Source organism: Bremerella cremea, from assembly GCF_003335505.1.
Lineage (GTDB): Bacteria > Planctomycetota > Planctomycetia > Pirellulales > Pirellulaceae > Bremerella > Bremerella cremea_A.
On record NZ_QPEX01000011.1, the window covers coordinates 519,045 to 576,715 of the forward strand.

47 protein-coding genes (2 of these 47 cut by a window edge) are annotated in these 57,671 nt (G+C 54.4%); 29 read left to right on the forward strand and 18 right to left on the reverse strand.

The genetic code is table 11. From position 1 onward, the window contains the following. The 5 genes from DTL42_RS09370 to DTL42_RS09390 all read right to left on the reverse strand — a co-directional run. Positions 1-1,885 carry the 5' portion of a VIT domain-containing protein gene (locus DTL42_RS09370; RefSeq protein ID WP_114368434.1) on the reverse strand. It extends 524 nt beyond the left edge of the window, so 1,885 of the gene's 2,409 nt are visible here — the first part of the coding sequence; its start codon is at positions 1,883-1,885; its stop codon lies off the left edge, out of view. Between the two features lie 412 nt (positions 1,886-2,297). Then, a complete protein-coding gene (locus tag DTL42_RS09375; RefSeq protein WP_114368435.1) occupies positions 2,298-2,975 on the reverse strand; it encodes a hypothetical protein in 678 nt (225 codons plus the stop codon). A gap of 222 nt (positions 2,976-3,197) precedes the next feature. Further along, positions 3,198-3,587, reverse strand: coding sequence for a hypothetical protein (locus DTL42_RS09380; RefSeq protein WP_114368436.1), 390 nt, complete (start codon positions 3,585-3,587; stop codon positions 3,198-3,200). A gap of 31 nt (positions 3,588-3,618) precedes the next feature. Continuing rightward, the gene (locus DTL42_RS09385; RefSeq protein WP_114368437.1) at positions 3,619-4,005 is read right to left on the reverse strand and encodes a hypothetical protein; all 387 of its coding nucleotides are present in this window, start codon (positions 4,003-4,005) and stop codon (positions 3,619-3,621) included. A 27-nt stretch (positions 4,006-4,032) separates the two neighbouring features. Continuing rightward, positions 4,033-4,398 (reverse strand): hypothetical protein, encoded by a 366-nt coding sequence (locus DTL42_RS09390; protein ID WP_147274217.1) that lies wholly within the window; start codon positions 4,396-4,398, stop codon positions 4,033-4,035. 134 nt (positions 4,399-4,532) lie between these two features. Between DTL42_RS09390 and DTL42_RS09395 the strand changes: the two genes are divergently transcribed. The 4 genes from DTL42_RS09395 to DTL42_RS09405 all read left to right on the forward strand — a co-directional run bounded on the left by DTL42_RS09395 (position 4,533) and on the right by DTL42_RS09405 (position 6,857). Beyond that, positions 4,533-5,045, forward strand: a complete 513-nt coding sequence (locus DTL42_RS09395; RefSeq protein WP_114368439.1) for a hypothetical protein — start codon at positions 4,533-4,535, stop codon at positions 5,043-5,045. Positions 5,046-5,134: 89 nt separating this feature from the next. Next, positions 5,135-5,704 carry a hypothetical protein gene (locus DTL42_RS26250; RefSeq protein WP_158545295.1) on the forward strand — a complete coding sequence of 190 codons (570 nt, stop codon included), beginning with the start codon at positions 5,135-5,137 and terminating at the stop codon, positions 5,702-5,704. Between the two features lie 52 nt (positions 5,705-5,756). Next, positions 5,757-6,302 (forward strand): zinc ribbon domain-containing protein, encoded by a 546-nt coding sequence (locus tag DTL42_RS09400; RefSeq protein ID WP_114368440.1) that lies wholly within the window; start codon positions 5,757-5,759, stop codon positions 6,300-6,302. A 24-nt stretch (positions 6,303-6,326) separates the two neighbouring features. Then, on the forward strand, positions 6,327-6,857 hold the full coding sequence (locus tag DTL42_RS09405; protein ID WP_114368441.1) for a zinc ribbon domain-containing protein: 531 nt from the start codon (positions 6,327-6,329) through the stop codon (positions 6,855-6,857). A 7-nt stretch (positions 6,858-6,864) separates the two neighbouring features. Here the strand turns inward: DTL42_RS09405 and DTL42_RS09410 are convergent, their stop codons facing one another. From DTL42_RS09410 to DTL42_RS09435, 6 genes are all read right to left on the reverse strand, one after another. Further along, complete coding sequence (locus tag DTL42_RS09410) at positions 6,865-8,262, reverse strand: PhoPQ-activated pathogenicity-related family protein (RefSeq protein ID WP_114368442.1); 1,398 nt, start codon at positions 8,260-8,262, stop codon at positions 6,865-6,867. Positions 8,263-8,482: 220 nt separating this feature from the next. Further along, positions 8,483-9,322 carry a transporter gene (locus DTL42_RS09415; protein WP_114368443.1) on the reverse strand — a complete coding sequence of 280 codons (840 nt, stop codon included), beginning with the start codon at positions 9,320-9,322 and terminating at the stop codon, positions 8,483-8,485. A gap of 137 nt (positions 9,323-9,459) precedes the next feature. Beyond that, positions 9,460-10,584: an HlyD family secretion protein gene (locus tag DTL42_RS09420; protein WP_114368444.1), complete on the reverse strand. Its 1,125-nt coding sequence runs from the start codon at positions 10,582-10,584 to the stop codon at positions 9,460-9,462. Positions 10,585-10,613: 29 nt separating this feature from the next. Beyond that, positions 10,614-10,943, reverse strand: a complete 330-nt coding sequence (locus DTL42_RS09425) for a DUF3302 domain-containing protein (protein ID WP_114368445.1) — start codon at positions 10,941-10,943, stop codon at positions 10,614-10,616. 150 nt (positions 10,944-11,093) lie between these two features. Further along, positions 11,094-12,662: an arylsulfatase gene (locus DTL42_RS09430; protein ID WP_114368446.1), complete on the reverse strand. Its 1,569-nt coding sequence runs from the start codon at positions 12,660-12,662 to the stop codon at positions 11,094-11,096. 283 nt (positions 12,663-12,945) lie between these two features. Further along, positions 12,946-13,290: a hypothetical protein gene (locus DTL42_RS09435; protein ID WP_114368447.1), complete on the reverse strand. Its 345-nt coding sequence runs from the start codon at positions 13,288-13,290 to the stop codon at positions 12,946-12,948. Positions 13,291-13,404: 114 nt separating this feature from the next. Here DTL42_RS09435 and DTL42_RS09440 point away from each other — a divergent pair, with 114 nt between their 5' ends. Both DTL42_RS09440 and DTL42_RS09445 read left to right on the forward strand, forming a co-directional pair. Further along, on the forward strand, positions 13,405-13,680 hold the full coding sequence (locus tag DTL42_RS09440; RefSeq protein WP_114368448.1) for a hypothetical protein: 276 nt from the start codon (positions 13,405-13,407) through the stop codon (positions 13,678-13,680). A gap of 230 nt (positions 13,681-13,910) precedes the next feature. After that, a complete protein-coding gene (locus DTL42_RS09445) occupies positions 13,911-16,046 on the forward strand; it encodes a hypothetical protein (RefSeq protein WP_114368449.1) in 2,136 nt (711 codons plus the stop codon). Between the two features lie 87 nt (positions 16,047-16,133). Here DTL42_RS09445 and DTL42_RS09450 read toward each other — a convergent pair whose 3' ends face one another. Continuing rightward, positions 16,134-16,589, reverse strand: a complete 456-nt coding sequence (locus tag DTL42_RS09450) for a hypothetical protein (RefSeq protein ID WP_114368450.1) — start codon at positions 16,587-16,589, stop codon at positions 16,134-16,136. 56 nt (positions 16,590-16,645) lie between these two features. Next, the gene (locus DTL42_RS09455; protein ID WP_234824142.1) at positions 16,646-17,614 is read right to left on the reverse strand and encodes a DUF1559 domain-containing protein; all 969 of its coding nucleotides are present in this window, start codon (positions 17,612-17,614) and stop codon (positions 16,646-16,648) included. Positions 17,615-18,441: 827 nt separating this feature from the next. Here DTL42_RS09455 and DTL42_RS09465 point away from each other — a divergent pair. Further along, positions 18,442-20,430 (forward strand): methyl-accepting chemotaxis protein, encoded by a 1,989-nt coding sequence (locus DTL42_RS09465; RefSeq protein WP_114368452.1) that lies wholly within the window; start codon positions 18,442-18,444, stop codon positions 20,428-20,430. Between the two features lie 227 nt (positions 20,431-20,657). Further along, on the forward strand, positions 20,658-21,773 hold the full coding sequence (locus tag DTL42_RS09470; RefSeq protein WP_114368453.1) for a GTP-binding protein: 1,116 nt from the start codon (positions 20,658-20,660) through the stop codon (positions 21,771-21,773). Between the two features lie 59 nt (positions 21,774-21,832). Here the strand turns inward: DTL42_RS09470 and DTL42_RS09475 are convergent, their stop codons facing one another. Then, positions 21,833-24,076, reverse strand: coding sequence for a TonB-dependent receptor plug domain-containing protein (locus tag DTL42_RS09475; RefSeq protein WP_114368454.1), 2,244 nt, complete (start codon positions 24,074-24,076; stop codon positions 21,833-21,835). Positions 24,077-24,456: 380 nt separating this feature from the next. On the opposite strand from DTL42_RS09475, the gene DTL42_RS09485 reads away from it, so the two are divergent. The 17 genes from DTL42_RS09485 (at position 24,457) to DTL42_RS09565 (ending at position 49,076) form a co-directional block, all read left to right on the forward strand. After that, on the forward strand, positions 24,457-24,657 hold the full coding sequence (locus tag DTL42_RS09485) for a hemin uptake protein HemP (protein ID WP_199590098.1): 201 nt from the start codon (positions 24,457-24,459) through the stop codon (positions 24,655-24,657). 186 nt (positions 24,658-24,843) lie between these two features. Continuing rightward, positions 24,844-25,506 (forward strand): energy transducer TonB, encoded by a 663-nt coding sequence (locus DTL42_RS09490; RefSeq protein ID WP_158545296.1) that lies wholly within the window; start codon positions 24,844-24,846, stop codon positions 25,504-25,506. A 193-nt stretch (positions 25,507-25,699) separates the two neighbouring features. Beyond that, a complete protein-coding gene (locus DTL42_RS09495; protein ID WP_114368457.1) occupies positions 25,700-28,621 on the forward strand; it encodes a CHASE domain-containing protein in 2,922 nt (973 codons plus the stop codon). Between the two features lie 555 nt (positions 28,622-29,176). Continuing rightward, positions 29,177-30,145 (forward strand): DUF1559 domain-containing protein, encoded by a 969-nt coding sequence (locus DTL42_RS09500; protein WP_114368458.1) that lies wholly within the window; start codon positions 29,177-29,179, stop codon positions 30,143-30,145. Then, the gene (locus DTL42_RS26530; protein ID WP_199590100.1) at positions 30,145-32,649 is read left to right on the forward strand and encodes a cytochrome-c peroxidase; all 2,505 of its coding nucleotides are present in this window, start codon (positions 30,145-30,147) and stop codon (positions 32,647-32,649) included. Before DTL42_RS09500 ends, DTL42_RS26530 begins: the two co-directional genes overlap by 1 nt. Positions 32,650-32,961: 312 nt before the next feature. Then, positions 32,962-33,648 carry a hypothetical protein gene (locus tag DTL42_RS09510; RefSeq protein WP_114368525.1) on the forward strand — a complete coding sequence of 229 codons (687 nt, stop codon included), beginning with the start codon at positions 32,962-32,964 and terminating at the stop codon, positions 33,646-33,648. Positions 33,649-33,692: 44 nt separating this feature from the next. Then, a complete protein-coding gene (locus DTL42_RS09515) occupies positions 33,693-34,259 on the forward strand; it encodes a DUF1572 family protein (RefSeq protein ID WP_114368459.1) in 567 nt (188 codons plus the stop codon). Positions 34,260-34,449: 190 nt separating this feature from the next. Then, positions 34,450-36,048, forward strand: a complete 1,599-nt coding sequence (locus DTL42_RS09520) for a DUF1549 and DUF1553 domain-containing protein (protein WP_114368460.1) — start codon at positions 34,450-34,452, stop codon at positions 36,046-36,048. A gap of 27 nt (positions 36,049-36,075) precedes the next feature. Then, positions 36,076-37,410, forward strand: coding sequence for a DUF1501 domain-containing protein (locus DTL42_RS09525; protein ID WP_234824143.1), 1,335 nt, complete (start codon positions 36,076-36,078; stop codon positions 37,408-37,410). A gap of 1 nt (position 37,411) precedes the next feature. Next, the gene (locus DTL42_RS09530) at positions 37,412-39,370 is read left to right on the forward strand and encodes a hypothetical protein (RefSeq protein WP_114368462.1); all 1,959 of its coding nucleotides are present in this window, start codon (positions 37,412-37,414) and stop codon (positions 39,368-39,370) included. A 316-nt stretch (positions 39,371-39,686) separates the two neighbouring features. Continuing rightward, positions 39,687-40,658 carry a PstS family phosphate ABC transporter substrate-binding protein gene (locus DTL42_RS09535; protein ID WP_114368526.1) on the forward strand — a complete coding sequence of 324 codons (972 nt, stop codon included), beginning with the start codon at positions 39,687-39,689 and terminating at the stop codon, positions 40,656-40,658. Between the two features lie 134 nt (positions 40,659-40,792). After that, positions 40,793-43,507, forward strand: a complete 2,715-nt coding sequence (locus DTL42_RS09540; RefSeq protein WP_114368463.1) for an ABC transporter permease subunit — start codon at positions 40,793-40,795, stop codon at positions 43,505-43,507. Continuing rightward, on the forward strand, positions 43,504-45,996 hold the full coding sequence (locus DTL42_RS26725) for a phosphate ABC transporter permease PstA (protein WP_234824144.1): 2,493 nt from the start codon (positions 43,504-43,506) through the stop codon (positions 45,994-45,996). The genes DTL42_RS09540 and DTL42_RS26725 overlap by 4 nt, the downstream gene beginning before the upstream one ends. 54 nt (positions 45,997-46,050) lie before the next feature. Beyond that, positions 46,051-46,905 carry a phosphate ABC transporter ATP-binding protein PstB gene (gene pstB / locus DTL42_RS09550; protein ID WP_114368464.1) on the forward strand — a complete coding sequence of 285 codons (855 nt, stop codon included), beginning with the start codon at positions 46,051-46,053 and terminating at the stop codon, positions 46,903-46,905. A 41-nt stretch (positions 46,906-46,946) separates the two neighbouring features. Then, positions 46,947-47,642 (forward strand): phosphate signaling complex protein PhoU, encoded by a 696-nt coding sequence (gene phoU, locus DTL42_RS09555; protein WP_114368465.1) that lies wholly within the window; start codon positions 46,947-46,949, stop codon positions 47,640-47,642. 60 nt (positions 47,643-47,702) lie between these two features. Continuing rightward, positions 47,703-48,437: a response regulator transcription factor gene (locus DTL42_RS09560; protein WP_114368466.1), complete on the forward strand. Its 735-nt coding sequence runs from the start codon at positions 47,703-47,705 to the stop codon at positions 48,435-48,437. Positions 48,438-48,746: 309 nt separating this feature from the next. Further along, a complete protein-coding gene (locus tag DTL42_RS09565; protein WP_147274218.1) occupies positions 48,747-49,076 on the forward strand; it encodes a hypothetical protein in 330 nt (109 codons plus the stop codon). A gap of 112 nt (positions 49,077-49,188) precedes the next feature. Here DTL42_RS09565 and DTL42_RS09570 read toward each other — a convergent pair whose 3' ends face one another. From DTL42_RS09570 to DTL42_RS09580, 3 genes are all read right to left on the reverse strand, one after another. Next, positions 49,189-51,051 (reverse strand): sodium:solute symporter family protein, encoded by a 1,863-nt coding sequence (locus DTL42_RS09570; RefSeq protein WP_114368468.1) that lies wholly within the window; start codon positions 51,049-51,051, stop codon positions 49,189-49,191. A 3-nt stretch (positions 51,052-51,054) separates the two neighbouring features. Continuing rightward, a complete protein-coding gene (locus tag DTL42_RS09575; protein WP_114368469.1) occupies positions 51,055-51,342 on the reverse strand; it encodes a DUF4212 domain-containing protein in 288 nt (95 codons plus the stop codon). A gap of 580 nt (positions 51,343-51,922) precedes the next feature. Beyond that, complete coding sequence (locus tag DTL42_RS09580) at positions 51,923-52,741, reverse strand: formylmethanofuran dehydrogenase subunit C (protein WP_114368470.1); 819 nt, start codon at positions 52,739-52,741, stop codon at positions 51,923-51,925. Positions 52,742-52,806: 65 nt separating this feature from the next. Between DTL42_RS09580 and mobA the strand changes: the two genes are divergently transcribed. The 4 genes from mobA to DTL42_RS09600 all read left to right on the forward strand — a co-directional run bounded on the left by mobA (position 52,807) and on the right by DTL42_RS09600 (position 57,390). Then, on the forward strand, positions 52,807-53,442 hold the full coding sequence (mobA, locus tag DTL42_RS09585; protein WP_114368471.1) for a molybdenum cofactor guanylyltransferase: 636 nt from the start codon (positions 52,807-52,809) through the stop codon (positions 53,440-53,442). A gap of 55 nt (positions 53,443-53,497) precedes the next feature. Next, complete coding sequence (locus tag DTL42_RS09590; protein ID WP_114368472.1) at positions 53,498-54,007, forward strand: DinB family protein; 510 nt, start codon at positions 53,498-53,500, stop codon at positions 54,005-54,007. Between the two features lie 315 nt (positions 54,008-54,322). Then, positions 54,323-55,801, forward strand: a complete 1,479-nt coding sequence (locus tag DTL42_RS09595) for an arylsulfatase (RefSeq protein WP_114368473.1) — start codon at positions 54,323-54,325, stop codon at positions 55,799-55,801. Between the two features lie 452 nt (positions 55,802-56,253). Next, positions 56,254-57,390 (forward strand): hypothetical protein, encoded by a 1,137-nt coding sequence (locus tag DTL42_RS09600; RefSeq protein ID WP_114368474.1) that lies wholly within the window; start codon positions 56,254-56,256, stop codon positions 57,388-57,390. 87 nt (positions 57,391-57,477) lie between these two features. Here the strand turns inward: DTL42_RS09600 and DTL42_RS09605 are convergent, their stop codons facing one another. Then, positions 57,478-57,671, reverse strand: the 3' portion of a protein-coding gene (locus DTL42_RS09605; RefSeq protein ID WP_114368475.1) for a histidine triad nucleotide-binding protein. 151 nt of this gene lie beyond the right edge of the window; 194 of the gene's 345 nt are visible here — the last part of the coding sequence; its start codon lies off the right edge, out of view; its stop codon occupies positions 57,478-57,480.

Sequence of the window (57,671 nt, forward strand, 5' to 3'; positions counted from 1 at the left end):
ATTTCCTGGCTAGTTCCCGCGATTGCTCGGCGCTCATTTGTCCGCCAAATCGATTGGCCGCCAACGAGTCCAAAGATTGATTTTCGTCGGCCAGGAACGATGTGTAGGGCGTCAAAATCCCGTGATCAGTCGACAGGCGAACCAGCTCTTCGATGAGTTCGTCGTTCTTGCCGTGCAGGTCCATTTCGTCGATGATTTCGCCAATGCGGCGAATAGCCCACAGTTTCTCAACGAATGCGTTCGATTGGTCGTCGCTCTTGTGGACAAACTCCGCAGGAAAATCGAACCTCTCGGTTTCGCCGTTTACCTTGCCGCTGACGATGATCTTGGCGTCTCCCCAGGCCTTGTAACGGCCCACAAGGACCAACTGTTCTCCTTCAAACAGGTCGACCACTTCTTTCGGCAACACGCGATTCACGGCTTTCGATCCGCCACGTTCCAGATCGAACTTGATCTTCACATCGGTCATCAGTGGGGCGTTAATTTTGCGATAAAGCCGGGCCACGTGTTCTTCCAAGTCTTCGTCGGGACGCACGTATTGGCTTTGCCCTTTAAGCTCGCTAGAAAGGCGATCCATCAAGCGGCTGTTCACATCGTAGCCGACGCCAACATTGATCATGCGGGCATGATGGGCGTTTTGTTTTTTGGCGTGTTCAACAATTTTCATCTCGTTGGTTTCGCCATGCGTGGGACGCCCGTCCGAGAGAAACAAGATATAGCAGGGGCGATCGTCATCTTGCACCATCTTCATCGCGGTGGATAAGGCCCCGTCGATATTGGTGCTGCCGCCAGCGTACAGGTCGTCGACAAAGCCAATCGCTTCCTCCACGCTTTTCTTATTTGCTTTTTGCAGTTCCGGCTGAAAGCTTTCGACGTCGCTATCGTAGGCGATGATGTTGAACAAGTCTTGCTCGTTCAAATGGTTCAATACGTACTTAGCAGCTTGTCGCGCTTGCACGAACTTCTCGCCTGCCATGCTGCCGGAGCGATCGACGACAAACAGGACCGTCTTCTTTGGCGGCTCTTGCATGGCCTCTTGCGGCGGAGGTGTGGCCAGCAACAGGAAAAAGCCTTCCTCGTCTTTATCGGGCCGATAACTTAGGACGCTGGCAGCCAGTTTGTTGTTGCTGCTTTCAAAGAACAAACGAAAGTCACTATCAGGAATGACGTTGTCCGCTTCGTACTTCACGATGGCCCGCTTGTTGCCGTTGCGCTCGATATCGACATTGTGCGTGGGGCTATAGATACTTTTCAGCTTTTCGCTGCCTTCCAAAGACAGACGTACTTTCAGCTTCTCGACCGGTCGATCGGTGTATTTGGCGGTAGAAAGAGGGAACAAAAAGTCGGTTAGCCGGCCATCTTTCTTCAGCAGTTGGCTGTAAGTGATCGTTACCTCGCGCGAGGCCCCGGCAGGCACCGGGAAAACGCTGGTCTGAAACATGCCGGTGCCGGCCCATTCCAACAGGGCTGGGTCTTTGTTTTGGCGGACGATCGAGTTGTAGATCTCGCGGGCCTTCTCTTTTTCGAGCAGCTTGGCCGGGAACTCTTTGCCGTCGACCATCAAAGTCAAGCTATCGATTGCCCCATCGTACGGCAGCGGAAAGAGGAACGAGACTTCCATCTGGCGGCTGCCGGTGTTTTGAAACTGTTGAGCCACTTGAACTTGCGCGACCTGATCTTTGACCTTCGCGTTGACCTCTAGCTTGGTGATCTTGTACGACTCGGTCGGATGCTGCGAGGCAGGGCGGGGAATCGGCCGCGGAAGTGGTACCGGTCGCTCAGGATGGTGAATCACGATTAAGGCCTGAGCGGTCGCCCCGCTCGCCAAAAGCAGCGTGCAAAGTGTGGCCAGAAAAGAAGTTGCAAGATGAGCTGTCCGAGTCATGGGGGATCTCCCGTCCGCTGATAGGGCAAAGCGTGTCTACGGATATGACGAATGAGTTGGGCCAGCGGTTTTGTGCCGCAGGAAAAAATTTGGCCTCGGGATTGCTGGCCCAGTTTTGATGTTTTCAGTGTCCAGTTTTCAGACGCAGAGGAGCGGGAAGCAGTTTGCCAGTTTCATACTCAAAACTCCTGTAGGGTACGCTTGGCGTACCGGAACCTGAGAAATGCCTTCACCTTACGACCGACCGCTTTCACGTTTCGCAACGAAACCGTTTCATACTCAAAACTCCCTGGCCAACGTTCAAAGCCCCGAAAGGGGCGGCATGGCTATCTACGAAAGAATCGCACACAGCTACCACGCTAGCGAAAATACGTATTCCCAGCAACGAAAAGGGCGCCTAAATCAAAACGCCTTACGCGGCGCGGCGAGCTGTTTTCTGGTAGAGAATAGAATTGCCTTCCTTGCCGACAACGCCCAAGGCTCCTGTTTTTCGCAGGGTATAAACCATCTTCTGGGCGATCCAGCGGGGGCGAGCCAGTTTTTCGGCGAGTAGGGCAGTGTGGAACTGGCGAGGGAGATCACGAGGAAGCAGCTTCACCAAGTCCGAGGCTTTGCGAAAGCGATGGGACGAGACGATCTCGGTGAGCGTTTGGTCTTCGACGACGAAATCGTTTTCTCGCCGACGTCGCCGCTTGCCGTGCCCTGGGTAGCGGATTTCTTCGATCTCGATCAGCGGAATCTCGAGCGTTAGATTGGCGTGCGGAAAGACATTGGTGAAATGGACCAGCTCTTCAAACACGCTGAACACATCACCCCGCTTCGGGCTATAACGCGCCGAAACGATCTCGCCCCCTTTTTTATCGCGGCGAACGACCTTCTTGCGGGCGACTATCGGCTTCACAACCCGCACCTTGTGCGAATCGCACAACTCCCGAATCTTGTCCCGAATCGCCGCCAGGCCAGACCACTGCACCTCGATCAACTGCCCGCGCGAGACGGCATCAATAATATACCGCCCCAACCGAACCTCCGTCTCGGCCTTCTTCCCGGCGTAATGTTCCTTCAGAGCTTTGTGGAGTGAGGTTTCCATGAGGGCGAGCAGGTTTTCAATTCAAGATTGTTTACGAAGAAGGCACCTTTTACAGAGTTTCGACAGAATGGGGTAGATGAATCCACAGATCGGAAAGGATTGGCTGGCTAAGTAGTCCACTTGGGGAATCCTGTTGATGGATCACTGCGCGGCTAAGCGAACTGGGGTGAACAACGAAAGTCCTGGAATTCAAATGTATCGATTTCAATTAAGTGGGCAGAATCAATGATGGCTCTGCTCTGTAATAGCCGTCCGAACTCGCGCCCCGATGCGGTAGCTCGCTCCGATGCTAAACAGGAACAGAGCCGTCGAGATTAGCAAGACGGGGAAAATCACTGGAAGAGGCACGCTGAGGATACCGGCTATAAGAAAAGCTGAGGCGCAGAAGTAGCAGATCGTTGCGTTGGCTTTGAGTCGATCGCACTCGGTTGTTGGGGGACGAGGCTGGTTGTCGAGAGGGATCTCGGTGGTTTGATCGGGAAGCAGAGTGATCTTGGTAACGGCGAACCCCTTCCAGTCGGCGTAGGCCCGCACGGCGGCTTCGTCGGGGAAGTCGACAACCTGGCTGACAGGCTTGCCATCGGAACCGGTGCCGGTGAGTGAGTATTTCAATGGGGCCCTTTCTTAGGGGAAACGTGGTGGACTAGCTGACTTGCTTCTCTTCAATCGCCGCCACAATGCTCGCACCCACGCTGTACAACGCTCCGAGCGGGAATAGGAAGAAGGCCAGCGAGATCAACACCGCGGCAAGAGGTGGAATGATAAACGCAATCAAGCCTCCGACTAAGAGGATCCACGCCCAGATGAAGAGAGTGCTTGAAATCGTCCGCATGCGTTCGGAACGGGGATTATTGTGCCGTGGCGTATTGGCGATCGGGACAATGGCACTTTGATCTTCCAGCGGACGAATGCTGGTGAGCGTGATCCCTTTCGCATCGGCGTAGGCCCGAACGGCGGCTTCGTCGGGGAAGTCGACAAGCTGGCTGACAGGCGTTCCGTTGGAGGCGGTACCGGTGATGGAGTATTTCATAGTGGGTGATTCGCTGAGTTGCGGTGATTATTCCGCTTTCTTTTGTTTGACTGCTTCGGCGACGATCTCTCCGGCTCCGTAAATCGCCCCGATGATGAACAAGAGGAACGACACGGAAAACAGGATTAACGCCAGTGCCGGGATGATGCAAAGGGAGAGTACGCCTCCGCCCAAGAGGAACCAGCCCCAGGTAAAACAAGTGCTCGCGGTCGAGCGAAGTCGATATTCCGGACTGTCTGGCACGCCTTGGTTTTGATTGGCGGCGCAGCGAATGCTTTTGACGGTAATTCCGTTCTCTTGGGCATAGGCTTGCACGGCGGCTTCGTCGGGAAGGTCGACCAGGCGACTGACGGGCATCCCATTGGACGCGGTGCCTGATAAAGAGAATTTCACGGTTTTTTCCTTGCGAGACGAACGCTCTGTTCCTGTATTGCTGGCAGGCGTTCCTAAGGTAACCTGTGCCGCTGAGCCGAGCAACAACTGACTGTCGATTCGCTTTGCGGCGGTTGGTGCGGTATTTTGTAGAGATGTCTACCAACACGCCATCTCGCTTTCGCTTGCCTGGACCGGTATTCGTCTCGGCGGGCATTTTGCTGGTCCTGGCGTTGCTCGTGCCGTTGCCGTGGGTTTCGTGGGGGAGCGAGGTCGATATCCATTCTGGTCAAGTGCGACGGTCGGTGTGGGTGATTGGCATGTTGGTCAGCCGCCGCGTGGAGGAAACCTGGGTTTCGACCGCAACCAGTCCACTCGGCGAACCGGAGTGGCGTTACGCAGTGACCGATGGCTGGTGGGGAGGCGGGCATCCGCACTGGCAATACCACAGCGCGGTGCACCAAATTGAAAGCGTGGAGAAGTTGTGGGAGGAATTCCCCAGGGACGACGCAGCCTGTCAAGAGGCGGCAGAGGAAATTCTCAAGCGGTGGCAAACCGGCGACGACACGGAAGCGGTCAAGTATGTGATGGCGCTGTTGAATCGCGATAGCGAAGCAAGCACGATGCGGCAGGAAGATTTGTCGAATTCTAACGCTGACACACCCTGAAATCGGCGGAAAACGTCGTCGTTTCTCTCCAAGAATCGCCCACCTAAAGCGAATACCTGTTTAATGAAACCCGTTTGGGGGAATCGCTTTTGGCCCTTACGAATCCGATGAAGATCGTCCCGCTGAATTGTTGCCAATGTAGTGCCCTGTTGAACGCGTCTGAGGAGGTGCGGCAGGTGCTGTGCCAGCACTGTGGCTCGCAGCTTGCCGTATTGCACGAAGGGTCTGCCGCCTACACCGAGAGCCGCGAGCCAAAGCCAATGGAAGTGGCGATCGAACAACTGCTTGAGGAAAGCGAGCAACAACGCGAACTCGCTGTGCTAGATCGCCAGTGGCAGAAAGAGCGTCGGCAATACATGGTGATCGTTTACGACGGAACCGCCCGCGTGCCTAGTTCGAGTATTGCGAACGATACGGTAATTACTTCCTTCGTCGGTGGCTTGTTGTTTGTCTTTATTGCTTGGTTGTTCAGCGACAACTTGTTGTCGTTCGTTGGAGGCTGCCTATTGATTGGCTTGTTCGTCGTCATCGGCCTTGGGCTTAGTCGCTTGCAGCATCAAAGATCTGCAGCCTACCAGGAGGCCGAAAGATGTTACCGTCGGCGACGGCTTGATTTGATCGAGAAGCCTGAAGCGTTTCCATCCAAGGGGTGGGGATAGGACCAATCAGGCGACTTGTTGTGGTTGTTTGACCTGACTTGAAGTGGTTGTCATGAAACTAATCCCTTTGAACTGTCGCCAGTGCGGCGCCCCGCTCAGTGTGCCGGAAGACGTGCGGCATGTGACCTGCCTGCACTGCGGTACGCAGTTAGCCGTGGTGCGTGAAGGGGCAGCGGCGTATACCGAAATTCTGCAGCAGCTTGATCGGCGAACGAGTGTGGTAGAGGAGAAAGTTGGCCACTTGGATCAGCGGCAGCAGCTGTTCGAACTGGATCAAGAGTGGGCTCGGCAGCGTGAGGCCTTCTATGTCCACGCGAAGGATGGTTCGTCTCGGTTACCGTCGAAAAAGGATGCCAGGATGACCGGCGCTACGGCCGGGGTGGGCTTGGTTATTCTCTGCGGGGTTACTTTGCTTTCTGGTCTTCCGTCGGAAGGTATTGTCGTTGTGATTCCGTTTATACTGCTGTTCGGCGCGATTGGTGGCGTGGTCAGTATGCGGCAGTACGCCAAGGCGAGAGACTATGAATTTGCCAAACGTCGTTATCAACGTCGACGCGCCAAGCTGACCAAGGGCGACTGGCCGATCATGACCAAATAGGAAAGCGTTGAAGAGCTGGTTGTCATGAAACTAATCCCTTTGAACTGTCGCCAGTGCGGCGCCCCGCTTAGCGTGCCGGAAGACGTGCGGCATGTGACCTGCCTGCACTGCGGTACGCAGTTAGCTGTGGTGCGGGAAGGGGCAGCGGCGTATACCGAGATTCTGGAGCAGCTAGAACGCCGGACGACCAACGTCGAAGTTAGGCTCGACGCGCTGCAGCGGCAGCATCTGGTGAATCAGTTGGACCAAGATTGGTATGAAGACCGCGAGCAGTATTACGTTCGCACCAAGGAGGGAAGAACTTATCTGCCATCGAAAATTGAAGCGGTTTTTTATGCCGGAGGTGCGCTGGTTGTTGCGGTTATCGTTGCGGCCATTTTCATCACGATGGACGACCCTACCGGAAGAGCCCGAGGATTTGGAATTCTTGCTTCGTTGTTTTTAGGAGTGGTTGGCTTGGGAGGCAGTGCGTTGCTTTATCGAAAGCGGGCTGCCTATGACGAGGCGGAGAAGCACTATCTTCTCCGCCGGGCGGAATTGACGGGAGAAGGCTAAGCGAGCGTTACTCCCCGCCGCCAGCCATCTCGGTGTCTTTCGCCCCTAGCACGCGTATTGTGGTGCTGAGGTAGAAGGGGACTTTGTCGTGGCTGTAGGTCACCTCGGCAAAGGCAGCGCGGTAGCCGCTTTCGGGGCGGGCGATCTCGCTGAGGGCGTTGCCAGCTTCGCTGCGAGGGACAACTTGACTGGTCCACTTCGACTCGCGGAAGTCGCGCGTGGGGGCATCGGCCGTCCACAACTTGACCATGGCCGCTTTCTCGTTTGGGTTGACATCAAGCTTCAGCGGCTGATCGCCAGAGGCTTCGGTGTATTTCCAATCGAGGTTCGGCAGTGGCTGCAAGTCGTCGACGTGGCGGCGCAGGGCGCGGAGGCCGCCGAAAATGCGAAGCCAATCGTTGGCTAGACCGTGCCCAGCGTTAGGGACGTACACCACGTACTTCTGGCCTTTCAGATCGTCCCAGTACAGGTTCAGCGAATCAACCGTCCAGTAGGCATCGTTTGTGCCGAGGAAGATCAGCTTCGGCTGGGTGATTTGATCGCGGTAGCTGTACGGATCGACAATCGTTCGCAGGTTCGTCCCTTCTTCCGTGGCCAGACGGCGATGCAAGTCGAGCTCGGTGTAGTCTTCGATCTGCTGCGAGGGCTTACCGTACGAAGCAATTTGATGCTTGAGTTGGGCTTCCATGTTCAGTGTGTCGATCACCATGGGGGCCAGGCCTTTCACACGCGGATCAACCGCCGAGACCAGCCAGGTGGTCCAGCCACGTTTTGAGGCCCCGGTGACCGTAAAGCCATCGATCTTGATGTCGAGCTTCTGGGCGGCGAACTCTTGCATGGCGTCCATCGCACGGACGGCGCTTTTGACCATCGGCAACAGCAGCGGCCAATCGCTCTCGCCGGTCTTCAAGTACTTGTCGAAGGTAAGGGCAATGATTTCGTCTTCGCGCTTTCCGTCGAAGATCGGCTGGCGGGGGACGTTCAGCAGCACTGCCACCGGGCAGCCGATTTGCTGGGCGTACACAGACAACAGCGTGGCTTCTTTGGGCAACGAGGTTTCGCCGTCGGCAGCGTCGTCGGCGTATTCTTCTTTCCACGATCCCCCGCCGATCACCAGCACGGCATCGGTTTCTTTGGCAACCCCTTCCGGCACGATCACAAACATCCGATGCTGCCAAACCAGGTCGCGCCAGGTTTGCGAGGTGAGGATCAACTCGCTGACCGAACAGGTACCAATCTTCGTCTGGGAACGGACTTTCCAGCCGTAGCTGTCGTCTGCCTGGTGGACGTAGGCCGCTAACGCCTCGGTCGGCTCGACCGCTTGGGCGAAATTAGCCAACAGAGAAACGGCCACGCAGCAAAAGCAGCCAACCAGCAGACGGGTAAGCGAAGAGGAGAGGGTCAAGGTCTGTTCTCCGAATGAAGAAGGGGCTTAGGAGCAAGTCAAGGCTTTTGAGAATACCTTGGCCCAAGGGGTTAGGTTTCAAGATTCTATACGATTATTTTTGCGCAGGGCGTAGCCGGTTTCAAGCAAGAACGTCGTCGCACGAGAGGAATTCTGCGTTAACTGGCTGTTAAGAGTTCGCCTTGTCGACAGGAATGACGAGCGCCCAGGCAGGCAATTTCTAGAAACGCCAGCCGATACCCGCGTTGCTGAAGAAGTTGGGGGCTTGCTCGTTGAGTCCCCAGCCGACGCGGACACCGATTTCGAAATTAGGGGTCATTGTGTAATGCAGGCCAGGGCTGAAGAAGTGCTGAGTGCTTTCCTCTTCGCGTCCTTCCGAGAAAATGCCGAAGTATTCGGCATGGGCATTCCAGTGTTTGCCGATCGGAATTTTGATGACCGTGGAAGGGGCCCAGGCGTTAAAGTGGTCTTGCTTCTCGCTGCCGGTGCTATACCTCAGGGCCGAATCCCAGATCCAGCCGTTCGGTAAGGTCCAGCCGGCAACGTAGGTGGCCGAGAGGTTGCTGTCGTTGACGTCGCCACTGGTCGGGGTGAAGCCCTGCAGAATGAACGAGCTTTCCGGCACCCGGCCTTGCTGCTCGGTCAGATAGAACTTGCCGCCGTACAAGATCTTGCTTTCTGGGGTTAGGTCGACTTCTTCATCTTCCGAGACGTTGCCCGTAATGGGATTGCTGGCTCCGCCAACTTCCCAGTTCCAGCCAATATGTAGTTCGATGTTCTCGGTCACCCCATAGCGCGTGATCATCTCCGGGACGCTATGCGTTTCGGCGATATGGCGGTTGTCGATAAACGAGTAGGCCGACTCGATGATGGTCAGCCGATAGCCAACCACCGAGGTGGCCGGCGTGAACGAGTCTCGGTCGGTGACCAGTTCGTCCTCTTCTTCCGCCAAGGCATTCTCAGGGATGCCGCCAAACGGAAAGAACTGCGCATACGCCACGCTGGGGATGGCTAGCAGGCAAAGCAGCACAATGGACCTGAGCAGAACAGAACGCGACATCAAACCGTGTTTGGGTGGTTGGCTCGAAAGTAAGTATGGAACTCAATTTCGGTCTGACCAAGACGTCGCGTGAGGAGAACTGCTATCGCACGCAAAGTCGCGGTAATCGAAGCGTCAGAGGTTGTTCTGCTAGCAGTTTAGAACGGAATCAGGTAGTACATCCAGGCTTTTATCCGAACGGTAACTTTGCTGATGATATGGAAGGGAGAGCCGGTGTTCGTATAGACACTGCACATTCCGGCCGTTCCCATGGGAATGGTCTCGTTAAGCTTTGGGTCGTCTAGCTTGATCTTCACGGCGAACTTGCCGCTAGAGTGGATGCTGTCGGCAGAAACTAGTTTGCCTGAGGTGACGAACTGGCCTTCCCCGGTTGCCGCGATGATCGAGTCGACCGTGCCCGTTATTATTTGGCCTGGGTAAGCTTTCAAAGCGAATTCGACCGGATCGCCTGGTTGAATATTCTTGGTCACGTTCTGGCTGAAGATTGCCACGACATCGACATGCGAAGTGTCGATGAAAGTGCCCATCGGAGACAAGGGGAGAGGCACCGCCATCGAGCCTTCGCGGACTTGCCAATTGGTGACAAAGCCGTCGGCTGGGGCATAGACAGTACATTGGCTGAGGTCGAATTTCGCTTTGTCGAGGTTGGCTTGTGCCTGACCAACGTTTTGCTTGGCGATTTCCAACGCGACCACCGATTCGTCGCGAGTGGCTTTCGACTTTGCGACGGTGGCCTGGGCGGCGTCATACTTGTCGGTGAGTTGGATGATTTGAATTTTGCTAACCGCGCCGGGGGATTTTTCGTTGGTCTCGTTCTTGGCGTCGAGTTCCGACTTGATTGCTGCGGCATTGGCGACCGCTTCGGTGACGGTGGCGTCAGCGACTTTGATGGCTGCTTCCGATTGGCTGACGGTGCTTTTGGCGGCACCCAAAGCGGCTTCGCTTTGCCGAACCGCAATTTGGTAAAGATCCTTTTGAATCTCGAAAAGGATGTCTTTGTCTTTTTTGAGGGGCTCGTTCGGTTTCGCGTTCAAGCTGACGATCGGCCCTTGAACCTGCGGCACGATTTGGATGGTGTATCGCGAGACGACCAGTTGACCGGAAGTTGGGGCCGAGAATTGCCACAGAATGACAATCGTGCCGACGGCCACAAAGCCGATGACGGCGGCGACGGCCAAGTTGATTGGATTGGGTTTGACCTTCAGCTGAATATAAAACAGCCAAATTCCAGCAACATAAAGAATGACAAACAAGGCGATCATCCGAGCAGCTTTCTAAGCGGTATGACTCGTTAGGTCGATTGTGCGAGTTGCTTCTTCAGCGAGTCGACTTCCGCTTGCAAAGCGGCAACTTGCTGAGACAACGATTCCGAACTGCCTGTCGATGTGGTTGGCGAAGCTTGGCCGCAGGGGACCAAAGCCCAGACAAAAGCAATCGCCCAGCCGATGCCACCAAATATCAAGCCCAGCCAACTGGCGACATTAATCGCGGCGGCATGAGGGTGATTGCTTTGGCGGGCAATACGCCCCGGCAGCGAGCCGAGCGCGACAACCGCCGCTACGATTACCGCAAATAAGATGATGAGAACGAACCACGCAAACAGAGTGGCGAAATCGACCATCTGCAAATCCCTTTCAGTGAATACCTCGCTTGCATGCCTAAGCAGAAGGTGGAGGTGCTTGCCGACCTACGACCACAAATATGAAGAGCCGGAACGCCTACCCTGGGAGCGGCGTTCCGGCCTCTATTGTCGCATGTTCTCGCTCTAGTGCTAACTGCCGGATGCGGCTGCTTCGATTTGCTTCTGGATTTTTTCCAGATTAAACGAACCAGGGGACTGGCTCGGCGGGTATTCTGCCATCGATTGCAGGAACTTACCGGCGATTTGCTGCATCGGCACTAAAACGAAAGCACGATCGAGGAACCAATCATCGTACGTGTTGGCGTTGTGCTGAGCTTTCTCGAAAGGATCACGCCGCAGATTGAACAGAAGCGGCACGCGCAACTCGGTGAACGGCTCGCGCCAGACACCAAAGGCCTGGCCACGGTTTTCTAGGAACACGGCTTTCCAGGGGCCCAGTCGCAGTGCCACGACTTGGCCGTCATCATTCACATAGAAGAATTCTTTGCGGGGCGATTGCTCTGCTTTGCCCGAGAAATAGTCGAGCATGTTGTAGCCGTCTGGATGGTTATGATACTCTCGGCCATTCAGTTCGACTCCTTTCATCAGCTTTTCTTTGATATCTGGGGCACCGGCGGCCGCGGCAAAAGTAACCAGCCAGTCTTCGTGCGCCACAACGCCGTTGAGGGTTTTGCCGGCAGGGAACTTGCCTGGCCAGCGAACGAAAGCAGGCACCCGGTAGGCACCTTCCCAGTTCGAGTTTTTCTCGCTACGAAACGGCGTGGTGCCGGCATCGGGCCAAGTATTGTAGTGCGGGCCGTTGTCGGTCGAGTAGAAGACAATCGTGTTGTCGGCGATCTTCAGTTCGTCGACCAGGTCCAGTAGTTCGCCCACCATCATGTCGTGTTCGACCATGCCGTCGTGGTACTCGTCGCCGGTTGGGCCAGAGATTCCTTTGTGTTCTTCCTTAACATGCGTGCGAAAGTGCATGCGTGTGGCATTCCACCAGCAGAAGAACGGTTTGTCGGCTTTCACCTGACGTTGGATGAACTCTTTGGCGGCGGCATTGGTTTCTTCGTCGATCGTTTCCATCCGCTTTTTGGTGAGCGGCCCGGTGTTTTCAATGGTTTGGGTGCCGTCTCCATTGGCCTTGCACTTCAGCACACCCCGCGGGCCGTACTGCTCGCGAAAGGTCTTACCGCTCGGAAGCACGAGGTCGTTGGGGTAGTCGCGGTTTTCAGGTTCTTCCTCGGCGTTTAAGTGATAGAGGTTGCCAAAGAACTCGTCGAAGCCGTGCATTGTGGGCAAATGTTCATCGAGATCGCCAAAGTGGTTCTTACCAAATTGGCCGGTCGCATACCCCTGGCTTTTCAAAATGGTGGCGATGGTGACGTCGGTCTTCTGCCAACCCTCTTTGGCTCCGGGCAGGCCCACTTTGGTCATGCCGGTCCGAACCGGAACCGTGCCTCCCATGAATGCCGCACGGCCAGCGGTGCAGCTTTGTTGGCCGTAATAATCGGTAAAGTAAAGTCCTTCTTTAGCGATTCGATCGATGTTCGGCGTTTGATAACCCATCATGCCGCGGCTGACGTGGCTGATGTTCCAGAGCCCGATATCATCCCCCCAGATAACAAGAATATTCGGCTGCTCAGCAGCTTGAGAGGTTACTGCAGTAACCAAGGTGCATACAAACGCAAGCAAACAACGTGACCAAGACATGATGTGAGCCTTCAATGTGGGGTAAGCAAAAGACTAGGTAGATCATTCCGACAAAACAGTACCGTGCCTAACGCAAGGCAAAGTATGCGAGCAATGTGAAATTATGAGAAAGAAAAGGAGCGAGGAGGTGATTTATGCAGAAGAGGGCATTTTCACAAGCTTATAGCGATTTTGGGGGGATTGCAAATGTCTGCTCGCGATTTCAATGGCAATGCGCATAGGTGGCAAATGCCACATTTTCACTGGCAAAAAGGCAGAACTAAAGCCATGTGGAACGCGCGAGCTATTTGGCTTTCGCACGCGGAATAAGCACGCGGCCTTGGTAGACGACCTCGAATCCCTTGGCAAAGGCCATCTCTGGCAGCGCTAGAATGCGCTGCATCAGTAAGTGAACGCGTTCGTCGGGGAAATCGTTGTGGTGGCGAAATTCAATGTGCCCTGGTTTAACGATCCCGGCGATCGCATTTCCTTGCGAATCTGGCACGTAGTGAATGTCCTCTTCGCTGATCTCCTCATGTTCGGTTTCGCGCGGGAAGAGGATCACGCCGTGATCGTTGGCGGTGATCTTGAAGAGGTAGCTTTTTTCGTGGAGTAACGGCTTAATCGATTCGCGACCATAGACGTGCATGGTATTTTCTCGGAGTTCTTCTGTCAGGAAATGATAAGATGAAATCAGGGTGCAAGCTCAGTAGGGCGTTTCATCTAACTAGGGGGCGAGCTTTCGCCGCAAAGGTGTCGATTGATGGGCGATTTGAAATCTCCGACGTTGATCTATCTGAAAGGCTTTCTCTTTCTCGTGCTGGGACTGTTCGCCGCCGGGATACTCTTGGCAAAGGTTGGTAGTATCCAAGTTGCCTTGTTATTGGGGATTGTTATTTGGTCGTTTTGTCGTGCGTACTATTTTGTTTTCTATGTCATTCAACACTATGTCGACCCACAATATAAATTCGCCGGAATCGGTTCATTTTTGGCTTATTTATGGGGAAAACGCAATCCTAAGACAACCCCATCGAAGTAGTTGCTTGCAATAAGAAGCACCCCCGGTCGGCGCACCGATCTGACCTTAGCTCGGGCCATTTTGGCGGCAATCGCTAGGTGGGGTGCCGTGGTTTCCGCCATGCCTAGAGAGCTGCTGGCTTTCGTTTCTTCTCTCTGCCACCCTGAAAGAAGCGGTTCTCGTCTTCTCGGCGATTGATTACGATAGACCGTATCCCGCCTGTTTTCCTGCCTTTGCTATGAAAGTCGTCCATGTCGGCACGTCTGCTGCTTGCCCTTAGTGCGAGCCTGTGGTGTAGTTTCTCTGCCTTGGCCCAAGAGCGTTTGCCCGAGTTCCGTATCCCGGGAAAGGAAACGCTCACGCAACCTTTAGAGGCCATGTTTCAGCGGCATCATAGTGCCCGCACGAATTGCTCGTTGTGGGATGCTTGGCTGCCGATGTCGACCTTGTGGCCAGCGATTGGCGAAAAGCCTTCGGCGGACGACTGTCGCGATTTCTATCGTCGTGTCTACTTGGCTCGCGAGATCGATCCCAGCGGCTACGTCACCATGAATCAGCATCGTGGCCACGGTCACCCAGGCGGCTGGCCGTTTCCTTTGTGGGAGCAAGCTGGCGGAGCTGGTTGGCACTTTACCGTGCAGGGAGACCCGTACGCCGAAATGATGAAGATGCGAAAAATGGATGCCGAAGCGGCGGTGTTCGTCGGGGCTGAAGACATCAAGCAAGCAGACCAGTATGGCATGCGATTAACTACCAGTGGCGAGAGCACCTCGCTAACTCTGCCGGTGCGGCCATTCGATAGCTTTGTGGCCCCGTTTGTGGTGATTGAATGGTCGAGCGATAAGCTGCCAGAGGATGCCGCAGTGCAGCTTCAATGGCGAGGCAAAGCGGACCAGCAATTCGATGCCGATCGTAGCATTGATGTGGCCAAGGATAGCGGCGTGGGGGAGCAATACGGAGCCGGATTGAAGCTAAGCGTCGTGCCGACTTTCACGCATCCAAATTGGAAAGGCCAGATTGAGCAATTGCGTCTGACGTGGACCAACGGCGAGTCGCAGCGAATGACGATTCGCAACATTCATACGGCGACCGACACTCGTCATCCGATTACCAATGCCCTCTATCTGCGCGGGTGCTGCGACTATTTCGGTTGGACACACGATGTAGATTTTCTGCAGAAGAACATCGAACGGATGCGCACGGCAATTGCGTATGGCCTCCGCGAATTTCAGGTACAGGAAGAAGGGGCCATGCTGGTCACGTGGCCTGGGCATGACGGGCGAGCCGGCTTCACCCGTACTGCCGACGGAAACAAGCAGCTGCATCATGGGCGTGGTGTGGGAAACAACTATTGGGATTTGCTGCCGTTTGGGCATTACGACTGCTATGCCTCGATGATCGAGTACGACACCTTGCGTGCGATGGCTCAGCTAGAGCAAACAATTGCCGCTCACCCGGAATGGAAAATTACTGCCCCAGTGTTGTCTGGCGAGAAATTGAACCAGATAGCCAGCGACTTGAAGAGCAGAGCAGGAGAGCGTTTTTGGGATGCGGAAAAAGGACGTTTCGTGGCTTGTATCGATGCCGATGGGGTGTCGCATGACTATGGGTTCACGTTCTTGAACCTGGAGGCAATTTACTACGATTTTGCCACGCCTGAGCAAGCGAAGCAGATTTTGAGCTGGGTGGATGGAGAGCGGATCATTGAAGGAGATACTTCGACCGGAGACGATATCTATCACTGGCGATTCGCTCCGCGGGCAACCACCAAACGCAACCTCGATTGGTACTGCTGGGTGTGGAACAACCCCGATGTGCTGGCCTGGGGAGATCAGGTACAAGATGGTGGTGCAGTGCTTGGCTTTTCGTACCACGACCTGATGGCCCGGCTACGTGTGCTGGGGCCAGATAACGCAGCGGCCAGGTTGAGCGAGATTGCTCGCTGGTATGCCGAGGTCGAGGCGGAAGGGGGCTACCGCGCCTACTACGCCCAGCCAGGACGTGGTTCGCTGCAAGGGGGCGGCACGCCGGGCGGGCTAGGTTTGGATCACGAGTTCTTTGAATCGGTTTTAGTGCCCCAAGTGATGCTCTACGGCTTTCTCGGCTTTCAGCCAAACAGCGAAGGATTTTCGCTTAATCCTCAATTGCCCGCCGATTGGCCGAGCTTGGAGATAACACGGATTGCGGCTGCCGATTATGTGATCGACGTGAAGGCGGACCCCAAGGCGATCGAAGTTGGTTTCCAACAGATCGGTAGCCAGCCACTCAAGCTACGTTTGCCAGAGGGCAATTGGAAACTGGCTACCGGCGACGCGAAGCTTGATGGGCGAACGCTTGTGATTGAGCCGAGTCAGACGCTGCAGCGAATTCGAGTCGAGCGAGAATAGGCGCAATAAGCGACGGGACGGCGCATAAAAAAAGGGTGACAGACCCTGCCAGGTCAGTCACCCCTGTCCGTGTGAATGGCGTACGATTTATTTATTGGTCGACATTCCTTCAGGAATTTTGCCATCTTTTGTCAAAGCGAAATCAAACGTGGTGTTGTCTGGGCTGATATCGATTCGCAGTTTCGAGGCGTTGTTGTAAGCCGCCGGAATGATTTCACGACGTTCGGTATCGAGGCCGCGTTCGACCTGTTCCTTGGTGGGATGGGGGAGCTGAATGATCTCGTGCCCTCGAATCTGAACGGCCATTTCGCCCGGGGCCGCTCGTGTCGAGAACGTCCCGTTTTCAAAAGTACCGCCACCAACTTTGCTGCTGCCATCTACCGGAGTGATGGTGATCGATCCTGCCTCGACCGGCTTGCCATCCATGGTGATGGTGCCGTTGATATTCAGCATGCCATCGCTGGGGCCGCAACCGACCAAAGCGACGCAGGCGGTAAGGATCACAAGGCCAGGGAATCGCTTGGCCAATTGCGAGGAAAGCATACGGGAATTCTCCACCGGGTGTTGTAGGTTAAGGGTAACGCCGCGGCATGTGGCAGTTAGTTGTTGTTAATCACTTCGCCACCGTTGGTGGAGGTGCGTGCACGCCAGGTCCAAATATCGATCGTTTCAGGAACGAAGGTAACCGAAGCGTCGAAGTTAGCGGCGTTCACACCGCCTGGGTGCATGCTGAAAGCGGCAAAGGTGGCGCTACGCCAGTTATCGCCACTGTTGTGGCAAGGGATTTTCTGAATGTAGTCTTTCGAATCCCAGCAACGACGTCCCCCGTCGACCGACGATCGGGTGTTGGGGCCAAGGTAACCAGTGAAACCAGCACCGGAAGCGTAAACCCCGGCAGCGTACATGCCTTGCCAACCTTGATCGTTGGTGTTCATCGGCAGTTCAGAAGCCATGATGGTGTTGCTGGTGCCGTCGGTGACGATGTTCAGACCGAAGATCTCGTAGCCCATCTTGAAGGCAGATCCACCGTTTTTGTAGGTCCACAAGCCATCCCAGTTGTTGGCATCCTGTTGGGCATAATTGGTGTTACCCACGCACAGACCATAGCTGTAGCGTTGATGCGACCAGTGATGATTGCCGCTGTTCGATTCACCCAAGGTGACGGTTTCCGACGGGCACGAGTAGACGTTGAGCGGGGTTGTGCGGTAAAGCGTGTTGCGTCCGTCGTTTGCCCGAACGTGCGTGAAGTCAAGCGTCTCGTACAAAGCGTTCTGCTCGATAAACGGCAAGATGCGTCCGAAGGCTGAGATGGTGTCGCCGCTGTAATCATCGAAGCCGAGGTAGGGGAGCTTCTGATAAGTATCGTGATAATTGTGCAACGCCAGCCCAATATTCTTCAGGTTATTGGTGCACTGCATTCGCCGTGCTGCTTCACGGGCTTGTTGCACAGCTGGAAGTAGCAGGGCAATCAAAACACCGATGATGGCAATCACCACCAGCAATTCAACGAGCGTAAACCCACGACGTGGGGGAGAAACAGGTTCAGAGGGGGACGGACACATTTTCATGAAGGTGCCTTTCACCGCCACGCGGCAGTCGATGGGATGAGTGTGAATAAGACTATTGGGGGTAATAGAGTACGAATAGCTAAAACCATTTTCTATACTTTTTTAGGCAAAGTTAATGAGAGGCAGCGTTTACTTTTTGAGAAGTGTTTCGTTTGCCGTCCGTTCACGGAACCATAATGACAATTAGAACTAATGAATAATGAGACGTAATGCTCCTATATCTCGGATGTACCAAAGGGGGAGGTGTTTGGAGTATTGTTGCTTATAGATTGGTTTTAAAGGGATAGAGCTTGATGTTGGGGCGGCTGAAAGCCTGTCTAATGGTTGTGAAACGCACCATGGAATCGAGTGGGAGCGTTCGTTGGACAGAAAGAGCGACGAGAAGCGATTGAGAAGCTTACCGTCATCGAGGTCTATTTTTTCAGCGTAAACCTCGCCCAGAGATGGCATGACCAAAGTGGAATAGAGATGCGAAGACTTTCCCTAGAAAATGAGGTTTGCAAGGGATACTGGGCTTCTTTAATAGGTTATTTAACTGGCTTATTTGCTATAGTCGGACTATTTGCTGTAGTCATACTGCACCTATGGGGTATGCGCGCTAAGTGCGGTACTCGCAAGGGGTTTGGAAAGCTGCTTCTCGCCCTTTCGTGGGGATTTGGAAAAAATGGAGGTTAGTATTTGGCCATTCTGGTTTGACATGATGTTGACGAGACGTAGATAGCTTCGAGACTTTGCTCGACTGCTTCTACAGTTGGGGTTCGGATAGGTCAGCAGGTCTTGCTGTTTCAGTTCGCTAACCTTGCAATTTATTGGCCGGAGATTTTCCAATGCCGAATACCGCAACGCTCGAAGCTCCTAGTAAGACAACCAAATCAACCAGCACCAAGAGCCCTGCCAATCGTCGAAGCTCGGCCGAAGAAACGCTACGGCACGAGATTGACTTGCTCAAGGCTGAAAACGCGGCAATCAATCGATCTCAAGCGGTGATCGAATTTTCGCCCGACGGGACGATCTTGACTGCCAACAACAACTTCTTGAATGCCGTGGGGTATTCTTTGGATGAAATTCAGGGACAGCATCATCGGATGTTTGTCGAACCTGCCTACGCCAACAGTGCCGAGTACCGCCGGTTTTGGGATAAGCTTGCCTCGGGAAGCTTTGAAGCAGGCCAATTTAAGCGTTTAGGAAAGGGTGGCAAGGAAATCTGGATTCAAGCCAGCTACAACCCGATCTTGGATGACCACGGCAAAACGATCAAGGTCGTCAAATACGCCACCGACGTGACCGAACAAAAGTTGGCCGAAGCTAATCTCGAAGGCCAGTTGGAAGCGATTGACAAGGTCCAGGCGGTCATCGAGTTCGCCATGGATGGCACGGTCATCACGGCCAACGAGAACTTTCTTAACACGCTTGGCTATTCGTTGAATGAAATCCAGGGACAGCATCATCAGATGTTCGTCGAAGCGGAATTTGCCCGCAGCCCCGAGTATCGCCGGTTCTGGGAGAAGCTCAACCGTGGTGAATACGAAGCGAAGGAGTACAAGCGAATTGGCAAGGGAGGGAAGGAAGTTTGGATTCAAGCCTCCTACAACCCAATCTTAGATCCCAACGGCAAGCCTTACAAAGTCGTCAAATTTGCTACTGACGTTACCGAAGTCAAGTTGAAGAACGCGGATTACTCTGGCCAATTGGAAGCGATCAACAAGGCACAAGCCGTGATCGAGTTCAACATGGACGGCACCGTTCGCACGGCCAACGATAATTTCCTGCAAACGCTCGGCTACACGCTGGGCGAAATTCAGGGACGTCATCATCAAATCTTTGTGGAAAACGACTTCGCGGCTAGTGCCGAGTACCGTGAATTTTGGGCGAAGCTCAATCGCGGTGAATACGAAGCGAAGGAGTACAAGCGAATTGGTAAGGGGGGCAAAGAAGTCTGGATTCAAGCCTCGTACAACCCAATTCTCGACCTGAACGGCAAGCCGTACAAAGTGGTGAAGTATGCCACCGACGTCACTCGTCAGGTTCGTATGCGGATGGAAATGGCGGAACTGATTGCCAACGTCAACGAAAGTGCCAATCAGTTCACCGACAGTGCCACGACGGTCAGCGAAGCTTCGCAAACATTGGCTGAAGGGGCTCAAACGCAAAGTGCCGCAGTCGAAGAAATCAGCGCATCGGCACAAGAGCTGACCCGCTCCATTCAAGGGGTCCGTGACCGTGCCAACGAAACCGATAAGCTGGCTACCGAGACCAGTCGAATCGCCGTCGATGGTGGCCATGCGGTTACCAAGTCGGGCGAGGCGATGGACTTGATTAAAGCTTCTTCCGAACAGATCGGTGACATCATTCAGGTGATCAGCGAGATTGCCAGCCAGACCAACTTGCTCGCTTTGAATGCAGCGATCGAGGCAGCTCGGGCCGGTGAACATGGCCTGGGATTTGCCGTGGTGGCGGACGAAGTGCGAAAGTTGGCCGAACGAGCCAGCGATGCAGCCAAGGACGTTTCCGCGTTGATCAAGGAATCGACCGCTCGTGTTGCCAACGGTGTGGAACTGAGTTCTCAAGCCGGATCGGCCTTAGAGAAGATTGTTGCCGCCGTCGAATCGACGTCGAGCAAGATCGCCGAGATCGCTGCGGCGACCGACGAGCAGATCAGCATGGCTCAAGAGGTTTACAGCTCGGTCCAGCAAGTGGCTGGGGTTACCGAACAGTCAACCGCTTCCAGCGAAGAAATGGCCGCCAGTGCCGAAGAGCTTGGAGCTCAAGCTCAGTCGCTGAAAGAGCTGGTCGAAAGCTTCGATATGCACGGCTAAGCCGAACGCAGCGAAGTAAGTACGCTTGAAAACAATTGGGGGCTGACGCACTATCGCTCAGTCTTGGGTGGCAGGGGCCTATCTTTTAAAGATGGTTGCCCCTTTCGCCGATTCTTGTCCGTCCGATGCCGGACTTGCTTGAAGTGCAGGGGGGAAAGCATTATTCTTAATTGCGTAAGAATGTTGGCATTCTCTTAAACACTCTCTCCATCGGCAGGGCTTTCGTTATGACGACCACTACTCCCAAGATTCGATTTGTCATGATCGGTGGTTTTTTGGGAGCAGGCAAAACCACCACGATTGGCCGTTTGGCCAAGGCTTATCAAGACCAAGGGCTGAAGGTGGGTGTCGTGACAAATGATCAGGCCGCCGATCTTGTGGATACCAACTTGCTACGGTCTCAAGGGCTGCAAGTGGGCGAAGTCGCTGGGGCCTGCTTCTGTTGCAACTTCAACGAACTGACTTCCACCGTCGAGAAGCTGTCGGCGGAAGAGCGACCAGATGTGGTGATCGCCGAGCCGGTCGGGAGTTGTACCGATCTGGTTGCAACGGTGATTCAACCGCTGATGCGTTTGTTTAAAGCCCAGTTCGATGTCGCACCGTATGGGGTTATTTTGAAACCGTCGCACGGTTTGCGAATTTTGCGGCAGGAGGCCAATGCTGGGTTTTCGCCGAAGGCTGCTTACATCTTTGAGAAGCAGCTTGAAGAAGCAGACTTTCTAATCGTTAATCGAATTGATGAACTCAGTGCCGAGCAGGTTGAGGAGCTTGTGGGGCTCATTCAGAAGTTTGCACCTGGGACACCGATTTTACGCCAGTCTGCTAAAACAGGAGAGGGCTTCGCTGGCTTGATCGACATGCTCGACCAACGCGGTGCATTTGGGCAGAAGATTTTAGAACTGGACTACGATGTCTATGCGGAAGGGGAAGCTGAGCTTGGCTGGCTGAACGGCAGCATGAAGGTGACCGCCGACAAGGCCTTTGCGTTGGATGAAGTGTTGCTCGGAATTGTGGAAGGGCTGCGCAGCGAACTGGCGAACGCCCAGGCCGAGACCGCTCACTTGAAGACAATTGGCTTGTGGGAAGGTGCTTATGGTGTGGCCAACCTGGTGAGCAGCGATACGCCGGCGGTCATGTCCCTAGAATCAAATTGCCAAACCAAAACCGCCGAGATCGTGGTGAACGCACGGGTCGCGATCGATCCTGAAACATTGCAAGCCGAGGTCGAAAAGGTGGTCCAGGCCGTTGCCGACAAGCACGGCCTGAAGGTTGAATTCCATCAAACGCAAAGCTTCCGGCCTGGTCGCCCGGTGCCGACGCATCGCTTTACTCAGCCACTCTAGCCGCTGTTTTTTTCGACAAAGGAAACAGCGGCTGAGGTCGCCGGTTTAAGCCGCCTGCATTAGTGGGTCAGTTCGTACGAAAGCAGGGCATTGATCCCTGGTCCGTCGCTGCCGGAGCCATGCACGCGGTACTGTTCGTCGAAGATGTTTTCGACGTTCAGTGAGACGCGCTGGCGGGGCGAGATCATCCGGCCGTAGCGAAAGTTCAAAGTCGCGAAACCGGGCGTGCCCCCAGGCGGGATACGATTGGGATCGGACTTGTCGCGAGCCGAAAGCCGGTCTTGCTTGTCCACGAGCCAAGCGTACGTATCGAACCAGTCGCGACCTTCATTCCAGCGTTTACGAATGCCCAAAGTGCCTTGCTGGGGAGGAATACGAGAAAGCGGTTCGTCCTTCTCCAGGTTCTGCCCATAGGTATACCAATAGTTGCCGTACACGCTCCAGTTGTAGCTGAGCTGGTATTCGGCAGAGAACTCGACGCCGTTCAAATAGGCATGGCCATTCGAGCGGTCAAGCAGTTGCATTGTATTGGGGGCACTGGTGTCGATGTAGTTTTGTAAGTCGTTCCACCAGACATACGTCTGGGCACGGAATCGCTCGGTGTTCATCTTCGAGCCGATCTCGTAAGTGATGCTATTCTCGGGCATCAAATTGGGGTTGGGAAGTTGAGTCCCCACAAAGACATTTCCGTTGATCGCTGCCAGGTCGTCGATGTTTGGGGCGCGGAAGCCTTCGCTGATCGATCCCACCAGGTGAAGCTCGTCGGTCAGCTTGTAAGTCAAACCGATGTTGCCGACCCAGTCTTGGTATTCAGGGTCAATATGATCGCTGATCGAGCCTACGGTAACCGTTGCTCCGGCCGTCGTATGCTCGTAACGAACACCTCCGGTAAGCAGCAACTTTTCGGTTAGCTCACCTTCCCATTGCACATATCCGCCGTACCGAGAGTAAAAAGAATCGTTAGGGATCTCGCCGGGGCGATGGGTGACGGTGGGAGGAACGGTGCCGTAGTTGATATCGCTACGGGCCGAACCAATTTCGTCGTGGTACCAATCGAACCCGTAAGAAACGGTTCCCCAGCGATCGAGCGATTTCATGAACGAAAACGTCAGGCCGAACTGTTCGTCAAAGAAGCTGCGTTCGCTGACAACGTTGGGATCTTTGCCGGGGCGAAAGTCTCGGTCTTTACGTAGCTCGTCGGTACGTTGTAGCGAGGTCGTTATTTGATAAAAGTCAGCTAACCCTACATCGCAGATCCCTTGATACCGCAAGTAATACAGATCGCGAACTTGGGGATCAAAAATCGATTCGCGATTGGCAGGATAGCGATCAGTGCGGAAGATATCTTCGCCGCGATAATGTTGCAGACCAAAAATAAGCTCCGAGGTGTCATCCACCAAGTAGGTGACTTTCAGGTCAGCAGCATTGTAACGCCAACTGGTTGCCGGTTGACGGCCGACGTCAAATCCTACCGGAGCATCAGGAGAACCGCCGATATCGAGGTTGTTGTAATTGCCGTAAGTACCGCCGCCATAGAACCCGGTCGATTCCGTGAATCCTTCGACACTCACACGCCCGGTATAGCCCAGGTCGGCGGAGCTGAAACGTTGAATGGTGCCGCCGGTTAAGTAGTTGTAGCTGGTGTAGTTCGCGCTCTTGGTAACTACATTAATGACACCGCCGATTGCATCACTTCCGTACAGCACACTACCAGGGCCGCGAATGACTTCAATGTGATCGACCGTGTTGGGATCGATTGTGTTGAAGTATTGATTGGGGCCACTCCGAAACGTAGCGTTGGTCATGCGGACTCCGTCGACCATGATCAAGACTTGTTGGCCAGTCAAACCTCGGACATAGGGAGAGGATTGCCCACGTCCGGTTCGTTGAACCATAACCCCCACTTCATTCTCCAAAGCCTGGCCCATGTCGAGTGGTGCTTTTTCCAGCAAGCGTTGCTGCGAGATGATGTCGATGGCGCGGGGGTTATCGAAGAGAGACAGTGGTGCTCCTCGGGTACCGTCGCTCCAGCTTTGCAACATTTGGTCCGACAGCGCGGGAAACAGCGCATCGAACTCTGCCGCATCGTTGAAGATCGAATTCTCGTCGATCACATTGGGAAGTGTTTGCTGGGCTGGCTCAGATTGGTCGTTGGGAAGTACGTCGACCGGGGGGAGGCGTGGAGTTTCGTCTTGCCAAACAATCGGTTGCATCGAAGGGGCAGGGGAGAGCTCTTGCGAGAAAGCGGCCTGGGAAATCGTCCCCAGTAATAACGCGGTCAAAGAAAGTTGAATTTGAGACATCGTGAGAGTGCTGGCTCCAGGCGAAAACCGGCCCTCTTGGCTCTGCAGCTAGAGGTGAGCTCGGTCTTCAGATGAAAGTGGGGTATCAGTCACCTTCGGCAGCAAGCTCGGTTGAATTCGGAGGAATGCTTGAAACCGCTAGAGATTGCCTGGCTTTACTAGAGTGTTTGTCGTATCTGGCGACATCGGTGTCGTGCTGCGCGACAGTGTTTGCCGTTTTGCCCAAGAAAATCGCTTGAATTGTCGCTGGCGCGCCAATTGCAATGTGAGAATTGCCCTCTGGCAAATTACGGAAAGCCGGGCGATTTTTCAAAAAACGATGTTCCACGAAACCCTGTCAGGGGATTCGTCCGATTCCTCTAGTAGAAGTGTTCAGCGCGATGCATGGTAGCTATGATGACATGAGCGGTGTCCAGGTAACCGATCGACCGCTTCAGCGTGTTTCTGCTGATCAAGATCGTTGTTCGCCGATTGCCTCTCAGGACCTCTTACAGGGCCAGCGGCAGGTTTGGATCGATCACGGTGGCACGCTTTATTGTTTGAAGGCGACCTCTAACGGGCGTCTGTATTTGACCAAATAGAGTTCCCTGTCTGAACTTGCGGATAGACCCAGGGAAGCTCCCTTTGAAAGGCCAGTTTCCCTCGGTGGTTGTTGCCGTGGCTTGGTCAGAGACATGCGGCATTTAGCAACCCGACAATTTGCCATCCATTTTTCTGTGTGGTCCCATGCAATCGTGTTGCTGGCGATTGCCTGGAAAGGGTCGGCCATGTTGGTCACAACCGAGTTCGCCGGGCAGCGTCAGGCGGTCAACATTTCGGCCACCTTTGCTCCGCCAACCCCGCTAAGTGAGCCGGAACCGGTGGAAGTGGTGCAAAGCGAAATGGAAGCAGAGGAATCGACGGCCAACGTTGAGCCCGATGCTACCATCGCGAAAGAGACGCTCGATCTTCAGCCCACCGTTGAGCATTCTTCTCTCTTGGTCGAGCAGCCTGCGACCCCTAAGGTTCAAGTTGACCAGCGCCGGCAGTTCAAACGTCAGCCCGAACTGGTAGAGCCGGAGGTCAAGCGGCTTGAACGTAAAACGCGCACCTTCGAGGTCGCCTCGTTGGCCCAAGCCAAGCCGGCTCCTTTGGGAACGAGCAAGAAGACCCCGCCAGATTTCTCACAAAACCTGCCACCGGTCTACCCTGCGGAAGCACTTCGCAGAGGCTGGAAGGGAGAGGTTTTACTGCGTTTAACGATCGATCTCGATGGGACGGTAAGTGAGGTGACGATCGTCAGAAGCAGCGGTTACCCCATTCTGGACAGTGCAGCAGTAGCCGCAGTGCGGTCGTGGCGTGGTGTACCTACGATGCAAGATGGAGAGCCTATTGTCGCCCAATGGGAGCTTCCCATTCGCTTTCGTTCCCGCCCCGTTTCTACCCGATGAGTGCCGCGTTTCTGGCTGGCACAATCCGGATATTCAACGTATCTCGTTACAGAAAAGGCCTCCCCCGTCATTTTGGAGCAACCTGCGGAAAGGCGCGATAGAGATTGCTGCCTGGGGGGTCGATAACGGGTAGGTTGACTGGGCGAAGTTGCCCTCTCGATTCGAATTACCTACGACAGGGGCAACGTAGGAAATGCACTCCCGCAAGTTCCTATTACGGGTCGTCGTCGAACTCATAGTGACGGTTTGCCTGGCATTTTTTGTATCGGAACTGTTGCTACCGCTGGTGGCACCTCGGTTTCCGGATGCAGCATCACGAATGATATTCCTGAGCTTGGCGATGCTGTTAGCCGGGCCCGTGGTGGTTTATCGTGCGCTGACAGCTTGGGCGTATCACGATGGTAAGGCGTTAAGCGGGGATGTGGTTCGCCCCTTTTTCGCAATCATGGCGTGTGGCGTGTTGTTAACGACGCTTGCCACCATTTGGATGGCCTACGAATCTCGCCGCGATTCGGAAGCGAAATTCGATGCGTTGGCCGAGCGCGTCAAAGTGGAAATGACGCGACGCATGGCGAACTTCGAGTATGGCTTGAAGGCACTGCGTGGTTTGCACGAGGCAAGCGAAGAGGTCAGCCTGAAGGAGTTCCGCAATTATTGCGAGGTGGTCAACCCTGTCGAGAGTTTTCCTGGGGCAATGGGGCAAGGCTTCATTCGCCGGGTTCAATCTAGCCAGCGCGACGCCTTTTTGAATTGGGCTCATGAAAACTTGGGTCGCGATTTTAAGATCAAGTCGGCTGGAAGCGTCAAGGAGCATGACAACTATTACGTGATTTGCCATATCGAACCACTTGCGAGAAATCAAGCAGCGTGGGGCTTAGATGTTGGCTCTGAGAGAAATCGACGCGAAGCCGCCGATAAAGCGATTCAGACCGGGCTTCCGACATTGACGGCGAAGATTAATTTGGTTCAGGATCAACTGAATCATAACGGTTTTCTGTATTACTTGGCCGTCTACGAGACTGGCATGCCACGTAATACGGCTGAGGAGCGAGATAAGGCATTCATGGGGTGGGCCTACATGCCGATTACCTCGGAACTTGCATTGGAAGGAATCATTCAGTCTGCAGATGAAATGCTGGACATTGAAGTTTACGACGACACGGCCTTGGATCCCTCTTCCAAGCTATTCTGTGGTCACGGATTTCACTTCCCCGAAGGTGGCGTGGCCAAGGCAAGTTATCGACCTCAGTTCATTAAATCGTTTCCCGAGCAAATTGGGGGACGACATTGGACGGTACAGATTACTAGCAATCCGAATTTCGATAAGACGATCAGTTTCATGCGTCCAGAGATTACGATTCTCTTTGGCGGCTTGTTGACATTCCTCGTTGCGGCTGTGGTCTGGAATATGGGAAGCTCGCGACGACAAGCGATCCAACTTGCGGAAACGATGACGGTTGATTTGAAGACGGCGAAGGACGAAGCCGAGCAAAACGCCCATCGCTTCACCGCCATTTTCATTAACGTGCCGGTCGGGGTCGCTCTCTTAGACGCCGACGGTCGTGTGTTGAATATCAACCCAGAAGGGCTCAAGCTGTGGGAGGCTTATTCTCGCCGTCAATTGCGTGGCTGCTCGCTACTAGATCAGGTTCCCGATGATGGTCATGCGGCGGTTTTGCACACGTTGAAAGAGGCAGTTGCTGGAAGGGATGCCCATACCGAATTCCAGATGATCGGCTTCCGAGGAACAGTGCGTTTAGTTGAAATGCACGCCGTTGTCGTGGGCAATGTGAGACATGACGGCGCTTCCACTCAGATATTGACAGCCATGCGCGATATCACCAAGCAGCGGCGAACTGAGAATGAGTTGCGCGAGGCTCGGAGTCGGGCTGAGGCGGCCAACCAAACCAAGAGCGAGTTTCTGGCGAACATGAGCCACGAGATCAGAACGCCCATGACCGCCATTCTTGGGTATACCGATCTGCTGGCCGAAGAGCAGCATCGTGAGGTGTCGCTCAACGACCGAATGGAGTACATCAATACCATTCGTCGTAACGGCGAGCATCTGTTGATGATCATCAACGATATCCTCGATCTCTCGAAGATCGAAGCCGGCAAGATGACCGTCGAGTCGGTTCCCACCCGAATCGATATGGTGGTTCGGGAAGTGATGGAATTGATGCAAGTCAAAGCGGCCGCCAAGGGGTTGGCGCTTAGTGCGACCATCGAGACCAAAATCCCCAAGGTCATTCCATGCGATCCGATTCGGTTACGGCAAATCTTAGTGAACCTAGTAGGGAATGCGATCAAGTTCACCGAGATTGGCTGTGTGCGAGTTCAATGCCGCTACGATTCTACATCGAAAGCAGTGCAAATCGCTGTCGAAGATAGCGGCATCGGCATGACCGAGATGCAAATGGAAAGGTTGTTCCAGGCCTTTGTGCAAGCCGACAACTCAATGACACGGCGTTTCGGAGGAACGGGCCTAGGGCTCCGCATCAGCAAACGGCTCGCCGAAATCTTAGGCGGAGATATCACCATTACCAGTGAGATTGGTATTGGGAGCACCTTCTGTGTCTCGTTGTTCATCGACAATATTCACGATAGTAATTGGCTTGAACCCACTGAGCACCTCGAAGCGATTGGGAAAGTAGATTCATCCGATCAAGCAAAGGCGAAAGAGCACAAGCGCCCGCTGCAGGGGATGAAGATTCTGTTGGCCGAAGATGGCCCCGATAATATTCGCTTGATCTCCTTTCACTTACGCAAAGCAGGCGCTGAAGTCGACACGGTTGAAAACGGCAAGTTATTGATCGAAAAAATGACGGTCGATGGAACCGTCGAAGGGGAACTGAAAGACCCGTCCCCTTGCGATGTCGTGTTGACCGATATGCAAATGCCGGAGATGGACGGGTACGAAGCGGCTCGACTATTACGCGCGAAAGGTGCCCGCTTACCAATCGTGGCCTTAACCGCTCATGCGATGTCAGGCGATTTAAAGAAGTGTTTAGACGCTGGGTGTTCTGCTTATGCCACTAAGCCCATCGATCGCGATCGACTTATCAAATCGGTTCAGCGTTTTCATCCTGAAGCCATGTCGTCGACGGTGATTTGATTTCACGACGGGAATCGCCGCGTCGTGAAATTTAACGGATTCTTCCCTGTGATCCAGCAAGCTGGTCTGTATCACATCTTGCCTTATGCACCTTAGCAGCCTGTTGAATTTCTCAGATCGGCTACGTTATTGAGATTGGACCGATTGCGGCGTTGTGAATTCCTCGACATATCTCGTGGATATGCCTGCGGTTTCACGCCTTGCACTCGCTCCAATCTCAATAACTCGCTCACGAAGCAGAAAATCAACAGACTGTTAGCGGAAGTGGGAAAACGCTCGATCCATTCGGATCACCAGGCGGTGTCCTGTTTTGAATAAGGGTTGCAGCACGACAGAAAATGGCCATGGCGACAAGTCAGGCAGCAATGCGGCCCTTTTTTGACGATTTTTGGGGATAAACCACTGCAGTCTCCCCGATTGGGGCGTTGATTTGGGAGGTAAAGGTTCGTATTCTAAGGGCTCGTATTGAGACTGTGTCTCTGTATTGGTAAGCGTGCCACCGCCAGCCTGCCAGAACCCAACCCTCCCACATCAACCGATAGTTTGGTGGCTTAAATGATTCAACGTAAAGGGTTTACACTCGTCGAACTGCTGGTCGTGATTGCGATCATCGGTATTCTGATTGCCATGCTCCTTCCCGCCGTCCAACAGGCCCGCGAGGCCGCTCGACGGATGCATTGCTTGAACAATCTCAAGCAAATTGGCTTAGGAATGCAAAATTTCCACGCCGCTCATGATTGTTTTCCTACCAGCGTCTCCGGCAATGGAGCATCGCACTATTGGTGCGCCCAGATTCTTCCTTACATGGAGCAGAATCCCCTAGCGAACATTTACGATTACTCGGTGAAGTTCAACGACATCAAGAATCGCGAAGCCGTTCAATATCCAGTGCCGTTCATGCTTTGTCCCAGTACGCCTGGCGGTCCTATTCCGCATCCAAAGTTCAAGCGTTCTACTTCCTCCAGCCCGGAAGAATGGGGGTCGATCGGTACGGATTACGCTGGCTCAGCTGGCCCTAATTCCAAATTATGGAAAAACCCAGCGGTGGTTTCTTATCCCGAGCCAGAAAGCATCGATGGTCTCTTTAAGGGATCGGTAAAGCCGGGTGAGAAAGGCCGCCGGATTCGTGATGTGACCGATGGAACCTCGAATTCGATTGGGTTTGTTGAGTCAGCCGCGCGGCCTCAAAAGTGGGAAGGGACAAGACAAGTTCCAGACTCAGGACTCTATAGCAGTGCCTCGTCGAACTATGTTTCTGTTTGTAGCTGGGCAGAAGGCAATCTCTTTGTCGTGCGTGGTTTTGCGTTCGATGGTTCAATCGCTGACGAAACCAAGCAGTGGAGCTACCCTGGACCGATGATGGTCAATGGGTCGAACTACTACGGGATTTATGCGTTTCATCCTGGTGGGGCGAATGTCGCTTTGGTGGATGGTTCGGTTCGATTCTTAACCGAAACAACGAGCCCAGATATTGTCGCTTCCTTGTTGACAATCGCCGGCGGCGAAGTGGTAGGAGAGTACTAATGGTTTACGATTCGGCAGACGCGTCTCTGGTTCGACGTGCCGTATTGTTTTTGGCTTTGCTGTTGTGTGGCTTAAGCTGCCAAAGCCTTTTTGCCCAGCAGCAAGCGGTAATTTACCCACCCGGAAATGCGTGGGAAGGTTTGCCGACTTCGGGTAAACCTCAAGCCGTGTACAACGCCGATCCTGCTCATCCCCTGAATCGCTTACAGGCGATTTTGTTTCTCGCTGAACTTGTGCCGGAAGAGATTCAATCGCAATTGCCCACCGAGATGGAACGCAGTGGGCTCTCCCTCGAAGAGTTCTATCAGGCAAAGTGGTACTTCGGAAAACGAGCAGGTACCGACGAGGATCGTAAGTGGTTTGGCGGTGACGTGCGTGTTTCTCCCGTCCGAGAATTTACGGCAGAGCAGCGGAAAGAACTGCTGCAACTGCTTGCTCAAATCATCGCAGCCGATCCGGCTCAATTCAACGAATGGTTTGCGCAACCTAGCCATCAAGTTCTGTTGCAGTGGGATTTGATGAGCGTTTGGTGGCAGTTGGAGCAAAAGAAGCTCGATGATCCCCAGTTGCTGTCCAGCATGGCCCAAGCCATTGAAGCATTGGCTTTACCATCAGAGCAGTTGCAGAAACTTCCTTCCGGCTATGAGGCACTTCAGGATCAATTTGCTACAGACGCAAAGCCTGTTTCTCCGGGCGAGGCCTTTTTGCCGCGTGATCTACTGCTGGCCGAAATCTCCTCAGATTCTCCTTGGGTCGAGATTGGGCGTAAGAGTTCGGTCCTATTTCAGGCCCATCGTTCGCTGCATGCTTCGCGTGTTTATTTGAATGCTGGTAGCCGTAGCGAAGGGGAGCAGATAGTTGCTGCAGTGGGTGAAGTCGATACTTCTGAATTGGCAGAGCGACTTCCCGATGGCGTGCAAACCGCCTTGGTGCAATCTTTGGTTGTTGTTGACGATCAATTGCAGCCGGTCGCAACGCCGATCATCGATGAAGTACGCATTCGTGTCGTTCAGAAACCATTTGAACTTTCGCCTGAGCATCGCAGCAGCAGCCGTGATGGTTCCAGCCATTGGATCTTTCATCGTACGCGAGCAGGGACGGTGTTGGACCCTACAAGCTCATTTCGCTTTGTGCCTGATACGGCTCAATCGTTGTTCGTTGAATATGGCACCATGAAGCATGCCACTTATGCGGCTCAATGTGCTTTGTGTCATCGAATGACGAGCAACGGCGGTCAGTCGCCGCTATCGATTCGCTCGCTATCGAAGCACATGCGACCTCACGTGGCCCAGCCTGGCGAACGCTTCGAGTTGGCACAAGCCGAGATGGCGGACGTCGTGACGGCTTTGAAGCAACGTTTGGAAACAGCACCCCCACCCCAGGCAACCACCAGCAACACGCGTTTGAAGCCGCGGCCTGAGAAGTCCGAGGCCGAGCGGGCACAATTGGCCAGCGAGTTGCGGGAGGTTTATTCGCAATCGCCAGACAAGTGGCCGGCTCCGAATGTCGATGCCGATGTGAAGTGGCAAGAGATTGGGCTTTTGCCTGAGGTACAGCATCCGGCGAATAATCCTTATAGCGAAGCGAAAGAAGCCTTAGGGCATGCGTTGTTTTTCGATCCACGCCTTTCTGGTACCGGGCAGATGGCATGTGCTTCGTGCCACGACCCCGATCTAGCGTGGAGCGACGGACGCACGACGAGCTTTGGTAATGCTCGGAAGATGCTTGCTCGGAACGCACCCACAACCCGCTTTGCTGCTTTTCAAGAGCAGTTCTTCTGGGATGGACGGGCCCAGACGTTGGAAGACCAAGCCGTTGCCGTGTTGCTGAACCCGGATGAGATGCACGCCAGTGCCGATCATGTGCGTAACACGGTGGCTTCGATTACGCCGTATCAAAAAATGTTTGGCGAAGCGTTTGGCGACGAAGAAGTCACGATCGAAAAGGTCGGGCAAGCGATTGCCTGCTTCGAGCGATCCGCCGTGCATGGCCGAACGCGTTTCGATGCGTTTATGAAAGGGCGGCCAGAGGTCATGTCGGACGCTGCCATGCGTGGAATGGATCTCTTTCGCCGTGAGGCCCGTTGCATGAACTGCCATCATGGTCCGCTGTTTAGCGATGGCAAGTTCCACGACGTTGGGCTTAGCTATTATGGTCGCAAGTACGAGGACTTAGGTCGCTACAACGTGACCGGCGATCCTGCCGACGTCGGACGGTTTCGCACACCTACGCTCCGCGATGTGACCGCCACCGGGCCGCTGATGCACAATGGTCTTTTTCAATTGCCAGGCGTGCTCAACATGTACAACGCCGGCATGCCGACCCTCAAGCGGAAAGAGCACCAGCAAGACGACGCCCTTTTTCCAACCAAGTCGCCGCACCTCAAGCCGCTAGGGCTCAACAAGCAAGACCTGGTCGATCTGGCTACATTTCTTTCGACTTTGGAGGAACCGAAGTTGCGTGTCAGACCGCCTGAGTTACCTGGCTTGCATCCGGCTCCGTAACCGGCGGGCACAAATCAGCTTTGCTCGCACAATGTTTTGATGCGGTCGTCTTGTCCTGGAAGGATCAGGCGACCGTTTTTTTTGAACTGGCATTCTGGTGGGGCAGATATTGCGGAGAGATTGATTTCAAGATCGAGCTCGCTTGAGCGAATACCTCACTAAGCCGAGTGCTTTCGTGTTCACGTGAACCCAAGGAGGGCTTCGTCGGAGTATTTCTCCCGAAAAGCGATGCCTGTCTCCCTCACGTGCCGCGAGAATCGAAGCAGCGGCGAACTCCCCTTTTGTGCGGTTTGTTTTGGAAAGGCTGAAGCCATGTCTCGTCCGATAGCTTTGTTGTCCCTAATTGTCTTGGCGTTTGTTGTGTTTTCGCCTCCGGCTTGGGGGCAAGACGAGCCTACGCCAGAGCTTCCCCCAACGCCCCAAGTAGAAAATGCCGCTGCACCTGAGGCGGGAAAGGTGCAGGAGGGCACGAACGCAGAAGCGAAGACAGAGCCAGCCGCCCCGGAACCGAAAGAGATTAAAGAACCGCCGACCGAGATGCCTAAAGATATCGAAAAGATCGCCGATAAGGTCGATCAATCGACCGCCGCTAAAGATACGTCCGCTGGTATCTTAACGCCTATTTACATGCTGGCCGAAGCATTTTCGTTTCCGCTGTTTCACTGGGTGGCGTTCTCGCTGATGTTCGCAGGCGTGGTGAGCTTTGCCCTTCAATTGGTGATTGGCAAATTAGTCGTCATGGCCCACCTTGGTTTCAGTCCTCGCGAGATCATTTCCGATGCGTTTGGCTTGGTGATCAGTGTGATTGGCTTGGTGTTAACCACGCAAGCCGCCGTTGAAAACTCGAGCTTTACCCAAAGTCCGTTCCTGGTAATTTCGGCTAGTGTGGTCGGTGCGGTGTTCGGATTGCTAATGTACTTCTGGGGACAAGCTCAGGAAGTGGAAGCCGTTCAGGGCCGCCGCGCAGCCGCCGAATTGAAGGCGAAGAAGGCCAAGTAGTTGTGTGCTAGTTCCGCTCTGCGTAGCCGGGTAAGGTTCAATGTATGAATACTCAAAAACCTTGGACCGAAGCCCTTCACGTCACGGCGGTATCGTATCGGAAAATGATCGATGCAACGCTTTCGCAGTTGACCGACGAAGAGTTCTTTCAGCGACCCGCGGCGGAAATCAATTCCGTCGCGGTTTTACTACGGCATCTTGGAGGGAATTTGGCCAGCCGTTGGACCGACTTTCAAACCACCGATGGGGAGAAACCGAGCCGTAGTCGAGACGACGAGTTCGCCGATTGGCCTGGTGATCGAGCCTCGTTAATGGCCTATTTCGAGGAAGGTTGGCAGCAGCTTATCGCGGCCATAGACGCAGCGAACGAGCTTAATCCATCCATGTCGATTGACATTCGCGGGGAAGCCCAAACGCTAGCAACAGCGTTCTTACGCTCGTTGACCCACCTATCGTACCATGTCGGGCAAATTTCGCTGATTGCCCGGACGGTGCATCAGGGCAATTGGCATTGGCTGACCATCGCCCCCGGGGGAAGTCAGCGACATAACGAGCAAACCTGGGGGACTTCACAAAGTCGTGGCATTCAGGGAGCGGAGGAGGCACGCTAACGCGATTGACCTCGGCAGCCATTTTTCTGGCTAGCAGGCAGCAACGAATCGAGAGAAAAGGCACATTTTTCTTACAACCAACGCCCTAGACTGCTAGAATAACGTCCCGTTGGGTGGTATCGGCTACCTCGCGATTGCTTTTCCGTTGTTCTCTTAATCGACTCTCTTTTTTGGATAATAAGGCGGAACCATGTTTCGCAAATCGCACTTGTTGGCGAGTTGGGGCGTTGTCGTTGCCCTGGGGTGGTTCGCTGGGGCTACTCTGCTCCAAGCTGAAGAACTCTCCGCCGAAGAAGTTCAAGCGATTGAACCGGCTCCCGATAAAGTTGCTCGGATGCAGGCCATGGCGGCTCGGATTGACGAGCTCATCCTGGCGAAGCTGGAAAGCGAGAAAGCCACGCCGGCTCCTCTGGCCAGCGACGGCGAGTTTATCCGCCGAGCCTATCTTGATTTGGTAGGCAGCATCCCAACCGTCGCTCAGACGCGAGCTTATCTCGAAGATACTTCCCCAGACAAACGCGAGAAGCTGATCGCCCAGCTTTTGAAGTCGCCTGCCCACCCAACGCACTTGGCCAACACATGGCGGGCGTTGGTTCTTAAGCCGACCGACGACCCGACCAGCTTGCAGAACGAGCAAGGCTTGCAGCAGTGGCTACGGGGCAAGTTTAGCGAGAACACACGTTACGATCGCTTGGTGGAAGAGTTTCTAACCGCCACGCAAGGGAACGACGGTCCTGGCTATTTTTATGCTGCCCAGGAATTAAAGCCTGAGTTGTTGGCGGCTGAGACTTCGCGGATTTTTCTGGGGCTGCAGTTGGAATGTGCCCAGTGTCACGATCACCCGTTCGATCGTTGGAAACAACGCGACTTCTGGGGTGTGGCGGCCTTCTTTGCTCAACTCGAACGTCCCAACAATGACAACAACCTGGGATTAGGTAGGTTCGATATCGTCGATCGCAGCGTCGGGGAAGTGATGATCCCCGAGACGGAAGACATCGTTAAGCCGGCTTTCCCAGGCACCGATGCCGACTATGCTTCGTTTGGCGGAACGCGGCGGCAACAATTGGCCATTTGGATGGTCTCGCGCGACAACCCTTTCATGCCACGTCGGGCCGTTAATTGGGCTTGGTCGCACATGATGGGGCGCGGCATCGTGCATCCTGCCGACGATATGTCTCCGCAAAATCTACCCAGCCATCCAGAGTTACTCGACGAATTAACGACTTACTTTGTGAAGTCAGGTTTCGACCTCCGTTTGTTATTGCAAACGATCGCGATTACCGACACGTATGCTCGAAGCAGTGAAGCGGTTTCCGAATCGGAAGCTCCGCCCGAGCTTTTTGCACGCATGGCCGTCAAATCGCTGACGCCAGAGCAGCTTTACGACGCGCTGTTGAAGGTTGGCCTATTACATGACAACTCGCCGGAGCGGCTTAACGGTGGAGCCCGCGTGCAGTTTGTCGCTCGGATGCGGACGGCTGGCAAGGATCGGACGACGTTCGATACCGGTATGCCTCAAGCGTTGGCTTTGATGAACGGTCCACCGGTTTCGACGGCGACGAATCCCGAAACCAGTGGCCTGCTAAAAGCGATGTCGGCTCCCTTCCTTTCGGATGAGCAGCGACTCAAGGTGTTGTTTCTGGCCGCTTACAGTCGCGAACCGAATTCGGCGGAGTTGGCCCGCTATGAAGAGTTCCTGCAGACAGCTTCTCCTGCGGAACAATCCCAGGCCCTGGGGGACGTATTGTGGGTGTTGGCCAATAGTGCCGAGTTCATGTTGAATCACTAAGCTTTCCCTTTCAACCGGATGATGCTGATGAACGTATCCAGCTTCTCTAGGCGACGGTTTCTGCAGTCTTCTGCGGCGTTAGTCGGGGCGGCCAGTTGCGGGTGGTTACCCCAGTTGGCAGCGGCGGCTGGCCCCAATCCGCAGCGGAAGCGAAGCTGTATTTTGCTGTGGATGGCCGGTGGTCCCACCCAGACCGATACCTTCGATATGAAGCCAGGGCATGCGAACGGGGGTGAATTCCAAGAAACGGAAACCAACGTGCCGGGGCTTCGTTTTAGCGAACACTTCACTGGGCTGGCACAACAGGCCGACAAGTTGGCTGTGCTGCGCGGGATGAGTACCAAGGAAGGGGATCATCTGCGAGGGACTTACCTTATGCACACTGGGCAGCGCCCTGGGGGCCCGCTCAATTATCCGGCGATCGGGGCCTCGCTGGCCAAAGCTATGGCCAATCGCGAGTCGGCCTTGCCCAACTATGTAGCGGTCAATCCTAGTGCGTTTCTAAATGGTGCGGCGTTAGGGCCTGGCTTCTTGGGACCACGCTATGCAGCGGCGACGGTCGGTGCGCGTGGTGGCCGCCCACCAGGGCAGCAACCGATGGAAGAAGGGAGCGAACTTGCCAATCTGGGGGTCGATTTCTTATCGCTTCCTTCGGGAGTCAATCAGTCGCGACACGATGCTCGCTTGGCGTTGTGGCAACAGCAGCAACAGCAATTTCTCTCTGGACATCCAGCCGGAGCCGCCGAGGCCCAGGCAACCATTTTTCAGTCGGCCGTAAAAATGATGCACCCAGAGGCCGCTTCGGCGTTCGATCTCTCGCAAGAGCGAACCGAAATTCGCGAATCTTACGGTCGCGGCACCTTTGGCCAAGGCTGCCTGATCGCGCGGCGGCTGGTCGAACGCGGGGTACCCTTTGTGGAAGTGACCCTCGGTGGAAACGGCTTAGGCTGGGATACCCATCAAAATAACTTCGCCGCAGTCAAACGACTTTCGCAAGAACTCGACCAAGGCTGGAGTACCTTAATGACCGAACTGGCCGAGCGAGGGTTGCTGGAAACCACCACAATTTGTTGGATGGGTGAGTTCGGACGAACCCCCAACATTAACAACAATGCCGGGCGAGACCACTTCCCCGACGCGTGGAGCTGCGTGTTAGCAGGAGGCGGTATCGCGGGTGGTCAGGCCTACGGCAAGACCGATGAGGCAGGCATGGAGGTGACCGAAAACAAGACGGAAGTCCAGGACTTGTTGGCAACCCTTTGCCGCGCGGTTGGTGTCGATCCGGCGACCGAACACTATTCGCCGCAAGCCCGCCCGATCAAGATTTCCGAAGGCGCCGCAATCGATCAGGTACTTGCTTAACATGCTTGGCACGTCGTCAATTCGTTTCGTCTTAATGATCGCCTTGGCCATGCTGGCAAGTTGCTGCGGTTGTCGCCCGCAACCGCTTGGCAAACCGGCAGCGTCGAATACCACGATTGCTACGCCTGAAGACAAGGCACCGGAAATTGCTGTTGCGCACGAAGGGGCTCCCGAGAGTTCTCCGGCAGACCAGCCTCAGGAAGAATCGCCTGAGGCACCTGCGTCTGACGAAGTTGCCGCCGAAGAAACAGTGACAGAGACGGCAGAAGCAGAGCAGCCAATTGAGCCAGAGGTTTTGCCGCAGAAGTTACTTCTGTTTACCTCGCATGGACCCATCCGAGTTGACGTGCGGTTATGGATCGATAACCAGCCGTTTGAGCAAGCGTTAGAGTCGCTAATCGATCACGTGATTAGCCTGGCCGATACCAACGGCGACGGCACCGCCACTTGGGAAGAACTGGCCGACCAGCCGGAATTGAAAAGTGGCCAGTTTGGAAACCTTTCGTTCGAGGACCCGAAAGAGCGTAAGCGGCTAATCAATCAGTACGATACCAATCGGAACGGTTGGGTCGACCGGAGCGAGGTGCCTCGTTTAGTCAGCCGTAACCGCGGCAATGCCAAGGCGTTTTCTGTGCGGCAAACCTCCTACGCAGCCGAACGCAGTCGAGCCGATTCGCCACTGCGGCAACTGATCGACGAAAACGGGAACGGCACTATCGAAGCGAGCGAGATAGCATCTGCCGCCGAGCGACTGCGCTTATACGATTTGGACGACGACGAGATCGTAACCCCGATGGAGCTGTTGGCCGCGACCGGGATGAGCATGAACGACATGCAAGGCCGGTCGAACGATCGCCGTCGTTTCTTCGGCAGTCAGGCCATGTTTACCTTAGACGAAGCAACCCAGTGGGAAGAAGTGCTGTATGCGATTCAGCAAAACTACGAACATGGCGGCCCCATCGATCTAAATCGTTTCCCGCCAGAGAACCTGCTCCGTCAGATCGATGGCAATGCCGATGGCCGACTTTCGCGCGAAGAGCTGCGCGCGATGCGAGACACGCAGCCTCAACTGGTGCTGGATGTTCGCTTTGGCCAGCGAGACGAAGGAGTGAAGAGCCTTACGCTGACGAAGTTCTCTCCTGATAATGGTGATGCCCAGGCCGAAGCACCGCAGGCAGACGATCGAGAGATCGCGTGCGATTTGGGAGCCGACTGGTTGGTTTTTCGGGCGCGAGATAACGTAGACACCACGTCGATCAAGCCTCAAGCGGAAAACCTGTTGCGAGCTTACGATAACAATCAGAACAACTATTTAGAGCCTGATGAAGTCCCCGAAGGAGCCCAGCAAGATTTCAACTTCGAGTACGCCGACAAAGATGGCAACGAGATGCTGTACCTGGAAGAGATCGAGGCTTATCTCCTGCAGCGAAATTGGATACGTCGTTGTCAGATTCGCCTACAGGGAATTGATGGAGACGATCCTCTGTTACTCGGGATTGATCCCAACCAGGACAAGCGGATCTCGGCACGCGAATTGAATTCATTAGCCATGCAGTTGGCAGCGATCGACATCGACAATTCCGACTCGATCGAATTCGAGGAGATTCCGGCGATGTTGGTGTTCGAGTTCTTTCGTGGTGATCAGGACAATGGGGGCCAGAGTTTTGTCCCCTACGAAGGTCGCTTCGCAGCGACTGGCGTCCCGTCGGGCCCGGCTTGGTTTACCGGCATGGATTACAACGGCGACGGCGACATCAGCCGCCGCGAGTTTCTTGGAACCCCTCGCCAGTTTGACGAGCTGGACCAAGATGGCGACGGTTTTCTTACTGCCAGCGAAGTCACGGCTGTGGCAGAAGCCCCGCCAAGTGAGCCTCCAGCCGAGGAGGCGACTACGGAGGAACCGGCGACAGAGGCGGCCGCTGAAGAAGCTGGCGACGAGCAAGCAGCTTCCGATTCTTAGCGGTGATGTTGTGGTTTGGCATACCCTTAGGTGGGTGGTTTGTTTTGCGTTAAAACGTTAACGTTGTGTAAATATTGGGCTGCCAAAGTCGTCGGGGCTTTCTTTTCGGTGGGTAATTTCTGAAGATGAATCGTTGCTGGATTTGCCCTGATTCTTCGAATAGTGCATGTCCTCTTGGGTGAGATGCACGTCTATGGGAAAGTTCTTGCAGTGTTAGCGTTTTGTTAACATGTTTTTTACTTTCCCCCGGGATGTTGGCTTCTTTCCCTGGCCAACAAAGCCAGACCCAACTCTGTTACCGCAAGGACTTGTCCCGATGATCCGCCATCTTCTTTGTATGCTCGTTGCGTTCTCGGCGTTCCTCTTCCCTCGCTTAGCCGTTGCGCAAATCCAAGTCGACGCGGACCTGCCGGTTTACCAGCGCGTCTCGGGTGTCTCAGGCACGATCAAGAGCATCGGTTCCGACACGATGAACAACATGATGACGTTGTGGGCGGAAGGTTTTAAAGAGATCTACCCCAACGTGCAGATCGAAATTGAAGGGAAGGGCTCGTCGACTGCCCCGCCAGCGTTGATTCAAGGGACGGCAACCTTCGGCCCCATGAGCCGTCCGATGAAGGCCAACGAGATCGACGACTTCGAGAAGCGTTACGGTTATAAGCCGACCGCGATGGGAACGAGCATCGACATGCTGGCCGTTTACGTCAACAAAGATAACCCTCTCAAAGGTTTGTCGCTGCCTCAGGTCGATGCCATTTTTTCGACCAATCGCAAAGGTGGCGTGAAGGAAGATGTAACGCGCTGGGGGCAGCTGGGCGTCGGTGGTACGCTCGCGCAATCGCCGATCAGCTTGTATGGTCGCAATTCGGCTTCCGGCACGTACGCGTTGTTCAAAGAAATCGCCTTGTTTGGTGGCGATTACAAACCGACCGTCAAAGAACAGCCAGGTAGCTCGTCGGTCGTTCAAGGGGTGGCTACCGATAAAGCGGGCATCGGCTACAGCGGCATCGGCTACAAGACTTCAGACGTGCGAGCTTTGCCTCTTTCGGTTAAAGGGAACGGCTACGTCGAACCCACCGCTGAAAACGCAGATGATTACCCCATGTCTCGTTTTCTGTATATCTATGTGAATCACCGCCCTGGGAGCGAACTCGATCCTTTGCGGCGAGAATTCCTGAAGTATATTTTCAGCCAGCAAGGGCAAAAGGCCGTGGTCAAAGATGGCTACCTGCCCATCACCGCAGAATCGGCTGCCGCCCAGTTGGACGCGGTTGGTATTAAGCAGTAAGTTTGAACGCTTGGCTGTCGTTTTATTATTTGGGTACGCCCTCGCAGAAATTGCTTGCGAGGGCATTGTTCGTTAAAAACGACCCGGCTTGATGGTCACTTTGATCGGCTAACTTTGTCCTAGTTACAGTCTTCATGAGCGGCACCCAGCCAAGATTTACCGGAAGAAAACGCAGGCTCAAAACGCCTTGGAGCGTACGTTTTTCGGACGTCTTGTCGGAAGGGGTGATCACGGTTGGCGGAATCGGCACGATCGTAGCGGTTTGCTTGGTCGCGCTCGTGTTGGTCATGGAAGTCGTGCCACTTTTTCGGAGTGCCACGGTTCAGCTGCTCAGCGAACGAGAAACACCTTGGCGCGAAGGACAAATCGTTCACTTCGAGCTGAACGAGTACCAGACCATGGGTTGGCTGCTTACCCGGGATGGGGTTTTGCAGACGGTACGTCTGACTCCGCCGAGCGAGGAAGGCAAGGGGACCGAAGGCTCTGCGGGAGGGGCCTCGTTTGATGTGGTCCAAGAGATCAAGCTTGATACGGGGGCAGAGATAACTGCCGTTTCTACCTCGACCGGCAAGTCCGATATCGTGCTGGGCTTGGCAGACGGCACCGTTCGAATCGGCGATTTCCGCTTTGAAACAACGTTTGTCGATCCGATTGAAATCAAAGATTGGTTTACTGAGCAAGCTCATGGGCTTTCTTCCGCCAAGCTTAAAAGCCCTGGCGATACGGCCATTTTTAAAGATGGCGTGGTGCAAATGACCTCTCAGGGACAGTATCGCGTGCAGAAACTGGCTTGGTCGTTGGACGATCCGATTGAAGTCAGTGGTGCTCCGATTGCATTGCTCGATCACTTGCCCCAAAACAATAACAGCAGCGGGATCGGGCCGCAGGAAAACGTGTTTGTCGTGTTAACCGGCGACAAGCAGTTGAAGCTGGGGGTCGTGACAGAAAAGAAAAGCTTGCTGACCGGCAAGGTGAAGCGAAGCAGTGAGATTTATGATTTGCCGGCTGCCGATCACGTGAATGAGCCAGCGTTTGTGCTGCTGGCCGGGTTAGGCAACAACGTGCTGGCGGCGGATGCTGACGGTAACTTGGCACGGTTTAGCATTCGCGACTACGACGACATTCAATTGGCCGAGCAAGTCGATTTGTTACCAGATTCCGATGCCAAGCTGACTCGCTGCGATTGGGTATTGGGACGCGAGACACTCTTTTGTGGTGATAGCGAAGGGAAGTGCTCTGGCTGGTTTCAAATTCGCTTGGCTGATCGTCAAGACGATGCATTTGCTGAGCGAAAAAGCAGTGACGGTTTTGCGTTGATCCAAGCTCACCAGTTTCCGGCTGGTCCGGCGGCGGTATCTTCTTTTGGGGCCTCGTCGCGCAGTCGCATGTTTTTGGTTGGATACGAAACGGGAGCTTGTTCTCTCTTTCACATGACCACCGAGAAGCATGTGGCCGACCTTGAGCCTCTGGGCAGCGATGCCGTGAAGCTGGCCAGAATCGCTCCGCGTGACGACGGGATCTTGTTAGAGGCAGGGGGCAAGATGGCACACTATGCCCTCTCGCCTGGGTTCCCCGATATTACACTGACCTCGTTGTTTTTTCCGGTTTGGTATGAAGGCTATTCCGAGCCACTCAATATGTGGCAAAGCTCGTCCTCGAAGATTGAAGATGAACTGAAGTTCTCACTCTTTCCGTTGATCTCTGGAACGTTTAAAGCGACGTTCTACTCGATGCTGTTCGGTTCCCCAATCGCTTTATTGGCGGCCATTTATACCAGTGAATTCGCAACGCGGCGCACCCGAACCGTGGTGAAACCGGCGGTCGAAATGATGGCCAGTTTGCCCAGCGTTGTGCTAGGGTTTGTGGCTGCTTTGGTTTTCGCTCCGATTGTCGAGCAGATTGTTCCCGCATGTTTAGCGGCGGTATTCGTGGTGCCCTTTATGGTGCTGCTGGGTGGCTTTCTGTGGCAGTTGTTGCCGCAGCGCATCTCGCTCCGGATTCAGCCGTATCGCTTGTTCTTTCTGGTGCCGATGCTATTTGCGGGCATTTACTTAGCTTACCTGTTGGGGCCTGCGATTGAACGTTGGCTCTTTTTAGGCGACATCAAGTATTGGCTTGTACATCCTGAAAAAGGAAGCGGTTTGGGAGGGTGGCTGCTGATTCTGCTGCCAGCGAGTGCGTTGGCGATGCTGGCGCTAGACAGTTATGGAATCGCGGGTTATTGGCGAAGTCGCGTGGCCTTATTGCCTCGTTCGGTCTTTTCGTTGATCGGTTTTGGAAAGTTCCTTGCACTAACGCTGGCGACGTTACTGCTGGCGGTTGGGGTGGGAAGTTTCTTTGATTTCGTTGGCTGGGATCCGCGCGGGACTTACATCGGCGAGTACGACCAACGCAACTCGTTGATTGTTGGTTTTGTGATGGGCTTTGCGGTCATACCAATCATTTACACGATCGCCGACGATGCACTTTCGACGGTGCCAGCCCACTTACGGTCGGCCTCGCTGGGGTGTGGTGCCACGCCATGGCAAACCACCCTGCGAATTGTAATCCCTACTGCGATGAGCGGGCTGTTCTCGGCGCTGATGATTGGCTTCGGGCGTGTTACCGGGGAAACAATGATCGTGCTGATGGCTGGCGGCAATACGCCGATTGAAGATTGGAATATCTTCAACGGATTTCGCACACTAAGTACGAACATCGCGATTGAGTTGCCAGAGGCGGTCCAGGGAAGTTCACACTATCGCGTGCTGTTTCTGTCGGCGCTGGTGTTGTTCCTGCTGACCTTTTTGATCAACACGGTGGCGGAAGTAGTGCGGCTTTACTTCCGGAGGCGAGCGGTTCAGCTATGAGCGATGCCTCTTCCAGCCAAGTGAAGAAATACCGTCGTGTTGCTCGGCCAGGACTGTCGGTCTTGGCCCAAGGCGAGCCAATGATCTGGCTTTCCGGCGGGGCACTGACGATGGGCTTGTTGATGATCGTTTGTTTGTTGGCCTTAATCGTCTATCAAGGGATGGCCAGTTTTTGGCCTGGCCGGATTTATCGCGTTACCTTGAAAAACGGTACCGTGTTGATGGGTGAGTTGATAGATGAAGAAGACTACACCTTAGAAATCCCCGCGACCGCTGGCCAGCCAGAAAAGACCGAGGAAACCCATCGTTGGCAATACCGTACCGATAACTTCGAGTTCAGCGGAGCGCAAGGTGGGACCTATCAATGGGTAACACAAAACGAACTCGCGGACGAAGCCCCCACACTGCCAGAATGGGCGATGCTGTTCGAACGAAGCAAGCTGGGGCGATTCATCGGCATCCCTACTCGGTTTGAAATCTCGCTGCCACGTTCTATCGCGGCGGAAGAGGAAGAACTGAGTGCGATCGAGCGATTTTATGCCGCGAGCAAATCACGATTGATACCTCCCGAAGATCAAGCGGAAGCGGTTCAAGCAGAGTGGTCTGAGACATTGGCCAAGCTCGATCAAGAGCTGCAGCAGGTTGCCGCTAAGCTCAGCAAGGTTCAAGCCGAGAACTCGGCTGCTTTTGTGGCAGAAGAGACGCATTCCTCCGAGAACACGCAAGCAGTGCTCGCCGATGGCCAGACGATACCTTTAGCACAGCGGCAGGCAGGCCAGAACGTACTTGAAATCCGAGAAGTGGTAACCGGGGCAGCGGCAACCTACGCAGCCTATCAACAGCATCATGCTGAGGCTCGTGATCGGGTCCACGCGATCGATCGAATCGCGGAATTTGAAGTAGGGGAAGCCAGTCGTCAGCAGGAAAGGGCCCGGCTGCAACTTCGTGAGCAAGAACTGAAGTGCGATGTTTTCGTGGAAGGATTGGCCAACGAGATTTACAACCTGCAAGTTGAGCGAACTGCCATCGAGGCCGAGAAAGACCAAGACCTGCGGCTTGTACAAGCTGCAGCGCGGATCCTTGGCAAAGACTCGGCCATGGCCAAGTTGGGACCTACCTTGGTAGCGGCGGTGAACCTCGATCGGGCGGTCAGCGAAGATCGTATTCAGATCCGACTCGCCGAGATCACGGCCCTGCTAGAAGATGTGCCTGCAGCAGCAAGGCAGTCGGTGCATAACTACGTGGAGGTCCGCTTTCAAGTCGATCACAAGATTTCCACTTTGCAGGAACGCATCTCGCAAATTGAACAGCGAAATAACCGATATCGCATGTTTGCCGAGACCGCTCAGGGGGCTGAAGCGGAACTGAAGCTGGGAGAGATCGTGCGTGCCTTTCCTGCCAACCAGCTTGATTGGAGCGGCCGGCTCAAGATTTATTTGGCTCGCTGGGGCGAGTTCTTGCTGGACGATCCGCGCGAAGCGAACTCGGAAGGGGGCGTCTTTCCGGCGATTTGGGGAACGGTGGCGATGACAATGATCATGTCGCTGATCGTCGTCCCGTTCGGTGTCCTGGCTGCGCTGTACTTAAGGGAATACGCCAAGAGCGGGCCGATCGTTAGTATCATTCGGATCAGCATTAACAACTTGGCTGGCGTACCGAGCATTGTGTTTGGGGTGTTCGGCTACGGCTTTTTAATTCTGGTGGTAGGGGCCTATATCGACGGGGGCCCGGCCAATGCCAACTTGCCGACGATGCCTAGCACATGGTGGTGGCTCACAGCGACAGGCCTGGCAGTCGTGGCATTTTTGGCGTTCATGACCACTTCTTATTCTCTGGGCAGCCGCAAGGTGCTCACCAAACAACGCACGCCTCATTTGGGGATGATCAGCCTGGTGCTGTGGATTGTCGCGACCGGTGCCTTCTTTGCTTTGATCGCGTTTACGCCAGACTTTCATGGCTTCTATCGAACCGGACTACCGAATCCGACGTTTGGTAAAGGATGTTTGTTGTGGGCTAGTTTGACCTTGGCTTTATTGACGTTGCCGGTGGTGATTGTCGCAACAGAAGAAGCTTTGTCCGCCGTGCCCAATTCATTGCGGGAAGGATCGTACGGATGCGGGGCGAGCAAGTGGCAAACGATTCGCCGCATTGTCTTACCGCACGCGTTGCCAGGAATTATGACCGGTATGATTCTGGCCATGGCTCGCGGAGCAGGCGAGGTCGCCCCGTTGATGTTAGTTGGCGTCTTGAAACTGGCTCCAGAGCTTCCGATCGATTTGCATGCTCCTTTTGTTCACTTAGACCGAAGCTTTATGCACCTCGGTTTTCATATATTCGATCTTGGTTTTCAAAGCCCCAACAGCGAGGCGGCTAAGCCGATGGTCTTCACTACGACTTTGCTGTTGATCACCGTGATTGGCACTTTAAACTTCTTCGCGATCTGGTTGCGTGCTCGACTCAGAAAGCGATTTCATTCAGGCCAGTTTTAACCGAAGCACTCACCGGCAAGTCGCTTTCCTCCTTTGAGAATTTCTAACAACTTCATGAGTCAATCGCATTCAAGTTCTTCCGAAGTGAGCCGGCTGGAATTGATCGCCCAAGGGCAGGACTTTGCCCCGGTGATCCACGATGCCGTGCTGCGCGAAGAGAAAGTGCTGGAGATTAAAAATTTCAATCTGTGGTATGGCGACAAGCAGGCCCTGTTCAATATCAACATGCCCATCCCGCGTGGCCAGGTCACCGCTTTGGTGGGGCCCTCGGGCTGCGGCAAGTCGACACTGCTCCGCTGTGTAAATCGCATGAACGACTTGATCGATACTGTGCGGATTCGGGGCGATATCTTCCTGAACGATCAATCGATCTGCGACCCTGGTGTCGATGTGATCGAACTGCGAAAGCGCATGGGAATGGTTTTCCAAAAACCGAATCCTTTTCCGATGAGCATCTTCGAGAATGTCGTCTACCCGCTACGAATCGATGGCGAGCGAAGCCGAAGCGTGCTGGAAGGTGTGTGCGAGCATAGCCTGAAAGGTGCCGCGATTTGGAGCGAAGTGAAAGATCGCCTGCACGAAAGCGGCCTCAGTCTTTCCGGTGGGCAGCAGCAGCGGCTGTGTATTGCTCGAGCGATTGCCAGCGAACCGGAAGTGTTGCTGTTGGACGAACCTTGTTCCGCACTCGACCCGATCGCGACCGGCAAGATCGAAGACTTGATTCGCGAATTGCGAGGCGAGTATTCGATTTTGATCGTGACACATAACATGCAGCAAGCTTCCCGAATCAGTGACTATACCGCGTTTATGTATTTAGGCCGCTTGGTCGAGTATGGACCGACAGTCGATATTTTTACCAAACCGCAGTTAGCAGAAACGAACGCTTACGTTACGGGACGTTTCGGTTAGTCGTTTTCCTTTTACCTTGGCAAAGTCGAAAGTCAAACCGCATGACGCAGCATTGGATTCGTCAGATCGAGGAGGTTCGCTCTCATCTCCTTTCCATGGGTACCAGCGCCGAGGCTCAGGTCAGCGAGGCGACCCGCGCGCTGCAAGACCTGGACCAGACGCGGGCTTTGGAGGTGATTTCGGCGGACGACGATCTTGACGCGATGGATGTTGCTTTAGAGGAAGAATGTTTGCATTCGATCGCGCTGTTTCAGCCGGTCGCCTCTGACTTAAGATTGATTGTCGCAGCGATGTCGGTTGGGCACGAACTAGAACGCATTGGCGACCTGGCGGTGAATATTGCCGCTGGGGTTGTCCGCTTGCGAGATGCCGGGAAACAGGCTGGGCAAATCGTGTTGCCAGCTTGCTTGCAGCAAGCCAATCAGATGGCGATGGAAATGCTAAGGCAAAGCTTGGATGCGTTCATCATGCAAGATACGGCCCACTGTCGCCAGTTGATTCAGCAAGACCGAGAACTCGACCAACTCCACCGGGCCATCTTTCAATGGTTGAAGGAAGGCATACAGAACAACCCGAGCGATTTAGACTGGATGATCGAGATTACCAGCATCTCGAAACACATCGAACGAATTGCGGATCATGTGACCAACATTGCCGAGATCGTGATTTACTGGGTGGAAGGCGAGATTGTCCGTCACCGCCAAGTAATTTCTCCGGATGAGGAGTCCTCGTCATGAGCGTATCGAGCTTGCTGACGGCTGACGATCGTTGCTCGCTTTCTAGCGGAAGTGAGACCTGTGTCGCAACGTAGTATTCTTATCGTCGAATCACCTCGCGGGCCTTTGCAGACCGTGGCTCATAACTTGCAACAGACCGGTTGCCGGGTGTTTGTGGCTCAGGGAATGCGCGACGGGCTGCAGAAAGTGCTAGAGTACTTACCGGACGTGGTCGTGCTTTCGCAAAATCTGCCTGCCGACGATTTGCTGGAGCTTTGTCGCTCGATCATGCGTAACGTCAGTGATGAAACGGCCCCTGCTATTTTGATCGCCCCGACCGGAGCGGATCTTTCTAGTATTGAAGATCCGTCGCACGATTCGCGACTGGCTGAATCTCTGGCTTTAGATCTTCTCGCTCAATGCGTTAAGACACTGACCTTCCGAGCCCGGCAAACGAACGATACGCAATCGGTATTGGAATGCCACGGGCTGCGTCTTGACCCACGCTTCGCCGTGGTCGAGATGGATGGAAAGCGGCTTGATTTGACCCCCACCGAGTTTCGCTTATTGCAAGCTTTGCTCTCTCGGCCGGGGCATGTGCTCACGCGGGTCGAACTCGAAAATGCCGCGGTTCCCCCAGCGAAGGGAAGGGAATCAGAAATGCCTGGCGAGAATTCCAGCCGAACGCGCCGAATCGATGTTCATATCAAGTCAATTCGTAGCAAGCTTCGGCAAAAGAGCGTACTAATCGAAACGGTGCGTAGCGTGGGGTACCGCTTTCGTGAGCCGGCTTGGAATATAACCTCTTCTCATTAAAACAGTTACGTGAATTTGCCTGCCTCCCGCGAGGGGGTAGAGGCAGGCCGGTTGTTTCTGCCTAATCTGAGAATCAGCTACTTGCAGATGAACAAACGGTTAAGGTATCGTGAATCGCTCGTGGCGTTCCTTGCCGAATTTCTTAACACGAAGACAATTTAACTCGCCAAGGAAGTCGTGCTAGCACTGACGGCCTGAAATAGAGTCAGGCCAGAATGGATTCAGCAAATCCAAGGAAAAGCACGACGGAGTTACGTGCAAATCAGGGAGTCAACGAGGACCCCTCGACATGGAACGGATCTCCTTCCCGTGATGTTCTCTATCGTAATGGTCGATGAGAATGGAAGGAAGAATGAAATCATGGTCGGTTTGAAAGCGAATAACGGTTTGAACGAAAAGACACTCTGGGAACGGCGTGAGCTGCTGCGAAGCCAGCCCAATGTTCATTTTATTGAGCCTGAGCAGTTTTGTGCTTTGGCCGTTTCGTGCCGCAAGATCAGCCGAGCGGATGAAGGGGCAGCTGGGCTGAAGGGGCTGCACAGCGAAGTAGAAGACCAGTTCTACTACGTGGAAGAAGAGCGGCTCGATCAATACCGAGAAGGGGCGTTCTGCCCAAATGCTTCGCTCGAATTCGTCTAACGCACGATTTGCGTGAACAGCTTGCTTCGTTTTTTGGCCTCTCATAAACGCGAAAACCCATGCCAACCTGGGTGTCGGCATGGGTTCTGTGATTGAAGGGGCGAAGCTAGGCTTAGGGATTATCTGCTTCGGCGTCGGTTTCGTCGAAGTGGGCCTCTGGAGCGTGCGATCCACGCGGAATACGGACGCTTTCTACCAAATCTTGCACGTCGTCTGGTGGCGGACTGGTTAGTCGGCTCACAACCAGGGCCACAGTAAAGTTCAGGATTAAGCCCACCGCACCAGCGGCTTCTGGTTGCAGGCCATCTGGAATCCACTTGCTGCCAGTCAGCCAAGGGGTCATCAAGGGAGCAGCGGTTCCTAGAATCTTGTCCGAGCGACAGCCAATGATGTAGACCGCCGTGAAAAGCACGCCGACGACCATCCCGCTAATCGCTCCCTCGCGATTCATCCGTTTATCGAAGATGCCCAGGAAGATAATCGGAAAGAAACTAGCCGCAGCCAAACCAAACGCAAATGCGACCACCTGACCAATGAACCCAGGCGGATAGATGCCAAAGTAGCCAGCCACAAAGATCGCCCCGATAATCATGATCCGTGCGATCAGAAGCCGACGTGGCTCGGTAGCTTGTGGCTCGACGAAGTGAACATACAGATCGTGGGCCATTGAACTGGAAATCACTAGCAGCAGCCCAGCCGCCGTACTCAAGGCCGCTGCCAAACCGCCGGTAGCCACGATGGCAATCACCCACGGAGAAAGCTTCGCGATCTCAGGCGTCGCCAAGACGAGAATGTCCTTGTCGATTTTGACTTCGGCAAAGTTGCCGTCGACGTTCTTTAGCGAGAGGATGCCGTCCTTGTTCTTATCGTCGATGGTGATCAGGCCGGTCTTTTGCCAGTTCGAGACCCACTGCACCACTTCCTCCTTCCCTGCGTCGTTGACTTGATAAATGGGGTAGTAGTCAACATCGGTGTCTTTGTCGTGAACCATCTCGCCGATATGTGCCCCGTTCAGGGTTTCTAAAATCGAGTAGCGGGCAAACATGGCCAGCACAGGGGCGGAAGTGTAAAGCAACGCAATGAACAGCAACGCCCAAAACGCGCTGTAACGGGCCGCACGAACGTTGGCCACCGTATAAAAGCGGACGATCACGTGCGGCAGCCCAGCGGTACCGGTCATCAGGGCCAAGGTAATCAGAAAGACGTTTGTCTTGTCGTAGTTGGTAAACGGCTGCGTATAAGCCGCGAAGCCAAGGTCTTCCTGAATCTTGTTGACCTTTTCAGCGATGTCGCCGGTCGCGAAGCCAACTTGCGGAATGGGGTTATCGGTCAGCATGTAAGAAAGAGCAACGGTCGGAATTAGGAACGCCGCGATCAGGACGAAGAACTGCACGACCTGAGTCCACGTGATTCCTTTCATCCCACCCAGCACGGCGAAGACACCGACAATAAACATGCCGATAACGACCCCTTGCCAGGTTTCGACTTCCAGAAAGCGTGCAAACACGATCCCCACACCGCGCATCTGTCCGGCGACATAGGTAATTGAAATGAAGACCGCACAGATCGCAGCCACGATTCGTGCCGTTTCGCTGTAATAACGCTTCGCTACAAAGTCAGGCACCGTGTATTGGCCAAACTTACGTAAGTATGGCGCCAATAACATCGCCAGCAGGACGTAGCCTCCGGTCCAGCCGAGCAGATAGAACGAACCGTCCGAGCCAAGTGCGCTGATCAAGCCGGCCATGCTGATGAACGACGCGGCGCTCATCCAGTCGGCTGCCGTGGCGGCACCGTTGGCAATCGCCGGCACGCCTTGGCCGGCCACGTAGAACTCGCCCGATTCCTGTGCCCGGCTGGCCCAGCCGATGTACAGGTAGATCATGAACGTGATGATGACAAACAGAAAGGTCCAGGCCTGCGTCGAAGTGAAAGCCAGACCTAGCAGAGGTAAGGAATATTCTAGAAATTGCATGAACTACTCCTTCACGTCATGTTTGCGATCGAGATAGTCCATTACCAACGCATAGACCAGGATCAGTACCAGAAAGACATACATCGATCCTTGCTGGGCGAACCAGAAACCGAGCGGAAGGTTGCCGATCTTGTATTGATTGAGCCATTCGATCCAGAGAATCGAGCAGCCAAACGAAACAAAAGCCCAGATAGAAAGCAAGATTCCAATGACAATCAGATTCTGCCGCCAGTAGGCGACTTTGGGCACAGGGCGCGCAGGGGAAGGATTGCGCGGTGGGGTGGAGGACATGCGGATTTTCCAGGGGCTTTTTTTTGAAAAAAAGAGAAAAGTTGCCGCTAGGAAAATCGATTCCACTGCGTCTGTCAACTAGACAGAGCAAAGTTGCCCCCAAGAAGAGAGGCTAGAAGGAAGGGGGTGAAGAGCTGCAATTCGAGAACGATCCGGGGAAAGCGTATGCTTTGGTGTCCTTTCCCGATACATTCCGAGTTGCAGCTAGTTCCGCTCCATGGTCACTTGACCAATCATTGCCCAGGTAGCGACAAAAGCGACGCATAACCAAGCGTGGAGTAATTCGACAGGCATTGCTACGGTCCCAGCATTGTTGTGGTTTCGCGTGCCCATCCATGAGAGACTTCACCCATCCGTGGCTAGGAAAAGGTATCGACCAAACCGTTCACCATTTTTCTAAGTTTCTTGCTGCTGCGGTTTTACAGGATTAAACCGCACGCATGGCCCTGCCCAAGAAGGTGGTAGGGCCGGTAGGCTTTGCCCTGACGTATTTCCCGCGTAACGATCGTAGCGATGAGGCGTGATTTCCTAGTGTAATGGAGGCAAAGCCAAGCGCTTGCCTCGGTTTCAGCCAGAGAGATCAGGCCGGAATCAGGATTTCGCCCCGTCCCATCTGGGCCAGGTCGCCGTGGAACAGATCGTACTGCGGTTGCTTGAAAAGATGAGCCACTTCAGGAACTTCTAGCCGGGCACATTCTTTGGCTAACAACGGCATCATTGTCGGACGAAAGCGGCAAGCGTGCGCAAAACCTGCTAATAGGTCGGTGTGTTGGTTGCCGTTCAGGACGATCGTTCCTCGTCGCATCGAAAGTCCAGCTCCGCTGCCTGCTTTCCCGCCGATTAATATTGTCCCGGCCAGCATTTCGTAACCGGCATAGTCGCCGCAATTGTTGACGACGACGATCGTTCCCCGTCGCATCCGGTGTCCCAGTTCGTGGCCCGCCGAGCCCAAGATGAAGACGCTTCCGCCAGAGATCCCTCGTTTTTCGCCAGGCAGGGGGGCGCCAACTCGATTTCCGACGTTACCCAGCACCTTGATGAACCCGCCCTGCATCCCCTCGGCCAGGTTGTTGCCAACGTGGCCATGAATGTAGAGCGAGCCCCCCTTCATCCTTTGCCCAGCGTGGTGACCGACTTTGCCTTGGACGAAGAGCGTTCCTTCTTCCATATCGGCCCCAATATTGTCTGCTTTGGAAAGATCGCCAATGATCCGCAGCATGCCGTCGCTACGATCATCTTCCAGCACGATCTCGAACAGTTGCCCTAGTTCGACCTGGCGATTCCCTTCCCAGACGGTGACCTGGGCGACTTCAGCGGCGGTCATGGTTAAGAGCCGGGCCGGCAAGACACCTCGAAGATCGAGGCCGACCGTGATATCGTGAACAAGTCGCAGCTTCATAACGCATCAAGAATGAAAGGGAATGGAGGGAGCGTTTAATATAACGGACGCTGCCATCACTCGACATGACTACGGTCCCAATTTCGAAACGTGCGGCGTTGATTGTCTGCGGGGGAGAGAGCCGCCGCATGGGCAGGGCCAAGCCTCATCTTCCGTTTGGGAACGAAACCATGCTGGCCCGCGTGGTGCGGATTGTTTTTCCCACGGTCGACGAAGTCGTGCTTTTAACCGCCAAAACGCAGGAGCTTCCCGAGCTTTTGTACGATTACAGCGAATTGCCAGACCGAGTGGAACAACAAGGCCCGGCTGCGGCTTTGTACGAAGGAATGAAGTCGGTGGCTGGCTGGGCCGAAGCGGTTGTCGTACTGGGATGTGACTTGCCCCTGGTTACCGAAGAAACGATCGAATTTTTGTTCGCTCAATTACAAAACTACGAGGCGGTTATCCCGCGTTTCGAGGGCTTGCCGCAGCCGCTCGCAGCGGTCTATTCCGTGTTGGCTTTAGAAAAGCTAGAGAATGTCCTCTATTCGGGAAACCAGCGGTTGTTGTCTTGCATCGAACCACTGGACACCAATTGGGTCGATCTGCGCGAACTTCAAGCGGTTGATCCTCGGCTAGGAATCTTGCATAACGTCAATACGCCGGAGGCTTATCGCGATGCCCTCGCGATCGCTGGCCTGCGACATCCGCTAGAAGAGTGATCTTTTCGGTGGATCTTAACCCACAACAACTACCATCACCCAGGAAATCAATCGCATGGCTGACGCAGCTCAATGGGAATTAACCAAGCAACGAATCGCCGTAACCGATCAGATGTTTCGTGAGTTTATCGAAGGTTTGGAACCCGAACTTTGGTTTCGGATGCCTAGTGAAGGGGTGACGCACATTGCCTGGCAGGTGGGGCACGTGACCGTAGCAAACTATGGCTTGGGGATGCTACGAATCCGTGGCAAGCGAGCTGAAGATGCTTCGGTATTGCCGGAAAGCTATTTTGAATTGTTTGGCCGAGGCAGCATCCCTTCGAAAGATCAGTCGATTCATCCATCGGTCGAGCGGATGATCGAAATCTATAAACAGGTCAACGATCAGTTGCAGAAGGAAATGGAAGAGTACACGCTCGACCAATTGGATGAACCGAGCCTGCCAGAGCATCCGATGTTTAAGACCAAGTTCGATACGCTCCTCTTCTTGCCGTACCACGTGATGATGCACTTCGGACAGATGGGGCTATTGCGTCGGCTCGCTGGCAAACCGCCACTGCGATGAGCAACTTTCTGACCAAGCTTGAAACCGTGCGGCGATTCGCTTTTAGAGAGTGGATCGCCGTTTTGCTTTGGGGGTACTGGCTATACCTCTCTTGCTGCATTGATCGATTCTTAGTTCGTCAATTATTTCTGAAATTGGCTTGCGGAACCGTATCGGTTCAGTAATCCTATAATTGCTAGGAATTTCGCGAGATATCTTCGATTGGCCGTGTCGATTAAGTGGTTTTTCGTCGATGCCACGAGCGCGGCCCCGGCATACTGAATCATCCTTCGTTTCCTCTATCCAGAACATCTTGTTCTGCTGGAGTCGTACCGCATGTCGCTGACTACTACTTGCTCTCGTTTGTTGTTGAAGAGTTTGTTTGTTGCTTGCCTCAGTGCGTTGGTCTCGCCAGCGCTTGCCGCAGATGGCCAGCGTCCACCAAACATTATCTTCATCCTGGCAGACGACCTCGGCTACTCCGAGTTAGGTTCGTACGGGCAAGAAAAGATTCACACGCCCAACCTCGACCAGTTGGCTAAAGAAGGGATGCGGTTCACCGACTTCTATTGTGGAAACGCTGTTTGTGCCCCGTCGCGCTGTGTGCTGATGACTGGTAAGCATGGTGGCCATGCTTACATTCGCGATAACGGCGATCCTGGCAAGATGCTACCGGAAACGAAAGCCTTGGGAGCCGAGTTCCCCGGACAGAATCCCATTCCGGCGGAAGAAGTCACGATCGCCGAGATGCTGAAGCAAAAAGGGTACGCGACAGCTGCCATTGGGAAGTGGGGCCTGGGGCACTTTGGTTCTACAGGCGATCCCAACAAGCAGGGCTTTGACCTGTTTTATGGTTTCAATTGTCAGCGCCACGCTCATAACCACTATCCGAAGTATCTCTGGCGAAATCGCGAAAAGGAAGTGCAGCCGGGCAACGACCGGACGCTGAAAGGCGAAACCTATTCGCAATCACAGTTCCGTGATGTGGCGATTGAGTTCATCGAAGAGAACGCTGACAAGCCGTTTTTCCTCTATCTCCCTTTCGCCGTCCCACACCTTTCGATCCAGGTGCCAGACGAGGACTTAGCTGAGTACGCTGACATGAAAGAGGACGATTACAATCACAAAGGTTACCTGCAGCATCCCCAGCCACACGCCGGATATGCGGCCATGATCAGCCACATGGATCGCGACATCGGCAAAATCCTTGATACGGTCAAATCTCTGGGCTTGGAAGACAACACGGTCGTATTGTTCAGTTCTGACAATGGCCCCACCTACGACCGGTTGGGTGGAAGCGATTCCGATTTCTTTGTTTCATCAGCCAATTTCAAGGGCTTGAAAGGAAGCTTGTACGAAGGAGGCATTCGTGTGCCGTTAATCGTGCGTTGGCCAGGCAAGGTGAAGCCTGACAGCGTGTCGGATCAACCGGCTGCCTTCTACGATTTGATGCCGACCTTTGCCGAAATCGCCGGTGTGAAAACCCCGAAGGGAATCGACGGAATCAGCTTGGTGCCGGAACTGCTAGGCAAAGATCAGCCGCAGCACGACTACCTCTACTGGGAGTTCCGTGCTTACGGCGGGCAGCAGGCGGTACGGATGGGAGACTGGAAAGCGATTCGCCAAAACATGATGCGGCCTCGTCAGCCGAATGCCGGGAAGTTGGAACTGTACAACTTAAAAGACGATCCGAGCGAATCGAAGGACGTCGCTGCCGAGCATCCGGAGATTGTCGCCAAAGCGGAAGCCGCCATGAAAGAGGCTCACACGCCGTCGAAGCTGTTCCCGATTCCGATGCTGGGCGACCCGAAGTAGGCCGGCTTGCCCCAAGCAAATTGAAAAATGCTTAGGCAAAAATCTCTCGCGTTGATGTCTGGAAGGTCAGCGCGACGAATAAAAGGTACTGGCCCACTGCTTTTCGATAGTGGGCTTGGTTATCACCTTGGGAACGCTCTTGGTTGATGTTGGGCTACGTGCTGGCAGTTGCGGCTTTAACAAAAATAGCGGGCTAGCAGCCACTTTTGCCTAAATTTGCTCTTTGAGGTCGGCCTCGATTTGGTTAGCCTTTGAAAACTTTACAAGTCGGCGATACGAATTCCTCAGGCTGAACGGATTGATGCCGGGGTGCGTATCGAAACGGGCTACAGTGCTCCGACAACCCAGCAACCACAAGTGGGATGCACTGCGGCGAAATAGGAATTAGGTTTCCGTTGACCAACGCATGAGGCGCCGGATCGACTGGAACCACCCAATCTTGGAGCCTGCTAATGAGCATGGATGCTCGCGCGATTCGTCGTGCTTCAGTGACGCTGTTCGTTTGGACATTGCTTTTGGGCGTTGTCTCGGCCGCTGGGGTTCGCTCGGCTAATTTTCTGGTCAATGCCGACGATCCACAGTTAGCTCGCCAGGTCTTAGATTCGGCAGAGAAATACCGCCGCGAATTGGCCCTTGAATGGCTTGGCCACGAGTTGCCTGCTTGGTCGCACCCTTGTCCCATCCGAGTGACGGTTGGCGGTGGAGCTGGCGGCGAAACGAGCTTTGCTTTCCATCAAGGCGTTCCGTTTAACTGGAACATGAAGATCTTTGGTCCGCGCGATCGCATCCTCGATAGCGTGTTGCCGCATGAAATCTTGCACACGATCTTTGCGACACACTTCGGTTGCCCGCTGCCACGTTGGGCCGATGAAGGGGCCTGCACGACGGTCGAGCATTTCTCGGAGAAGGACAAGAACACGCAGCTCTTGTATCGCTTTCTGAAGACCGACCGAGGAATTGCTTTTAATCGCATGTTTGCCATGCGGGAATATCCAGCCGACATTTTGCCGCTGTATGCCCAGGGCTACTCGTTGGCTCGCTTCCTGATTGGCCAGGGAGGAAAGCAGAAGTACATTCAGTACGTGGGCGAGGGGATGAGAACCAACAATTGGACTGCAGCTACTCACAAATTCTACAGCCACCCGAACCTAAGCAGCTTGCAAGTCGCTTGGTTGGATTGGGTACGCGATGGGTCGGACGAAGGAATGATCGGTAACTACTCGCCTAACGTAGTTGTGGCCAGCAACGATCAGCCCAATCCCGTTGCCGTAGTCCGTGGTCAAAGTCCTTCCGCACCTGGGCCGCAAGTCGCTTCGGCTCGCCAGGCCGGCGAGGCCCCACTTCCGTTAACTGGCCCCTTAATGCCGGTCAACTACGAGCAAGACATCACCCCGCGTGAGCCTGGGGTAAGTGGCGGATTCTATTCCAATGGTGGCCACCCCGCTTCGGCTGAGGGCGATATTCGGACTTCCTCGTTGCCAACAGAACAACGTCGCGGAGCCCAGCCAGTTTCAGCTACTCCGGTTTCCGCCAAGCCAGCAAGTGCCCCGACGTTCTATCTGCCAGGGGGAACCTCGCTCTATCGCTAATTTACCACACGAACCACACGTGATCGAAGCGACCGCCATGGGAAACCTGGCGGTCGTTTTGCGTTCTTGCGTGGCGGACAAAAGGGCTTAGCCCGGTGGCCAAGTCATCTTGCGGCCACCTAGCAGGTGGTAGTGCAGGTGGGGCACTTCCTGCCCGCCAGCTTCCTTGCAATTAACGATCACACGGTAGCCATCTTCCAGATCCAAGTCGCGGGCCAGGTTTCGGATGACAAGCCACATGTGACCGATGAGGGCGGCATCTTCATCGGCGATATCATCCA

Coding starts and splice junctions, on each gene's coding strand:
- DTL42_RS09590 (WP_114368472.1), top strand. CDS start 53,498: ATGGCTGACGCAGCTCAATGGGAATTAACCAAGCAACGAATCGCCGTA.
- phoU (WP_114368465.1), top strand. CDS start 46,947: ATGACGCAGCATTGGATTCGTCAGATCGAGGAGGTTCGCTCTCATCTC.
- DTL42_RS26725 (WP_234824144.1), top strand. CDS start 43,504: ATGAGCGATGCCTCTTCCAGCCAAGTGAAGAAATACCGTCGTGTTGCT.
- DTL42_RS09525 (WP_234824143.1), top strand. CDS start 36,076: ATGAACGTATCCAGCTTCTCTAGGCGACGGTTTCTGCAGTCTTCTGCG.
- DTL42_RS09420 (WP_114368444.1), bottom strand. CDS start 10,584: ATGATCGCCTTGTTTGTCATTCTTTATGTTGCTGGAATTTGGCTGTTT.
- DTL42_RS09490 (WP_158545296.1), top strand. CDS start 24,844: ATGTTGGTCACAACCGAGTTCGCCGGGCAGCGTCAGGCGGTCAACATT.
- DTL42_RS09450 (WP_114368450.1), bottom strand. CDS start 16,589: ATGCTTTCCTCGCAATTGGCCAAGCGATTCCCTGGCCTTGTGATCCTT.
- DTL42_RS09540 (WP_114368463.1), top strand. CDS start 40,793: ATGAGCGGCACCCAGCCAAGATTTACCGGAAGAAAACGCAGGCTCAAA.
- DTL42_RS09475 (WP_114368454.1), bottom strand. CDS start 24,076: ATGTCTCAAATTCAACTTTCTTTGACCGCGTTATTACTGGGGACGATT.
- DTL42_RS09600 (WP_114368474.1), top strand. CDS start 56,254: ATGAGCATGGATGCTCGCGCGATTCGTCGTGCTTCAGTGACGCTGTTC.
- DTL42_RS09535 (WP_114368526.1), top strand. CDS start 39,687: ATGATCCGCCATCTTCTTTGTATGCTCGTTGCGTTCTCGGCGTTCCTC.
- mobA (WP_114368471.1), top strand. CDS start 52,807: ATGACTACGGTCCCAATTTCGAAACGTGCGGCGTTGATTGTCTGCGGG.
- DTL42_RS09400 (WP_114368440.1), top strand. CDS start 5,757: ATGAAACTAATCCCTTTGAACTGTCGCCAGTGCGGCGCCCCGCTCAGT.
- DTL42_RS09485 (WP_199590098.1), top strand. CDS start 24,457: ATGCATGGTAGCTATGATGACATGAGCGGTGTCCAGGTAACCGATCGA.
- DTL42_RS09430 (WP_114368446.1), bottom strand. CDS start 12,662: ATGTCTTGGTCACGTTGTTTGCTTGCGTTTGTATGCACCTTGGTTACT.
- DTL42_RS09375 (WP_114368435.1), bottom strand. CDS start 2,975: ATGGAAACCTCACTCCACAAAGCTCTGAAGGAACATTACGCCGGGAAG.
- DTL42_RS09500 (WP_114368458.1), top strand. CDS start 29,177: ATGATTCAACGTAAAGGGTTTACACTCGTCGAACTGCTGGTCGTGATT.
- DTL42_RS09520 (WP_114368460.1), top strand. CDS start 34,450: ATGTTTCGCAAATCGCACTTGTTGGCGAGTTGGGGCGTTGTCGTTGCC.
- DTL42_RS09530 (WP_114368462.1), top strand. CDS start 37,412: ATGCTTGGCACGTCGTCAATTCGTTTCGTCTTAATGATCGCCTTGGCC.
- DTL42_RS09405 (WP_114368441.1), top strand. CDS start 6,327: ATGAAACTAATCCCTTTGAACTGTCGCCAGTGCGGCGCCCCGCTTAGC.
- DTL42_RS09415 (WP_114368443.1), bottom strand. CDS start 9,322: ATGTCGCGTTCTGTTCTGCTCAGGTCCATTGTGCTGCTTTGCCTGCTA.
- DTL42_RS09470 (WP_114368453.1), top strand. CDS start 20,658: ATGACGACCACTACTCCCAAGATTCGATTTGTCATGATCGGTGGTTTT.
- DTL42_RS09580 (WP_114368470.1), bottom strand. CDS start 52,741: ATGAAGCTGCGACTTGTTCACGATATCACGGTCGGCCTCGATCTTCGA.
- DTL42_RS09395 (WP_114368439.1), top strand. CDS start 4,533: ATGTCTACCAACACGCCATCTCGCTTTCGCTTGCCTGGACCGGTATTC.
- DTL42_RS09570 (WP_114368468.1), bottom strand. CDS start 51,051: ATGCAATTTCTAGAATATTCCTTACCTCTGCTAGGTCTGGCTTTCACT.
- DTL42_RS09445 (WP_114368449.1), top strand. CDS start 13,911: ATGTCGGCACGTCTGCTGCTTGCCCTTAGTGCGAGCCTGTGGTGTAGT.
- pstB (WP_114368464.1), top strand. CDS start 46,051: ATGAGTCAATCGCATTCAAGTTCTTCCGAAGTGAGCCGGCTGGAATTG.
- DTL42_RS09465 (WP_114368452.1), top strand. CDS start 18,442: ATGCCGAATACCGCAACGCTCGAAGCTCCTAGTAAGACAACCAAATCA.
- DTL42_RS09575 (WP_114368469.1), bottom strand. CDS start 51,342: ATGTCCTCCACCCCACCGCGCAATCCTTCCCCTGCGCGCCCTGTGCCC.
- DTL42_RS09435 (WP_114368447.1), bottom strand. CDS start 13,290: ATGCACGTCTATGGTCGCGAATCGATTAAGCCGTTACTCCACGAAAAA.
- DTL42_RS09385 (WP_114368437.1), bottom strand. CDS start 4,005: ATGAAATACTCCATCACCGGTACCGCCTCCAACGGAACGCCTGTCAGC.
- DTL42_RS09440 (WP_114368448.1), top strand. CDS start 13,405: ATGGGCGATTTGAAATCTCCGACGTTGATCTATCTGAAAGGCTTTCTC.
- DTL42_RS09515 (WP_114368459.1), top strand. CDS start 33,693: ATGAATACTCAAAAACCTTGGACCGAAGCCCTTCACGTCACGGCGGTA.
- DTL42_RS09495 (WP_114368457.1), top strand. CDS start 25,700: ATGCACTCCCGCAAGTTCCTATTACGGGTCGTCGTCGAACTCATAGTG.
- DTL42_RS09425 (WP_114368445.1), bottom strand. CDS start 10,943: ATGGTCGATTTCGCCACTCTGTTTGCGTGGTTCGTTCTCATCATCTTA.
- DTL42_RS09595 (WP_114368473.1), top strand. CDS start 54,323: ATGTCGCTGACTACTACTTGCTCTCGTTTGTTGTTGAAGAGTTTGTTT.
- DTL42_RS26530 (WP_199590100.1), top strand. CDS start 30,145: ATGGTTTACGATTCGGCAGACGCGTCTCTGGTTCGACGTGCCGTATTG.
- DTL42_RS09455 (WP_234824142.1), bottom strand. CDS start 17,614: ATGAAAATGTGTCCGTCCCCCTCTGAACCTGTTTCTCCCCCACGTCGT.
- DTL42_RS09510 (WP_114368525.1), top strand. CDS start 32,962: ATGTCTCGTCCGATAGCTTTGTTGTCCCTAATTGTCTTGGCGTTTGTT.